Source organism: Salipiger sp. ABF4_146 (assembly GCF_056161345.1).
The window spans coordinates 1-57,671 of the sequence record NZ_JBSWYX010000017.1 but is presented as its reverse complement, the minus strand read 5'-3'; the positions used below and the strand labels follow the sequence as shown (position 1 = coordinate 57,671).

General features: G+C 66.8%; 47 protein-coding genes. 32 read left to right on the top strand and 15 right to left on the bottom strand.

All coding sequences use genetic code 11. From position 1 onward, the window contains the following. Positions 1-54: 54 nt before the first annotated feature. Positions 55-726, top strand: coding sequence for a GntR family transcriptional regulator (locus ACXAJT_RS20850; RefSeq protein ID WP_475238505.1), 672 nt, complete (start codon positions 55-57; stop codon positions 724-726). Positions 727-741: 15 nt separating this feature from the next. Here the strand turns inward: ACXAJT_RS20850 and ACXAJT_RS20845 are convergent, their stop codons facing one another. Then, positions 742-1,353 (bottom strand): TetR/AcrR family transcriptional regulator, encoded by a 612-nt coding sequence (locus tag ACXAJT_RS20845; RefSeq protein ID WP_475238503.1) that lies wholly within the window; start codon positions 1,351-1,353, stop codon positions 742-744. A 149-nt stretch (positions 1,354-1,502) separates the two neighbouring features. Here ACXAJT_RS20845 and ACXAJT_RS20840 point away from each other — a divergent pair, with 149 nt between their 5' ends. From ACXAJT_RS20840 to ACXAJT_RS20810, 7 genes are all read left to right on the top strand, one after another. Continuing rightward, positions 1,503-2,573 carry a putative urea ABC transporter substrate-binding protein gene (locus ACXAJT_RS20840; protein ID WP_475238500.1) on the top strand — a complete coding sequence of 357 codons (1,071 nt, stop codon included), beginning with the start codon at positions 1,503-1,505 and terminating at the stop codon, positions 2,571-2,573. 21 nt (positions 2,574-2,594) lie between these two features. After that, positions 2,595-3,413 (top strand): ABC transporter permease, encoded by an 819-nt coding sequence (locus ACXAJT_RS20835; RefSeq protein ID WP_475238496.1) that lies wholly within the window; start codon positions 2,595-2,597, stop codon positions 3,411-3,413. Next, positions 3,413-4,174, top strand: coding sequence for an ABC transporter ATP-binding protein (locus ACXAJT_RS20830; RefSeq protein WP_475238491.1), 762 nt, complete (start codon positions 3,413-3,415; stop codon positions 4,172-4,174). The genes ACXAJT_RS20835 and ACXAJT_RS20830 overlap by 1 nt, the downstream gene beginning before the upstream one ends. A 60-nt stretch (positions 4,175-4,234) precedes the next feature. Further along, positions 4,235-5,548 (top strand): NtaA/DmoA family FMN-dependent monooxygenase, encoded by a 1,314-nt coding sequence (locus ACXAJT_RS20825; RefSeq protein WP_475238488.1) that lies wholly within the window; start codon positions 4,235-4,237, stop codon positions 5,546-5,548. A 64-nt stretch (positions 5,549-5,612) separates the two neighbouring features. Next, positions 5,613-6,407 (top strand): creatininase, encoded by a 795-nt coding sequence (locus ACXAJT_RS20820; protein ID WP_475238485.1) that lies wholly within the window; start codon positions 5,613-5,615, stop codon positions 6,405-6,407. Next, positions 6,404-7,171, top strand: a complete 768-nt coding sequence (locus ACXAJT_RS20815; RefSeq protein WP_475238482.1) for an SDR family NAD(P)-dependent oxidoreductase — start codon at positions 6,404-6,406, stop codon at positions 7,169-7,171. The genes ACXAJT_RS20820 and ACXAJT_RS20815 overlap by 4 nt, the downstream gene beginning before the upstream one ends. Beyond that, positions 7,168-7,881 (top strand): SDR family NAD(P)-dependent oxidoreductase, encoded by a 714-nt coding sequence (locus tag ACXAJT_RS20810; RefSeq protein WP_475238478.1) that lies wholly within the window; start codon positions 7,168-7,170, stop codon positions 7,879-7,881. Before ACXAJT_RS20815 ends, ACXAJT_RS20810 begins: the two co-directional genes overlap by 4 nt. Positions 7,882-7,890: 9 nt before the next feature. Here the strand turns inward: ACXAJT_RS20810 and ACXAJT_RS20805 are convergent, their stop codons facing one another. Then, on the bottom strand, positions 7,891-8,673 hold the full coding sequence (locus ACXAJT_RS20805) for a transglutaminase-like domain-containing protein (RefSeq protein ID WP_475238474.1): 783 nt from the start codon (positions 8,671-8,673) through the stop codon (positions 7,891-7,893). A gap of 292 nt (positions 8,674-8,965) precedes the next feature. Continuing rightward, positions 8,966-9,859, bottom strand: a complete 894-nt coding sequence (locus tag ACXAJT_RS20800) for a LysR family transcriptional regulator (RefSeq protein ID WP_475238471.1) — start codon at positions 9,857-9,859, stop codon at positions 8,966-8,968. 203 nt (positions 9,860-10,062) lie between these two features. On the opposite strand from ACXAJT_RS20800, the gene ACXAJT_RS20795 reads away from it, so the two are divergent. The 5 genes from ACXAJT_RS20795 to ACXAJT_RS20775 are packed head-to-tail and all read left to right on the top strand — an operon-like array spanning position 10,063 to position 17,130. Next, positions 10,063-11,631 carry an ABC transporter substrate-binding protein gene (locus ACXAJT_RS20795; protein ID WP_475238468.1) on the top strand — a complete coding sequence of 523 codons (1,569 nt, stop codon included), beginning with the start codon at positions 10,063-10,065 and terminating at the stop codon, positions 11,629-11,631. A gap of 12 nt (positions 11,632-11,643) precedes the next feature. After that, a complete protein-coding gene (locus ACXAJT_RS20790) occupies positions 11,644-12,567 on the top strand; it encodes an ABC transporter permease (RefSeq protein WP_475238465.1) in 924 nt (307 codons plus the stop codon). Between the two features lie 18 nt (positions 12,568-12,585). Then, positions 12,586-14,607: a dipeptide/oligopeptide/nickel ABC transporter permease/ATP-binding protein gene (locus ACXAJT_RS20785; protein WP_475238462.1), complete on the top strand. Its 2,022-nt coding sequence runs from the start codon at positions 12,586-12,588 to the stop codon at positions 14,605-14,607. Further along, positions 14,594-15,706 (top strand): oligopeptide/dipeptide ABC transporter ATP-binding protein, encoded by a 1,113-nt coding sequence (locus ACXAJT_RS20780; RefSeq protein ID WP_475238459.1) that lies wholly within the window; start codon positions 14,594-14,596, stop codon positions 15,704-15,706. The genes ACXAJT_RS20785 and ACXAJT_RS20780 overlap by 14 nt, the downstream gene beginning before the upstream one ends. Positions 15,707-15,744: 38 nt before the next feature. Then, a complete protein-coding gene (locus ACXAJT_RS20775) occupies positions 15,745-17,130 on the top strand; it encodes an LLM class flavin-dependent oxidoreductase (protein ID WP_475238456.1) in 1,386 nt (461 codons plus the stop codon). 181 nt (positions 17,131-17,311) lie between these two features. Here ACXAJT_RS20775 and ACXAJT_RS20770 read toward each other — a convergent pair whose 3' ends face one another. From ACXAJT_RS20770 to ACXAJT_RS20740, 7 genes are all read right to left on the bottom strand, one after another. Next, positions 17,312-18,679 (bottom strand): LLM class flavin-dependent oxidoreductase, encoded by a 1,368-nt coding sequence (locus ACXAJT_RS20770; RefSeq protein ID WP_475238454.1) that lies wholly within the window; start codon positions 18,677-18,679, stop codon positions 17,312-17,314. A gap of 100 nt (positions 18,680-18,779) precedes the next feature. Next, positions 18,780-20,519, bottom strand: coding sequence for an ABC transporter substrate-binding protein (locus tag ACXAJT_RS20765; protein ID WP_475238451.1), 1,740 nt, complete (start codon positions 20,517-20,519; stop codon positions 18,780-18,782). Positions 20,520-20,557: 38 nt separating this feature from the next. Next, positions 20,558-21,601: an ABC transporter ATP-binding protein gene (locus ACXAJT_RS20760; RefSeq protein ID WP_475238448.1), complete on the bottom strand. Its 1,044-nt coding sequence runs from the start codon at positions 21,599-21,601 to the stop codon at positions 20,558-20,560. Further along, positions 21,598-22,650 (bottom strand): ABC transporter ATP-binding protein, encoded by a 1,053-nt coding sequence (locus tag ACXAJT_RS20755; protein WP_475238446.1) that lies wholly within the window; start codon positions 22,648-22,650, stop codon positions 21,598-21,600. Before ACXAJT_RS20755 ends, ACXAJT_RS20760 begins: the two co-directional genes overlap by 4 nt. After that, positions 22,625-23,569, bottom strand: coding sequence for an ABC transporter permease (locus tag ACXAJT_RS20750; RefSeq protein ID WP_475238442.1), 945 nt, complete (start codon positions 23,567-23,569; stop codon positions 22,625-22,627). Before ACXAJT_RS20750 ends, ACXAJT_RS20755 begins: the two co-directional genes overlap by 26 nt. A 4-nt stretch (positions 23,570-23,573) precedes the next feature. Then, the gene (locus ACXAJT_RS20745) at positions 23,574-24,542 is read right to left on the bottom strand and encodes an ABC transporter permease (protein ID WP_475238438.1); all 969 of its coding nucleotides are present in this window, start codon (positions 24,540-24,542) and stop codon (positions 23,574-23,576) included. A gap of 493 nt (positions 24,543-25,035) precedes the next feature. After that, complete coding sequence (locus ACXAJT_RS20740; protein WP_475238436.1) at positions 25,036-25,977, bottom strand: LysR substrate-binding domain-containing protein; 942 nt, start codon at positions 25,975-25,977, stop codon at positions 25,036-25,038. A gap of 342 nt (positions 25,978-26,319) precedes the next feature. Between ACXAJT_RS20740 and ACXAJT_RS20735 the strand changes: the two genes are divergently transcribed. Next, positions 26,320-27,750, top strand: coding sequence for a ferredoxin reductase family protein (locus tag ACXAJT_RS20735; RefSeq protein ID WP_475238432.1), 1,431 nt, complete (start codon positions 26,320-26,322; stop codon positions 27,748-27,750). On the opposite strand, the gene ACXAJT_RS20730 is transcribed toward ACXAJT_RS20735, so the two are convergent. Continuing rightward, positions 27,735-28,028, bottom strand: coding sequence for a hypothetical protein (locus ACXAJT_RS20730; protein WP_475238427.1), 294 nt, complete (start codon positions 28,026-28,028; stop codon positions 27,735-27,737). The two genes, ACXAJT_RS20735 and ACXAJT_RS20730, sit on opposite strands and share 16 nt — an antisense overlap. Positions 28,029-28,259: 231 nt before the next feature. Between ACXAJT_RS20730 and ACXAJT_RS20725 the strand changes: the two genes are divergently transcribed. The 7 genes from ACXAJT_RS20725 (at position 28,260) to ACXAJT_RS20695 (ending at position 38,072) form a co-directional block, all read left to right on the top strand. Beyond that, positions 28,260-29,501, top strand: a complete 1,242-nt coding sequence (locus tag ACXAJT_RS20725) for an LpqB family beta-propeller domain-containing protein (RefSeq protein WP_475238422.1) — start codon at positions 28,260-28,262, stop codon at positions 29,499-29,501. 280 nt (positions 29,502-29,781) lie between these two features. Then, complete coding sequence (locus tag ACXAJT_RS20720; RefSeq protein ID WP_475238614.1) at positions 29,782-31,515, top strand: S41 family peptidase; 1,734 nt, start codon at positions 29,782-29,784, stop codon at positions 31,513-31,515. A gap of 56 nt (positions 31,516-31,571) precedes the next feature. After that, positions 31,572-32,177: a hypothetical protein gene (locus ACXAJT_RS20715; RefSeq protein ID WP_475238420.1), complete on the top strand. Its 606-nt coding sequence runs from the start codon at positions 31,572-31,574 to the stop codon at positions 32,175-32,177. 271 nt (positions 32,178-32,448) lie between these two features. Further along, on the top strand, positions 32,449-34,368 hold the full coding sequence (ftsH, locus tag ACXAJT_RS20710) for an ATP-dependent zinc metalloprotease FtsH (protein ID WP_475238419.1): 1,920 nt from the start codon (positions 32,449-32,451) through the stop codon (positions 34,366-34,368). Between the two features lie 275 nt (positions 34,369-34,643). Continuing rightward, entirely contained in the window at positions 34,644-36,344 is a 1,701-nt protein-coding gene (locus tag ACXAJT_RS20705; RefSeq protein WP_475238415.1) for a thiamine pyrophosphate-requiring protein, read from the top strand. Positions 36,345-36,355: 11 nt separating this feature from the next. After that, a complete protein-coding gene (locus ACXAJT_RS20700) occupies positions 36,356-37,567 on the top strand; it encodes an alpha-hydroxy acid oxidase (protein WP_475238413.1) in 1,212 nt (403 codons plus the stop codon). After that, positions 37,557-38,072, top strand: coding sequence for a TIGR02444 family protein (locus ACXAJT_RS20695; protein WP_475238411.1), 516 nt, complete (start codon positions 37,557-37,559; stop codon positions 38,070-38,072). Before ACXAJT_RS20700 ends, ACXAJT_RS20695 begins: the two co-directional genes overlap by 11 nt. A gap of 9 nt (positions 38,073-38,081) precedes the next feature. Here ACXAJT_RS20695 and ACXAJT_RS20690 read toward each other — a convergent pair whose 3' ends face one another. Together ACXAJT_RS20690 and ACXAJT_RS20685 are read right to left on the bottom strand one after the other, a co-directional pair. Next, positions 38,082-38,654: a UbiX family flavin prenyltransferase gene (locus ACXAJT_RS20690; protein ID WP_475238408.1), complete on the bottom strand. Its 573-nt coding sequence runs from the start codon at positions 38,652-38,654 to the stop codon at positions 38,082-38,084. An 84-nt stretch (positions 38,655-38,738) separates the two neighbouring features. Next, a complete protein-coding gene (locus ACXAJT_RS20685; RefSeq protein ID WP_475238405.1) occupies positions 38,739-39,671 on the bottom strand; it encodes a LysR family transcriptional regulator in 933 nt (310 codons plus the stop codon). Positions 39,672-39,800: 129 nt separating this feature from the next. Between ACXAJT_RS20685 and ACXAJT_RS20680 the strand changes: the two genes are divergently transcribed. The 11 genes from ACXAJT_RS20680 (at position 39,801) to ACXAJT_RS20630 (ending at position 54,649) form a co-directional block, all read left to right on the top strand. Further along, a complete protein-coding gene (locus ACXAJT_RS20680) occupies positions 39,801-41,237 on the top strand; it encodes a UbiD family decarboxylase (protein WP_475238402.1) in 1,437 nt (478 codons plus the stop codon). Continuing rightward, positions 41,230-42,435: a mandelate racemase/muconate lactonizing enzyme family protein gene (locus ACXAJT_RS20675; protein ID WP_475238399.1), complete on the top strand. Its 1,206-nt coding sequence runs from the start codon at positions 41,230-41,232 to the stop codon at positions 42,433-42,435. Before ACXAJT_RS20680 ends, ACXAJT_RS20675 begins: the two co-directional genes overlap by 8 nt. Before the next feature lie 55 nt (positions 42,436-42,490). Continuing rightward, positions 42,491-43,495, top strand: a complete 1,005-nt coding sequence (locus ACXAJT_RS20670) for a TAXI family TRAP transporter solute-binding subunit (RefSeq protein WP_475238396.1) — start codon at positions 42,491-42,493, stop codon at positions 43,493-43,495. A gap of 92 nt (positions 43,496-43,587) precedes the next feature. Next, the gene (locus ACXAJT_RS20665; protein WP_475238393.1) at positions 43,588-44,604 is read left to right on the top strand and encodes a TAXI family TRAP transporter solute-binding subunit; all 1,017 of its coding nucleotides are present in this window, start codon (positions 43,588-43,590) and stop codon (positions 44,602-44,604) included. Positions 44,605-44,665: 61 nt separating this feature from the next. Beyond that, positions 44,666-46,573 carry a TRAP transporter permease gene (locus tag ACXAJT_RS20660; RefSeq protein WP_475238390.1) on the top strand — a complete coding sequence of 636 codons (1,908 nt, stop codon included), beginning with the start codon at positions 44,666-44,668 and terminating at the stop codon, positions 46,571-46,573. After that, positions 46,563-48,035 (top strand): aldehyde dehydrogenase family protein, encoded by a 1,473-nt coding sequence (locus tag ACXAJT_RS20655; RefSeq protein WP_475238388.1) that lies wholly within the window; start codon positions 46,563-46,565, stop codon positions 48,033-48,035. The genes ACXAJT_RS20660 and ACXAJT_RS20655 overlap by 11 nt, the downstream gene beginning before the upstream one ends. Before the next feature lie 2 nt (positions 48,036-48,037). Beyond that, a complete protein-coding gene (locus ACXAJT_RS20650) occupies positions 48,038-50,965 on the top strand; it encodes a xanthine dehydrogenase family protein molybdopterin-binding subunit (protein ID WP_475238385.1) in 2,928 nt (975 codons plus the stop codon). Continuing rightward, entirely contained in the window at positions 50,962-51,807 is an 846-nt protein-coding gene (locus tag ACXAJT_RS20645; RefSeq protein WP_475238383.1) for an FAD binding domain-containing protein, read from the top strand. Before ACXAJT_RS20650 ends, ACXAJT_RS20645 begins: the two co-directional genes overlap by 4 nt. Then, positions 51,804-52,310 carry a (2Fe-2S)-binding protein gene (locus ACXAJT_RS20640; protein WP_475238381.1) on the top strand — a complete coding sequence of 169 codons (507 nt, stop codon included), beginning with the start codon at positions 51,804-51,806 and terminating at the stop codon, positions 52,308-52,310. Before ACXAJT_RS20645 ends, ACXAJT_RS20640 begins: the two co-directional genes overlap by 4 nt. After that, entirely contained in the window at positions 52,303-53,826 is a 1,524-nt protein-coding gene (locus ACXAJT_RS20635; RefSeq protein WP_475238379.1) for an AMP-binding protein, read from the top strand. The genes ACXAJT_RS20640 and ACXAJT_RS20635 overlap by 8 nt, the downstream gene beginning before the upstream one ends. Before the next feature lie 22 nt (positions 53,827-53,848). After that, positions 53,849-54,649 (top strand): enoyl-CoA hydratase/isomerase family protein, encoded by an 801-nt coding sequence (locus ACXAJT_RS20630; RefSeq protein ID WP_475238376.1) that lies wholly within the window; start codon positions 53,849-53,851, stop codon positions 54,647-54,649. Positions 54,650-55,123: 474 nt separating this feature from the next. On the opposite strand, the gene ACXAJT_RS20625 is transcribed toward ACXAJT_RS20630, so the two are convergent. Then, a complete protein-coding gene (locus ACXAJT_RS20625) occupies positions 55,124-55,810 on the bottom strand; it encodes a hypothetical protein (protein WP_475238374.1) in 687 nt (228 codons plus the stop codon). A gap of 203 nt (positions 55,811-56,013) precedes the next feature. Beyond that, positions 56,014-57,671: carbohydrate-binding protein (locus ACXAJT_RS20620; protein WP_475238371.1), on the bottom strand; the 1,658-nt coding region annotated here is incomplete at its 5' end.

Sequence of the window (57,671 nt, the reverse complement as noted above, 5' to 3'; positions counted from 1 at the left end):
AACTATTTCTGTATACAATCTGGGCAGACTGCATATCGTCAATGGTTTTTCGCGATGACCGACACTTCCAGAACCGCTACCCGGATTTGCTCAATTATCGAGCAGCGGATCGCGTCGGGTGCGTATCACGACGGCGACAAGCTGAGTGAAGTGGCTCTGGCCCAGCAGCTCGAGGTGTCGCGCACGCCGCTACGAGAGGCGTTTCAAGCGCTCGAAGCGATCGGTCTGGTGGAGTTGATCCCGCGCCGCGGGGCCTTCGTGCGGCGGCCCTCGATGACCCGGCTCGTCGAGATGTTCGAGGTGATGGCCGGGCTCGAGGCGTGGTGCGTGCGGCTGGCCACGCAGCGCATCACACCGGCGCAGCGGCTCTATCTGCGGCAGGCGGCGCAGGATTGCGAGGCGGCGCTGCGCGAAGGCGCGGCGGATCGCTATTACGAGGCCAACAACCGGCTGCACGGGATGATCTACGAGGCTTCGGGCAATCAGGTGCTGGCCGAAGAGACGCAGCGTATGGACCGACGGCTGCGGCCCTTCCGGCGGCGGCAGCTTGACGTCACCGGGCGGCTGGCGAAATCCATGCAGGAACATGCGGACATTCTGGATGCCATGGAGCGTGGCGAAGCCGACACGGCGGCAGATCTGATGTGCCAGCACATCAACACGCTGGGCAGCACCTATGATATCTATCTCGCCTCGCTTGGAGAGGGCGCGGACGACCGGCGCTGAGCGACGGCGCGCGGCTCATTGCGCCGGTTGCAGGTAGTCCAGCAATTGGTCGCGGATGTCGCGCAGGTTTTGCTCGAAGGCAAAGTCATTGCGCGCCGGCCCGCCGAAGAACACCCCGTCGATAGCGACAGAGGTCAGCCGGGCGGTGCGTTCGGCATCGACCTTGCGAAACCGGCCGTCGGCCATGCCCTCGAGGATCACCTGCTTCAGTGTTTCGCGCTCGCGCGCGTAGAACTCGTCGATGATTGCCAGCGCCTCGGCATCACGGCTTTCCTGTTCGCCGAAGTCGCTCATCAGCTTGACCATGCGCATAAGGCGCGGCGCCGCGTCGATGGTGGCGTCGATCCACACATCGGCGGCGCCAAGCGGCGCGCCGACATCTTTGGGCAGATCGTCGAACATCACCAGAAAGTCGTCTACCGCGTGGCGCAGCGTGGCGTGCACCAGCCCTTCCTTATTATCGAAGTAGTGATAGAGCAGCGCCATGTTCACGCCGCAGGCCGCTGCGATCTGCCGCATGGTGATCGAGGCGAAGTGTTGATTCGCGCACAGCTGCAGCATCTCATCGAGGATCTGCGTGCGGCGCTCGGCCGGATCGAGCCGTTTTCTGGGGGCGGTCCGTGCCATGGGGACTCTCCGTTCACGCTGCGCCGTCTTAGCGAACTCATCAGCCGATTAATAGCGCATTATTTATACATATTAAAAACTTGATTTTAGCTATTCAACGTTCGTTTAGTTAGGGCATCGAACATCTCTTTCCCTCCCGGAGACATTCCATGCGTTTTTCCAGACTGGTACTTCTGCTTGCTTCTGCGGCTTCTGTCGCCTTCACCGCGCCGGCTCAGGCGCAGGAAAAGGAGACATTCAAGGTCGGCTATGTTGTCTACGTCGGCTTCATGCCGCTGGCGTGGATGCGCACCGAAGGGCTGATGGACGCGTGGGGCGAGAAGTACGGCGTCGACGTCGAGCTTATCCAGATCAATGACTATGTCGGCTCGATCAACCAGTTCATCGCCGGCGACCTTGATGCCGTGGCGGTGGCGGGCATGGACGCGCTGACCATGCCTGCAGCGGGCGGGGTGGATACCTCGATTTTCCTGATCACCGATTATTCCGACGGCAACGACATGCTGATCTCGCGCAGCGCGGAGTCGGTCGAAGAGCTGCTCGATGACGAGGTTTGGCTGCTGCAGTACTCGGTGTCGCACTACCTGCTGAACCGCGCGCTGGCCGAGGCCGGGATCACCGAGCCGTGGCGGGTGAAGAGCGTCAACATCTCGGATGCCGAGATCGGTGCCGCCTATGTCACCCAGCCCGAGATGGCGCATGTGGCGACGTGGAATCCGATCGCCACCGAAATGCTGAACCAAGTGCCCGAGAGCAACGTGCTGTTCGACAGTTCGGACATCCCCGGTGAGATCATGGATGTGTTCATCGCCCGCACCGAGACGCTGGAAGAGCACCCCGAGTTCGCCAAGGCGCTGACCGGCGCGTGGTATGAGGCGATGGAAACCATGGCCGCCGAAACCGGCGACGACCAGCCGATGGCCGAGGTCATGGCGTCGGCCATGGGTACGGATGTGGCGGGCCTGTCGGTGCAGGTGGATCAGACGCATTTCTTCACCACGCCGGGCGATGCGGCCGCGTTCCTTGCGGCCGACAGCAGCCGCGAGATCATGGACAAGGTGCGCACCTTCAGCTTCGAGCAGGGGCTCTTCGGGCAGGGCGCCTCCAGCGTCGACGCCATCGGCATCGAGGTCGGCGGCACGGTGCTTGGGGACGGGGGCAATGTGAAACTGCGCTTCGATCCGAGCTTCTCGGAGATGGCCGCCGCGGGCGAGCTGTAAGCGGCGACCCGAGACGTTTCCATGCGCCGAGCCATCAACCGGCTTCCGTCCCGCAGGAGCAAAATCCTGCTGGGCGCGATGCCCTTCATTCTGGTGATCGCGATCTACGCGATCACCTCCGAGGCGCGGCACGCCGCCGATGCCTCCGACAAGCTGATGCCGGGCCTCGAGGCCTTTCGCACCGCCATGTCCCGCCTGATCTTTCAGATCGACATGGCGACCGGCAAGAAACTCTTCTGGGCCGACACTTGGGCCTCGCTGTCGCGACTGGGGATCGGCCTTGGCCTCTCGGCGGCGATCGGGCTGGTGGTCGGCGTGCTGGTGGGCTTCATCCCCTACCTGCGCGCCCTCTTCGAGCCCTTCTTCGCCGCGCTCTCGCTGGTGCCGCCGCTGGCGGTGCTGCCGATCCTCTTTATCCTTTTCGGCCTCGGCGAACTGTCGAAGACCGTGCTCATCGTCTTTGGCATCGCGCCCTTCATCATCCGCGATGTGATGCTGCGGGTGTCGGAAATCCCGCGCGAACAGATCGTAAAGGCGCAGACCCTGGGTGCCTCGACATGGCAGATGATCCTCGGGCTGGTGCTGCCGCAGGTGCTGCCGCGGCTGATCAGTTCGGTGCGGCTGTCGCTGGGGGCGGCGTGGCTTTTTGTCATCGCCGCCGAGGCGATCACCGCCGAGGCCGGGCTGGGATACCGCATCTTCCTCGTCCGTCGTTACCTCGCGATGGACGTGATCCTGCCTTACGTCGTGTGGATCACCTTCCTTGCCTTCGCCTTGGATTATGCCCTGCGCCTCGCACATGACGCGATCCCCTGGACGCGCTTCCGGGAGGGCGGCTGATGGCCATCATCACCTTCGACAACGTCTCCAAGAGCTACGGCGAGACCGTCGTGCTCGAGAACATCAACCTGTTCATCGATGACAACGAGTTTCTTGCGGTGGTGGGGCCTTCGGGGGCCGGGAAGTCGACGTTCCTGCGCATGCTGCTGAGCCAAGAAGCCCCGAGCGGCGGGCAGATCCTCATCGACGGCGCGCCCATCGCGCCGGAGCCCATGCCCGACCGGGGCATCGTCTTTCAGCGCTACTCGGTGTTCCCGCACCGCACGGTGATCGGCAACGTGATGACCGGCCCCGAATGGCAGGCGGCAGCTTTGCTCGGGCGGCTCTTCGGCAGCGCCCGCGCCGAACTGCGCGACCGGGCGCAGGCGATGCTCGATCGCGTCGGGCTGGGCGGTCATGCGGCGCTTTATCCGGCGCAGCTGTCGGGCGGACAGCAGCAGCGGCTTGCCATCGCGCAGGCGCTGATGACCAAGCCCAAGGTGCTGCTGCTCGACGAGCCGTTCGGCGCGCTGGATCCCGGCACCCGCAAGGCCATGCACCAACTGGTGCTGGAATTGTGGGACGAGCACCAGATGACCGTGGTGATGGTCACCCATGATCTGTCCGAGGCCTTCCACCTCGGCACGCGGGTCATCGCCGTGGACAAGCGCCGTCACGATCCGCACGCGCCGCACCGCTACGGCTCGATCATCACCTCCGACTTCGAGGCCAAGCCGCGGCTGGCCCGCAGCCTGCGCCGCGCCGAGCGCGCGGCGGGCTGAGCCCCTTCCTCCCGATCTTAGCCAGCACATGTCTGGCGCATTTCCAAGGACGACCGACAGATGACCGACAAACGCTTTCACCTCGCATGGTTCATGAACTTCACCCCCGACGAGTGGCGCGCGCCCTTCGGGCAGGGCGGCTACCCGTGGGACGGGCAGTTCTACGTCGAGATGGCACAGACGCTGGAACGGGCCTGCTTCGATTACATCATGATCGAGGACAAGCTGATGGTGCCCGAAACCTTCGGCGGCGACCGCAAGTTCTCGCTGGCCAACGGCATGATGGCCCCCAAGCACGATCCGGCGCCGCTGGCGGTGGCGATGGGCATGGCGACGCGCAACCTCGGGGTGGTCGCCACCATGTCGACCATGGCCTATCCGCCGTTCCTTCTGGCCCGCCTCAGCTCGACCATCGACAGCCTGACCAAAGGGCGGTTCGGCTGGAACGTGGTCACCTCCGCCGAGGATCTGGCCGCGCAGAACTTCGGCATGGATGTGCTGCCCCCGCGCGAGCAGCGCTACGCCATGGCCGACGAATACATGGACGTTGTGGGCCAGCTCTTTGACAGCTGGGACGCCGATGCGGTGGTGCTGGACCGCGAGAATGGCGTCTATGCCGACAGCAACAAGGTGCGCAGCATCGACTTCGAGGGCGAGTTCTTCAAGGTGCGCGGCCCGCTCAACACCGTGCCCTCGCCGCAGAAGCGCCCGGTCTACGTGCAGGCCGGGGCCTCGCCGCGGGGGCGCGACTTTGCCGCGCAGCATGCCGACAGCATCATCTCGGTGGCCAATGGCGTCGACGGGATGAAGGCCTTCCGCGATGACATCCGCGCCCGCGCCGAGAAGATCGGCCGCAACCCCGACGACATCAAGGTGCTGTTCTGCGTCACCCCCACGCTTGGCGAGACCGAGGAAGACGCCCGCGCCAAATACGAGCGCGGCACCACTGCGGACCATTTCGTCAACGACGTGCTGGCTTCGATCTCGGCGATCACCGAAATCGACTTCTCGCAGTACGACCTCGACAAGCCGCTGCCCGAGAAGCTGGTGACCAACGGCGAAAGCGGCACGCTCGACAAATTCCAGCAATGGGGCAGCGGCAAGACCCTGCGCGAACTGGCGGCAGCCGAGGGCGGCGGGCTGGTCTCGTCGATGGAGCTGATCGGCACCCCGGCGCAGGTGGCCGACAAGATGGGCGAGGCGATGGCCGAAGTGGGCGGCGACGGTTTCCTGATCACCACGCCGGTGCTGCGGGTGAGCCGTCATTACCTTGTCGAGATCGCCGACGGGCTGGTGCCGGAACTGCAGCGTCGCGGCCTCGTGCGGACCGAGTACAAACACCAGCTGCTGCGCGACAACCTCAAAGAGTTCTGAGGACTTTCGCGAAAATGCGCGGGCCTCGTCGCGGGGCCCGCGCGGCAACAAGGAAAGGCCGATCATGACCAGCCCCGCCCAACCGCCCGCACCCTCGCCGGTTCTGATGGCCGAGATGACATGGCCCGAATATGCCGCCGCGCTGGAGCGCAACCCGGTGGTCTTTCTGCCCACCGGCGCGCTTGAACAGCACGGCCCGCATCTGCCGATGGGCGTGGACCACATGCTGCCGCTGGCCATCGCCGAAGAGATCGCCCGCGATCTCGGCGGCGTGGTCGCCGCACCCGTCTGCTATGGCTACAAGTCGATGACCCGCTCGGCGGGCGGCCCATTCTTTCCCGGCTCCACCGGGCTCGACGCGGCAACGCTTTCGGGCATCGTGCGCGACATCATCCGCGAGTTGGTGCGCCACGGCGTGCGGCGGATCTGCGTGCTCGATGGCAACTACGAGAACCTGTGGTTTCTCACCGAAGGCATCGATCTGGCGATGCGCGACGCGGCGGGACAGGACTTGCGCGTCATGTGCCTGCAGCATTGGGATTTTCTCACCGAAGACACGCTGGCGCAGGTCTTCCCCGAGGGCTATCCGGGGATCGAGTTGGAACATGCGGCGGTGCTCGAGACCTCGCTGATGATGCATTACTACCCGCATCTTGTCCGCACCGAACTGATCCCCGACAACAAGGCCGCCTTTGCCCCGCCCTATGACGCATGGCCGCCGCACCGCGAGTGGGTGGCGCCCGAGGGCAACCTCGTCTCTGCCGCAGGGGCCACGCCCGCGAAGGGGGCGCTGATGGCGGCGCAGTACCGGCATGACATCGGCGCGGCGGTGCGCGGCGAGTTCGGGCTCGGCGGATGAGCCGGGCGGGCCGGGCCAGTTTCGATTTCACCGAGCAGACCGTGCTGGTGACCGGCGCTAGCCGTGGCATCGGGCAGGGCGTTGCAGCCGCCTTCGCGGCGGCCGGCGCGACGCTTTGGATGCTGGCCGAGGATGCGGGGATCGAGGCCGCGGCCAAGGCGCTTTCCGCGACGCCGCTGCGCTGCGATATCAGGTCGTCCGAGGCTGTGGCCAAGACGTTGGCGCCGCTGGAGAGGATCGACGTGCTGGTCAACAACGCCGGGATCGAGCGGCCCACGTGGCTTGGTGATCCGGGGGCGGGGGCGATGGCCGCCGACGTGCTGCACACCAATGTCATGGGCACCGAGCATGTCACCCGCGCGGCGCTGCCGAAGATGGGGCAGGGCGGGCGCATCCTGCTGACCTCCTCGATCTGGGGCAAGACGGCGGTGGCTGGGTTTTCCGCCTATGCCGCGTCGAAACACGCGATGCTCGGCCTGATGCGCAGCTGGGCTAGAGAGCTTGGCCCGCGCGGCATCACGGTGAACGCGGTCTGCCCCGGCTGGATCGGCACCGAGTCCGCGCTGGCCTCGGCCTCCGAGATGGCGCGGGTCGAGGGCCGCAGCCAAGACGCGGTGATGGCGGATATTCTGGCGGCGAAGGCGATACCCGGCCTCATGCTGCCGCAGGACATAGCCGCGCTTTATCTCTTCCTCGCCAGCACCGGCGGGGCCTCGATCAGCGGGCAGGCGATCTGCATCGACCGTGGCGAGACCTTGGCATGAGCGGGGTGCTGTCCGGAGAGGTGGTGCTGGTGACCGGTGGCAGTCGGGGCATTGGTCGTGCCATGGCGCTGGCGCTGCGCGCGGCGGGGGCGAAGGTTGCCGTTTGCCATCCGGGCGATCCGGCGGCGGCGGATCTGCCGGAGGATATCCTGCAGCTGCGCGCCGATGTGACCTCGGAGGCCGAGGTTCGCGAGATGTTCGACAGCCTGCAAACGCGGCTGGGTGCGGTGACGCGGCTGTTCGCCAACGCCGGAATTCTGGACGAGTGCCCGCTGCGCGACACCTCTGCCGAGGCCTTCGACCGAGTGATCGGCGTGAACCTGCGCGGGGCCTTCCTGACCGCACGCGAGGCGGTGCGGCAGATGCCGGCCGGGCGGATCGTCTTCACCGCTTCCGATCTGGGCTACCTCGGGGCGGCGAACACCGTGGCCTATGCCGCCTCCAAAGGCGGGATCATCGCAATGACCCGCAGCCTCGCCCGCGAACTGGGGCCGGATATCTTGGTCAACGCCATCGCCCCCGGTCCGGTGACGACCGAGATGACCGCCGGCATGACACCCGAGGCCATCGCCCGCGATCTGGCAACGCCGCTTGGCCGCTTCGGCACGCCCGAGGAGATCGCCGCCATGGCGGTGTTTCTCGCGGGGCCGGGCGCGGGCTTCATCACCGGGCAGGTCTATGGCGTCAACGGTGGCTCGGCGATGTACTGAGGCGGCGGCTCAGCCAGCGGCCTCGGTCACATTCACCTTTTGCTGCAACAGCATCGCCGGGGCCTGCGACTCCATGAAGGCGATGTCGTAAGCGTCTCGCCCCACGGCGATCAGCGCCAGCGCATCGGGGCGGCACATGCCGCTGGCATCCACCGGGTGCCATCGCCCGTCCAGCCAGACCTCCCCCAGCGCGTGAAAATCCGGCGGCGAGACGCAGGCGCCATAGGCGGCGACCATCCGCGCCGGGATTTGTGCCGCGCGCACCATGGCGCAGAAAAGATGCGCGTAGTCACGACACACCCCCTGCCGCGCGGCGAAGGTTTCCAGCACATGCGTGTCGGCATCGGAACTGCCGGGCACATAGTCCAGCTCGGCCTCGATCCAGTCGCGGATCGCCAGCACTTTCGCGCCGCCCTGCAGGTGCCCAAAGCGGCGGCCAACGAAGGCGACGAACTTATCCGACAGGCAATAGCGCGAGGGGCGGATGAACGGCGCGACCTCGGCGGTCAGCGCGTGCAAGGGAGCGGCTTGCAGGGTCTCGAGCGGCAGGTCGGGGCGCGTCACCTCCACTTCGGCGGTGTAACTCAGGCGCATTTCCTCGCCGGGCACCTCGACCCAGAGCCGACTGCCGATCCCTTCATCCCCTGCGATGCGGGTGACGCGGGCATCGCCAAGATCAAGATTGGCATGCCGCACGATCTGACCGGCGGTCTCGGCGGCCTCAAGCACAAGCGTGACCGTGTTCGGCTGGGGAAATTGGTAGTGCATTCGTACGTCGATCAACAAGCGCATGCGTTACCCCCGGGTTTGAGCGGTCTGCCCAAAAACAAGATGGCCCGCGGGAGCGCATTGTCACGCAATCACCGGGAAATCACCGTGCAAAGACGCGAAACTCCGCGCGCGCTGCGTCGATTCCGGGCTGAAGCGCTGAAAAAATCACGGACGGGTGGGGGGTGGTTGGGGTGAAGATGCATATTCGAGTGGCATTTTCACCCTTACCGAGAATTCTTTGTCGGGCCCTACCATAACCTGAAGTTCAGGCTACGCACGCCACGCGCGCTCGAGCCGCCGTTTTCCGAAAGGGTCAGCCAGCGCGCCGCGGTGCGGTGACGTCGAGCATGTGATCGACGAATTTGCGGGCGATCAGCGTTTGCGGCTTCAGCGGGTTCTGAAGCAGGTATATCGGCACCGAGAGTTCCTCGGCCAGCGGGCGGACAACGGCGCCGGCGGCGTCGAACAGCTTGGCGGATTCCTCGTCGACGATGCCGATGCCATGGCCGTCGGCGACCATCCGACACAGCATTGCACCGATCGCCACATCGATCTGACTGCGGATGCTATAGCCTGCCATCAGCATCGCGGCCTCGAATTTCTTGCGGATCTCGTCGGCCGCGCTCAGCGACAGCAGGCGCTGGTCGTGCAGGTGCTCGAGCCGAATGGCCGGCTCGGCACATAGGCGGTGGCCTTCGGGCAGGATGCAGACCGACTGCAGATCGAACAGCCGCGTCTTCTCGACCATCCTGTCCTCGCTGCGCGCCTGCGAGATGCCGATATCGAGCTCACCGCGGCCCACGCGCTGCACCGTTTCGGGCGAACTGAGCGAGCGGAAGGACAGCGAAAGATCGGGGTACTCGCGCAGGAAACCGGAAATCGTCTGCGGCATCCACGCGATCGAGAGCGCCGGAATGCTGCTGATTTCGAGCCGCGCGTGCTGCAGCCGCACGAGGCTTTGCGCGAAGCCTTCCAAATGCCCGAAACTCTCGGTCAGCCGCGCCGCCTCAAGGTAGAAAGAGCGCCCTTCATCGGTTGGCTGCAGGCCTTTCGCGCCACGCAGGAACAGCCGCACGCCCAACTCTGTCTCTAAGAGTTTCAAAGACTTGCTGACCGCGGGCTGGGATAGGTCCAGCCGCTCGGCGGCGGCGGTGACCGACCCGGCTTCGAGGGCGGTGACGAAGATCTCGCACTGTCGGTAATTCATCCTAAAGCCATAACCCAAAGATATATGCATGCGTCAAACATAATTTGACAGAAAAGATTACGCTTGGGCAAGCTGAGCCTACTTCATGGCCGGAGGGGGCCGCAGAACGCTCCCCGCCAGTTTCCGGAATCGCTGACTTTCCGCACCACCCCCGAAGCCCTCCCGCTTCGGGGAACAGCAACCTACAGCCAACAGGGACTGACATGACACGTATCCTCCCCTCTCTGCTCTCCCGCGCCAGCCTGCGGTCGGCGACCGCCTCGCTGTTGATGGCCACCGCGCTGCCGTTGGCCGCGCTGGCCGCGCCGGAAGGCGAACTGCGCATCGCCGTCGGCGCCGACGCCAACACCTTCCACCCGCACGTGAACTCCCTGCCCGTGGGCAACGCGGTCGATGGGCTGGTCTTCCAGCAGCTGTTCCGCATCGACGCCGACAACAAGGTGGTGCCGGCACTGGCCACGGAATGGGACTGGTCCGAGGACGGCATGACCTTCTCCGTCACCTTCGAGACCGGCCACACGTTCAGCAACGGCAAGCCACTTGACGCCGAGGCGGTGGCGGCGTCCTTCAACCAGTTGCTCGATCCCGACAGCGGCTCGATCTACGCCGGGCTTTATGCCTCGCTGGGCGAGGCCGAGGCGCAGGGCGAGGACACTGTCGTCTTCCACATGGCCGAAAAGAACGGCCACGTGTTGATGCTGCTGGCCAACACCGCCGCCAGCATCATCGACACCGAAGCCAATGCCGAGATGGGCGCCGAATACGGGTTCTACCCGGTCGGCTCGGGCCCCTACATGGTCGAGGAATACATCGGCGGCGAGCGCTTCAGCCTCGTGCCGAACCCCGACTACGAGGGCCCGCGCCCGGCGACGCTGGAAAAGATCACCTTCATGGCGGTGCCCGAGGACGGCTCGCGCATGGCGCTGCTGGAAACCGGCGAGGTGGACATCGTCGACCGCGTTCCGGCGGAATCCATCGACAGGATCAACGCGCTCGACAGCGCAGAGGTGATCCTGCCCGACAGCATGTTCTCGATCTCCATGGAGATGGTTCTGGACGGCCCGCTCGAAGACAAGCGGGTGCGCGAGGCGCTCAATATCTCGCTGGATCGCGATGGCATGGTGCAGGGTATCCTCGGCGGTCTCGGAACCCCCTCCGAAGGGCAGGTCGGCCCGGGCACCGAGGACGCGCTGCGCGTGACCTTCGAGCCCAAGCCCTATGACGTGGAGCGCGCCAAGGCGCTGCTCGAAGAGGCGGGCTACGGGCCGGGCGGCACCCCGCTTGAGCTGACGGTGAACTGCCCCAACGGGCGCTACATCAAGGACGCGCAGGTCTGTCAGGCGCTGGTCGGCCAGTGGCAGGCGATCGGCATCGACGCGCAGGCCCGCGTTCTGGACCTGCCCAGCTGGTCCGCCGCGCACCGCGTGCCGCTGGACGAGCGCACCTATGACATGTCGATGATCGGCCGCGCCACCGCGGGCATCGACTTCACCCTCTACCGCCTGTTCCACACCGGGGTCAGCGCCAACACCACCGGCTTCAGCGACGCGCGCGTCGACGGCCTGCTGGCCGAGGGCCGGGCGACCACCGACATCGACGAGCAAAAGGAGATCTACGCCGAGGTGCAGGAAATCATCTGGGACGAGATGCCCTTCGTCTTCCTGTGGTACCAGAAGCAGGCCATCGGCATCTCTGACAAGGTCGAAGGCTTCACCATCCGGCCTGACGAGACCATGCTGTTCGACGACGTGCGCGTCTCGGTCGACGGCTGATCGGGGACGGCCATGTTTGTTCTCAAGAGACTACTTGTCGCAATCCCGACCCTCTTTGCGGTCAGCCTGCTGGCCTTCTGGTTCGTGGCGCTGATCCCCGGAGACCCGGCGGCGCAGCTTGCGGGCAACATGGCCACCGACGAGGAGATCGCCGATATCCGGCATCACCTCGGGCTCGACCGCCCGCCGTTCGAACGCTACGCGCTGTTTCTGCGCGGCGTGGTCGATCCCGAGGTGGCGACCTCCTATCGCACCAGCCGCCCGGTGGTTCAGGAAATCTCCGAGCGGCTTCCCAAGACGCTGATCATCGCCGTCGGCGGGTTGGTCATCGGCCTTGCCTTCGGGGTGATCACCGGAGTGATCTGCGCGCTGCGGCAGGGCGGGTGGTTCGACGCCACCGTCACCGTGCTGACGCTGGCGGGCATCTCGATGCCGATCTACTGGCTGGGGCTTTTGTGCATCTGGCTGTTCGCCGTGACGCTGGGCTGGCTGCCAGCGGCGGGAGCGGCGACACCCGCGCATTACGTGCTGCCGGTGCTGGTGGTGGCAACGCGGCCCGCCGCGCTGTTCAGCCGGCTGGTCACCGCCAACCTGCTGGAGGTGATGGGCAAGGATTACCTCGACACGGCCCGTTCCAAGGGGCTGGCCGAACGCACGGTGATCCTGCGCCACGCGCTGCGCAACTCTCTGGTCGCCGCGGTCAGCGTCGCCGGGGTGCAATTCGGCGGCATGCTGGGCGGCTCGGTGGTGACCGAGACGGTGTTCGGCGTGCCCGGACTGGGGCGGCTGCTGGTCAGCGCGGTCGGCAGTTCCGACTACCCGGTGATCCAATACTGCGTGCTGCTCTTTGCGGTGTTCTTCGTCCTCATCAACCTCGCGACCGACCTGCTCGGTCAGTGGCTCGATCCGCGGACCCGCGACTACGCGGCCGCCTGACAGGCAGACCTTATGGCTATGACTTCAACAACCGACGACATTCCCGGTGGCGCGCAGCCAGACGCGCGGCCCGGCCTGCTGCGGCAGACCCTGCTGCATCCAAGGCTGAAAACCCTGCGCCGCATCGCCAGTTCGCCCAAGGGCGCCATCGGCCTCGCGCTGGTGACGGTGCTGACCTTCCTTGCCTTCTTCGGGCCGTGGCTGGCCCCGCTCGATCCTTACACCCAAGACTTCATGGCGACGCTGCAGCCGCCGTCGGCGGCGCATTGGTTCGGCACCGATCAGCTGGGCCGCGACGTGTTCAGCCGCATCCTCGTCGGCGCGCGCTCGTCGCTGGGCATCGGCGTCGGCGGCGTGGCGGTGGCCTTCGTGATCGGCGTGCCGCTGGGGCTGGCGGCTGCCTATGTGCGTGGCACCTTCGATCAGCTCCTGATGCGCGGCGTCGACATCATGCTGTCCTTCCCCGACATCGTCTTTGCCCTCGCCGTCGTGGCGATCCTCGGGCCGAGCACGTGGAACGTCATCCTTGCGGTGGGCATCGTGTCGATCCCGGTGTTCATCCGCACCACCCGCGCCGTGGCAATGAGCACCCTGTCGGAACCCTTCGTCGAGGGCAGCGTTTCGCTCGGCTGCTCGCCCCTGCGGGTGATGGCGCGGCACGTACTGCCCAATATGGGCGGCATCCTCGTGACCCTGTGCAGCCTGCTGTTTGCCTCGACGCTGCTCAACGCCTCGGGCCTCAGCTTCCTCGGGCTCGGCACCCAGCCGCCGGAACCCGAATGGGGCACCATGCTGGGCGAGAGCCGCTCCTATATCCGCAGCCACCCCTATATGGCGACCTTCCCCGGTCTCTTCCTTGCGCTCTCGGCGCTGGGGTTCAACCTGCTGGGTGAGGAGCTGCGCAACATCTACGACCCAACCGCCGCCAAGCGCCGCAAGGGGCAGGGGATGCTGGCCCGGTTGATCTCGGGCGGCAAGGCGCTGCCCACCGGGCCGCGTGAAAGCGCGGCAGAGGCCAAGGCGCGGATGGAGGTGCCCGGCGGTGCCGCCGCGCTTGGGCGCGATCTGGAGATCTCCTATCTCACCGAGCGCGGCCAGCTTCCGGCGGTGCGCGGGGTGGATTTCGCCTTGCGCCGGGGCCGCACGCTGGCGGTGGTCGGCGAGTCCGGCTCGGGCAAGAGCACGCTGCTGCGTGCCGTCGGCACCCTGCTGCCGCGCGGGCAGGCGGTGGTCTCTGGCGGCGCGCTGGAGATCGCCGGAAAATCCGCCGCGCATCTGTCAGGCAAGGAAGTGCAGGAGATGCGCCGCCGCCATATCGGCATGGTTTTTCAGGATGCCGCCAGCGCGCTCAACCCGGTGATGACCATCGGTGCACAACTGGCCGAGGCGCTGACCTCGGGCACCAGCCTCAGCGCCGCAGAGGTGCGTGCGCGGTCCATCGAGCTGCTCAAGGCGGTGCAGATCGCCGATCCAGAAAGCCGCCTCTCGGCCTATCCGCACCAGTTCTCGGGCGGGATGAAACAGCGCATCGTGATCGCCATCGCACTGGCGCAGGAGCCCGAGATCCTGCTGGCCGATGAGCCCACCTCGGCGCTCGACGTGACGATCCAGCAGCAGATCCTGACGCTGCTGCGCAAGATGCAGAAAGAGCGCGACATGGCGATGATGCTGGTCACCCATGATCTGGGTCTGGTGGCGCGCTATGCCGACGATGTGGCGGTGATCTACGCCGGGCGCATCGTCGAGGTCGGGCCGGTGGACGAGGTGTTCCGCAACGCCCGCCACCCCTACACCCGCGCCTTGCGCAACTCGACGCCGAAGCTGCGGCATGACGGCTCGACCCGGCTGCTTCCGGCGATCTCGGGCGAGCCGCCGATGCTGGGGCGTCTGCCCGAGGGGTGCAGCTTTGCGCCGCGCTGCGCCCGCGCCAAGGGCCGCAAACCCTGCATGACCGACGCCCCGGCTCTGCAGCGCTGTGGCGGGGCCGAGGTGGCCTGCCACTTCCCGCAAGAAGAGGAGGCCCAGAATGCCCAAGGATGAGATGCCCAAGGACATGCAGAAGGAGGGTCTGACCGCCTCGGACGTCGTGCTGGACGTGCGCAACCTCAGCGTCGATTTTCCGGTGAACAAATCCTTCTTCCGCACCGGCGCGACGCAGGTTGTGCGCGCGGTGCAGAACGTCAGCTTCTCGGTGCCGCGCGGCGGCTGCTACGCCATCGTCGGCGAGTCCGGCTCGGGCAAGAGCACGCTGGCGCGGGCGATCGTCGGGTTGGTGAAGATGACCGCGGGCGAGGTGACGCTGGGCGGGCAGCAGCTCTCCGGCCTCACCCCGCGCGAGCGGCGGCAGCTGCGGCGCCGGGTGCAACTCGTGCTGCAGGACCCGCGCGCCTCGATCGACCCGCGGATGCGCGTCTATGACGTGCTGCGCGAGGCGCTGGTGGTGCATGGCCTCAAGGGTGGCAAGGACGATCAGCGCGCCCGTATCGAGCGGGTGATCCGGCAGGTCGGGCTCAGCGTCGCGCATCTCGGACGCTTTGCCAACGAACTGTCGGGCGGGCAGCGCCAGCGCGTCGCCATCGCCCGCGCGATCATCCTCGAGCCCGAGATCCTCGTGCTCGACGAGCCGGTGAGCGCGTTGGATGTGTCGATTCAGGCGCAGATCATCAACCTGCTGGTCGACCTGCAGGAACGGCTCGGGCTGACCTATGTGATCATCACCCATGATCTGGCGCTGGTCAGCCATTTCGCCGATGCCACCGGGGTCATGTACCTTGGCCGCTTTGTCGAGCAGGGCCCGGCCCGGCAGATCTGCGACAGCCCGCGCCACCCCTATTCCGAAAGCCTGCTGTCGGTGGTGGCGGGCGAGGATCCTGAGGTGGAGCGCAATCGCGAGGTGGTGCTGCTCGAGGGCAATATCCCCAGCCCGCTCGACCTGCCGCCGGGCTGCGCCTTCCACACCCGCTGTCCGCACGCGCGCCGCGTCGCCGAAGGGCTTGATCCGGCCTCGCGGCAGCAGGTCGCGGGGCGCAGTGTGCCGCGGCTCTGCGCCGAGGTGGTTCCAAGGGCGGACACCGGCCCTTCGGGCTGTCTTTGCCACTACCCGCTTGCCGGGACGCAGCGGGCCCCGACTGACATTTGACCAAAACACCCCGGCGCAGGCCGGGAAAGGAGACCAAGATGCCCACGACCCAACGCCGCATGAAGATCGGCATCAACATGGTGCAGAACGGCGCCCATAACTCGGGCTGGCGCCACCCCGATGCCAACGCCGGTATCGCCAATGATTTCAAAGGCTACGCCAAGATCATCAAACAGGCCGAGGCGCAGAAGGTCGACTTCATGTTCCTTGCTGACGGTGCCGCGGTCCGCATCCCGCACAAGGATGCCGAGGAACTGAGCCGCCACGGCCATATTGACCGGTTCGAGCCGATCACCCTGCTGGCTGCCATGTCGGCGGTGACCGAGAGCATCGGCCTGATCTGCACCGCCTCGACCACCTACAACGAGCCCTATGCGCTGGCCCGCAAGTTCGCCTCGCTGGACCATATCTCGGAGGGGCGCGCGGGCTGGAACGTGGTCACCGGCTGGAGCGAGGAAGAGGCGCTGAACTTCAGCCGCGACGCGCTGATGGAACACTCCGAGCGCTATGAGCGCGCCAATGAGTTCTTCGATGTGGTCACCGGCCTGTGGAACAGCTGGGACGACGACGCTTTCGTGCGCGACAAGGACGAGGGCCGCTATTTCCGCCCCGAGGGCATGCATCTGCTCAACCACAGCGGCAAGCATTATCAGGTGCGCGGGCCGCTCAACCTTGAACGCTCGCCGCAGGGCTATCCGGTGATCGCGCAGGCGGGCGGCTCGGGGCCGGGGCGCGAACTGGGCGCGCGCATCGCCGACATCATCTACACCGGGCAGAAGGATAAGGAGATCGCCAAGGAGTTCTACGCCGACATGAAGGCGCGGGTCGCGGCTGCGGGCCGCGATCCGGCGCAGGTGATGATTATGCCGGGTATCATGCCGATCATCGGCGCCACCGAAGAAGAGGCGCAGGCCAAGCTTGATGACCTGAAGGCGCTGGTGCATCCGGACGTCGGCCTGCAACTCATCTCGAAGATGTTCGGTGACCTCAGCGCTTATGATCCCGACGATCTGGTGCCGCTGCCGCTGCCGGAGTCCAACGGCGTGAAAAGCGCCATCGAGCAATGGGAGCGCCGCCTGCGCGCCACCCCGATGACCATCCGGCAGGTTTATGAGGAGATCTCGATCTCTTCGGGGCACAACGTCTGCTGCGGCACGGTCGAGCAGATCGCCGACGTGATGCAGGATTGGTTCGAAGATGGCGCTTGCGACGGCTGGAACCTGATGGCCCCCTATATGCCCGGCGGGGCCGAAGACTTCCTCAATCTTCTGGTGCCCGAACTGCGCCGCCGCGGGCTGGCGCAGAGCGATTACCAAGGCGAGACGCTGCGCGCCCGGCTGGGGCTGGAGGCCAAGCCGAACCCGCTGGCAGGCCGTGGCTCGGAAAGTTCGGAGTCTGAAGAAGCGATCGCCGTTTCGCACTGAGCACGGCAGATGGATTGAGGGTCGCCTTGGGGGCTGCTCCCGTCCCCGGCGCCGAGAGGGCGGGCCTCCGGGCCCGCTCTTTTTGTATCTACGGACTGCCGCCACGCGCGCAATTGTCAGCTGACAAAAAAGCCCCCCGGCACCGGTCCGGGGGGCAGTTGGGAAGATCCCGTCGCGGCGCTCAGGCCATGGTCGTCTCGCGCTCGCGCGCTGCGGTGTAGCGGTTCACATGCGCCGGCAGGCCAAGGTTTTCACGCAAGGTGCGGCCTTCGTATTCGGTGCGGAACAGCCCGCGCCGCTGCAGTTCCGGCACCAGCAGGTCGGCCACATCTGCCGCGCCGCCGGGCAGATGCGGCACGGTCAGGTTAAAGCCATCGCAGGCGCCCTTGTGGAACCAGTCCTCCATGATGTCGGCGATATCGGCGGCGGTGCCGACATAGTTGCTCGACGCCTGACCGGCCTGTTCGAGATAGAGATCGCGGATCGTCTTGCCCTCTTGCCGGGCGCTGGCGATCAGCCGTTCGGCCCAGCCACTGAGGCTTTCATTGTCGCTGCGGGGCTTGAAATCTGCCGGGATCGGCGCGTCCAGCGGCAGACCGGAGAGATCGCCGAAGGTGTCGGCAAGGAACGACAGGCCAACCACCGGCTCGATCAGATCCTGCATCATTTCGAACTTCTCCTGCGCCTCCTCGCGGCTGCGCCCGATGTAGGTGCGGAAGCCGGGCATCACCCGCAGCGCATCGGCGGGGCGACCGAATTTGGCGAGCCGCTCGCGCATGTCGGCATAATACTCCAGCGCCTCTTCGACGCTGCGCGCGGCGGTATAGATCACCTCGGCATGTTTGGCGCCGATGTCGCGCCCGGCGGGCGAATTGCCCGCCTGCACCACGATCGGCCGGCCCTGCTCGGAGGGGCGCGCGTTCAGCGGGCCGCGCACCCGGAAGTGTTTCCCTTCATGGTTGAGCCGGTGCATCTTGGTCTCGTCAAAGAACAGGCCCGAGGCCTTGTCGAGCGGGAAGGCGTCCTCTTCCCAACTGTCCCAAAGGCCGGTCACCACCTCGACGAACTCGGCGGCGCGCTCATAGCGTTCGGTGTAGTCGCGCACCTGTTCGAGGCCGAAGTTCTTCGCCTCTTCGTTCGACCACGACGCCACCACGTTCCAGCCCGCGCGGCCATGGCTCATCAGGTCGATGCCGGCGAAACGGCGGGCAAGGTTGTAGGGCTCGTTATAGGCGGTGGAGGCGGTGCTCACGAGGCCCAGATGCGTGGTCACCGCCGAGATCGAGGCCAGCAGCACCGTCGGTTCGATGTCTGTGATGTAATGCCCGAGCCGGGCCAGCGAGCCCTTGGGCGTGTCCTTGGCGCGGACCCCCGCGCCGTCGGCAAAGAAGATCATGTCGATCTTGCCGCGCTCGGCGTGTTTGGCGACGGTGTGGAAATGCTCGATCTCGCTGGCGCCATTGGCCGGCACATCGGGGTGGCGCCACGCGGAGGGGTGATAGCCGACGCCGCGCATCGACAGGCCGAGCCGCATCTTTTTGTCAGTCATCTCTTGGATCCGTTTCTTGCGGGGATGTGTCCAGGGCTGTGCCGTGGGCGAAGGCCCCGGGCGCGTCATGGCGCCCAAGGCAGGTCGCTGCGGGCCGGTGTCAGTAGACGTAGCCGGCCTTGGTCATGAACTCGCGCGCGATCTCGAGGTCGTATTCGATGGGTTCGAGCAGCTCCTTGGCGTATTCCGGCGCGGTGAAGGGCATCGGCACGGTGCCCGCCGCGCCAAAGCCGCTGGCGATCTCCTGCACGATCTGTTCGCGCGGCATCGCGTGGCTGAAGGCCTGACGCACATAGGCCGCGGCTTCGGCGGCGCGCGACGGGTCTTCGCGGCCAAGCGGCGTGTCGACGCCGGTGCCGAAGACCGGGTGCTGCAGGTTGTAGCACACGTGCTGCCACTTGTAGCTGTCGTAGGTCTGCACCTTGCCCCAGGACGGATCGATGGTGTCGACCAGCGAGCCGATATCGTACATCGGGTCATGCGCATCGATCTCGCCGGCGCGCAGCGCCGAGAGCACCGCGTCCGAGCCCTGAATGTTGACCACGTAGAAGCTCTCGACGTTGCCCGGCGTCTCTTTCCAATAGTCCGCGTTCTTGGCGTAGACGAAGGTGTTGCGCATCTGGTCCTGTCCCTGACAGACCCACGGGCCGGTGCCGACGCCGCCCTGCGCGGTGTAGGTCGAGCCGTCCGACAGCGTCACCTCGTAGCTGCCGTTCCAGGTGTTGAACGGGTGGGCGCGCAGATCGGCGGGGGCGATGCCCTCCAGCACGTGTTTCGGCATCACTTGCATGGCGTTCATCACCCAATGCTCGAACTGCACGGTGAACTCGGGCAGATCGACGGTGATCTCAAGCGGGCCGGTGGCGCGGAACGCGTCGGGAGAGCCGAAGATCTCGGTGAACGGCGCGTTGAACGGCGAGGCATACTCGGGGTTCATGATCATCTGCCAAGTGAACACCACGTCCTCGGCGGTGAACGGCTCGCCGCTGTGCCACGTGACGCCGTCGCGCAGGGTGATCACCCATTGCTTGCCGTCTTCGGACATGGTGTGCCCGGTGGCCAGCGCCGGAACGATCTCTTTGCTTTCCCAGTCCTTGTACTCGTAAAGCCGGTTGTAAACCGGACCAAAGACGTTGGCGTCGGAATAGCCGCCGGTGTACATCGGCGTGAGGTTCTGCGGCGGCTGCCACGAGGCGAAGGCGGCCGAGGCGTCGGGCCCCGCATCCTCGATCGTCCAGTTCTCGGGGTCGGGAAAGAACACCGGGTTGAAGGTGGTGCCGGAAAAGCCCGAGAGCTTGGGGTTCGTGGCGATGACATCCTCGGGGTAGAACAGGATGGTCATCGGCTGGATGTCGTACCAGCGCTTCTGGAAGCGGGTGATCGCCTCCATGCGCGGCCCTTCCTCGCGCGCCGCGGCGTAATCGGCCAGCGAGGCGTCGATCTCTTCGTCATCCACGTAGTAGTAGTTTTGCCCGGCCGGCGGGAAGGCCGAGGACGAAAACAGGTTGTTCGGCATCGGGGTGATCGAGTTGTAGTAGTAGCGCTCGAGATAGGCGTCCCAGCCGCCTTCGGCGTGGCTCTTGCCCTCACCGTTGGTGCGCCGCGGTGTAATCACCGACCACGGGACGTAGCTCGATTGCACGTCGACCCCCAGCTTCGAGATCTGCTGCGCCGCCAGCGTGCCCCAGATCATCCGCGCGGGCTGGTTGTTGGGGATCATCATATACATCCGGAAGAACGGCGCGGCGGCGCGGCCCAAGCCCGGCGCCGTGCCCGCCATCGCGGCTGCGGCGGCGCCGGTGGTCTTGAGAAAGTTCCTGCGTGTCTGGTTGGCTTGCATGTCGGTTCTGGTCCCTGTTGCTGAGGTGTGGTCGTGGCTTAGCTGTCGGCGCCGAGCGGTTCGGCCGGGGCCGGTTCGTCCAGCGGGTGGTGGCAGGCGAGCGCGTGACCCTTCTGGGTGGTCATCGGCGGTTCATGCGCCGCGCAGACCGCGCTGGCGCGCGGGCAGCGGGTGTGGAAACGGCAGGCGGCGGGCATGTTCATCGCGCTGGGGATCTCTCCGCGCAGCGTGTTGCGGGCGGCGGGGCGGTCGGGATCGGGCACCGGGATCGCACTGAGCAGGGCGCGCGTGTAGGGATGGCGCGGACCCTCGAAGAGCGTGTCGACATCGGCGATCTCGACGATCTTGCCCAGATACATCACCGCGACGCGGGTGCTGAGGAAGCGCACCGAACTGAGGTCGTGCGAGATGAACAGATAGGTCAGCCCCAGTTCGGCCTGCAGCCGTGCCAGCAGGTTGAGGATCTGCGCCCGCACCGAAACGTCGAGCGACGACACCGGCTCGTCGAGGATCAGCAGTTCGGGGTCCACCGCAAGCGCGCGGGCGATGCCGACGCGCTGGCGCTGACCGCCCGAGAACTCATGCGGGTAGCGGTCGGCGTGATGCGGCTCCAGCCCCACGAGTTCCAGCAGTTCCAGCACCCGCGGGCGCCATGCCGCGGGTGGCAGCAGCGCGTGCACGCGCAGCGGCTCGGACAGCGTTTGCGCGATGGTCCAGCGCGGGTTGAGCGACATATAGGGGTCCTGAAAGACGTATTGCACGCGTCGGCGCATGGCCAGTTCGGCCTTGCGGTCATCGCCGCCCAGCGTCGCCAGCAGGTCTTGCCCGCCGAGCCTCACCTCGCCGCCGCTGGCACCGATGAGATGCAGGATCGAGCGCGCGGTGGTCGACTTGCCGCAGCCGGACTCGCCCACAAGGCCGAGGGTCTGGCCGCGCGCCACGGAAAAGGAGATCTCGTCGACGGCGCGGATCACCCCGGTCTGGCGGCTGCGGAACAACCCGCGTTTGGTCACCGGGTAGAGTTTCTGCAGGCCGCGCACGGTCAGCAGGTCGGGATCGGGCACGGGGAAGGGTGCGGTCATGCGGCGTCCTCCTCGATCAGCGAGCCGCGGCGCAGGCAGCTGACGGCGTGGCCGGGGCCGCTGGCGGTCATCTTTGGCAGGTGGCGGCGGCAGTCCTCCTGCGCTTCGCCGCAGCGCGGGTTGAACTGGCAGCCGCTGGGCCGCTCCGCCGGGTTCGGGGGCTTGCCGCCGATGGCAGGCAGGCTTTGCGTGCCGGGGGCGTAGCGCTGGTCGATGCGCGGTGTGCTGTCCAGCAAAGCGCGGGTGTAGGGATGCTGCGGGTCGCGAAACACCGTGCGCGCCGCGCCGCTTTCGCAGATGCGCCCCGAGTACATCACCGAGATCCGGTCGGCCATGCGCGCCACCACGCCCATGTCATGGGTGACCAGCAGGATGGAGGTGTGAAAGCGCTCTTTGATCTCGTCGAGCAGGTCGAGGATCTGCGCCTGAATGGTCACGTCGAGGTTGGTTGTGGGCTCGTCGGCAAGGATCAGCGCCGGATCGCAGAGCAGCGCCCGGGCGATGCAGACGCGTTGCTTCATGCCGCCCGACAGCTCGTGCGGGAACTGGTTCAGGCGGCTGGTGGCGTCGGTGATGCCGACCTGTCGCAGCAGGTAGCCGACGCGCTCGCGGGTCTCGAGCTTGCCCGCGCCGGTGTGCCAGGCGTAGATCTCGCCCAGCTGCGCGCCGATGCTGAGGATCGGATTGAGCGAATGCGCCGGATTCTGGAACACCATCGCCATGCGCCTGCCGCGCACGCGGCCCATGGCCTTGGCCGATTTGGCGGTCAGATCCTCGCCCTCGAACATCACTGTCCCGCCGGTGACCTGCGCGCCCGCCGGGGGCAGGCCCATGAGCGCCAGCGAGGTCACGGACTTTCCCGAGCCGCTTTCGCCGACAAGGCACAGCGTTTCCTGACGTCCCACCGCCAGATCGACGCCCATCACCGCCGGCACAGCGCTGGCGCCCTTGCCGAAGCTGACGCTCAGCCCGCGCACGTCGAGCAGCGGTGCCGCGGCAGTCGCCGGGGCGTTGGACAGGGGATCATTTGACGCGGGGATTGAAAGCATCGGACAGCCCATCTGCAAGAAGGTTGAAGCCAAGAACCGTGATGAAGATCGCCGCGCTCGGGGCGATGGACGCCCAAGGCGAGACCTTGAGGTTCTCGTAGTTGAAATAGAGAAGCTGGCCCCAGCTGATCGCCTCGGGATCGCCGAAGCCAAGGAAGCTGACCATCGCTTCGGACAGGATGGCCGAGCCGATCCCCAGCGCGATGATCACCACCAGCGAGGGCATGGCGTTGGGCAGGATGTGCCGCATCAGGATGTCGCCGCGGGTGGCGCCGATACAGCGCGCGGCCTCGACGAACTCCATGCTCTTGAGGCGCATGAATTCGGCGCGGGCGATGCGCGCGATGGGCGGCCAGCCGAACAGGCCAAGCAGCACGACGATGGTGCCGAGGTTGAGATAGGGGATCTCTTCGAACGGCGTGCCGACGACGATCACCCCGAAGAGCCGCACCACGGCGAGGATGACCACGAAGACCGGCAGCACCAGAAAGAACTCGGTGATGCGCATCATCACCTCGTCGGCCCATCCGCCGACATAGCCGCTGATGCCGCAGATCAGCAGCCCCAGCACCGAGGCCACCAGCATCGTGCCGAGCCCCACCGCCAGTGCGGTCGGCGCGCCATAGACCACGCGGGTGAAGACGTCATAGCCCATGCGGTCGGTGCCGAAGGGATGCGCGAGGCTGGGCGCGGCGCGCGAGCCGAAGTTGAGCATCGCCGACTGGTCGTCGGCGGCGTAGGGCGCGATCAGCGGCGAGAGGATCGCCACCAGCACCACGAGGCTGACCAGCACGAGGCCGAGCATGCCGCTGCGGTTGCGGCGGAAGCGGGACCAGCCCTGCGCCCACATGCCGCGCGGCTTGTCGTGGCGGGCCGCCGCGGTGCCCGCGGTCGGGGTGATCGGATCAATCGAGGCCATGGGGTCAGTCCAGTCTGATGCGGGGATCGATGAGCACGTAGGCGATGTCGGTGAGCAGCGTGGCCAGCACGAGCATCACCGAGATCGCCATGGTGACGCCGAGGATCACCGGGTAATCGAGCTGCTGGATCGCGTTGATGTAGAGGTATCCGACGCCGGGCCACGTGAAGACGGTCTCTGTCACCGGGGCGGTGCCCAGCATCAGCCCGAACAGGATCGACAGGTAGGTCAGCACCGGGATCAGCGCGTTGCGCAGCGCGTGGCCGTAGATGATCCGACCCTCGGGCAGACCGCTGGCGCGGGCGGCGGTGACGAAGTCATGGCGCAGGATGTCGACGAGGTTGGACCGCATCAGCAGCGTCAGCGCGGCGGTGTTGAAGAAGGTCAGCATCGCCACCGGCAGCACCATGTGCCACAGCGCGTCCAGCATGTGATTGCCCCACAGCGGCGCGCGCATCGAATAGGCGCCGTAAGAGGGGAAAATTCCCAGCCAGTAAGAGAAGATCAGGATCAGCAGGATGCCGACGAAGAAGCCCGGCAGCGACTGGCCCAGCATGGCGCTGGCCATCACTCCGAAATCGACCTTGCTGTATTGCCGCACCGCCGCCGTCACCGCCATGACGGTGGCGATCACCAGCGCGATGAGGATGCCGGGCACTTGGATCTTGAGCGTTTCCACGCCCCAGACCGTCATCATCTCCCAGACTGGCTGGTTGTAGATGATCGAGGTGCCGAAATCGCCCTGAAGCAGGTTCCCGGCCCAGATCAGGTAGCGGGTCACCGCCGGTTTATCGAGGCCGTAGTAGGCGGTCATCTGGTCGATGGCCTGCTGGCTGATGCCCGGGCGTTCGGCGAGGAGGATCTCGATCGGATTGCCCACGGCGTTGACCAGCGCGAAAACGATGACGCTGACACCAAAGAGCAGCAGCACCGAGAAGATGAGGCGGCGTATGATGAACTGGGTGACCTGCAAGCCAAGCTCTCCCGTTGCCGCAAGGCGGGGATCAGCGCGCCTGCAGCCTAATGATTTCAATAAGTTCTGATGGGCTCAGGATGAGATGCCGCACCCCGCAGGGTCAAATTCCAAATTATAGGTGTGCATCGAACTCAGGTTATGGGGCAGGGCGTTGCCATAACCGGATGCCCTGCTGTGAGGCGGCATCAAGGGGCCGCGCAGGATGACCCGGGGCGCTATGTGGGCGCCGCGAGGCACGCCCGCGCGACGCCGCAGCGTCTCGTGCAAATGCCACGTAGGGCGGGGCATGCTGTGGTGTGAGGGTAGGAGGCGGCGAGAACCGCGATCGCATTGGCCTTCTAGCGTAGCGGACCCGCATCTGCTGCCGGTGCTCTGCGCGCGCTTCGACATCCAAGCCCGGCTTAGGATTGGGTCAGGGGGCGACGTGCCCGACGCTGGGATGTTGATCTACATATGGGAGCACTTGGAGCGCCGCGCGGGGGCTGGCGGATCAGCGCATCTCTGCGGCGGTCGCTGCAGTGCTGCCCGGCGGCGGGGCCAACGCCGGGCCGAGGCTTTCGGGGTGGGCCAGTGCCAGCTCGATGAAGCGCTGCACCTGACCGGTGCGCGGGCGGTGCCGTGGCAGCAGAAGACGCACTTCCGAACTGACCGTCGGTGAAAACGGACGGCAGGTCACCAGTTGCGAAAACGCGCCCAGATACAGCGGATTGAGCAGCGCCACGCCCAGCCCTCGTGCCACCATGGCGCAGATGCTGGGGGCCATCGAGGCCTCGGTGATGATGTCGCGCTGCACGCCCGCGCCGGTGAAAAGCTCATCGACCTGCGCCCGCAGGTCCGAGGTCGGGGTGAAATTGATAAAGCGCTCCCCCTCGAGATCCGCCGGGCCGAGCGCCGCTTTCTTTGCCAACCGGTGGCCGGGCGGCATGACGCAGACATAAGGACGGCTGTCGAGCGCGATATGGTCGATCTCGGGGTCGTCGATGGGATGCGACGACACGCCGATGTCCAGCCCGCCAGAGATCAGCATGTCGACGATCTTGGGGGTGCTGCGCGCGTGCAGGGCGACTCGCGCGGCGCTGTTGCTGTTTTGATATTCCATCACGAGGTCTTGGATAAAGCCGGTCGACAGCGCCGGCATGACGCCGATCGACAGCAGCGTGCCCTTCATGTTGCGGATATCCGAGGCGGCGCTCTCCAGCCGGTCGAGCCCGCGATAGAGCCTGTTGATCTCTTCGAACAGCAAAAGCGCATCGCCGGTGGGCCGCACCCGTCCGGGGCTGCGCTCGAACAGCGCAAGGCCGGTGTCATATTCGAGGTTCTGCAGCATCTTGCTGATCGCGGGCTGCGAGACGCAGAGACGCGAGGCCGCGCGGCTGACCGTGCCGGTTTCAATAACGGCCTTGAAAGCTTCGATATTTCGGACGTTGAGCATCTGCGGCCCGTATGGTTCGTGATGGGGTGTCGTGCGGCGCAGGCCGGGTCGGATATGTTGGCCGGCCGCTAAGCTGAGTGAAGAATAAATCTTCCGCAGCGCCGACCCTTATGTCCGGTCTTTTGCAAAATTTTGCGCGGGCGTCTGCGCTGTGCTCGCAGAACCGGCGTTTGCCTATGGTCTGCGCCGCGTTTTCAGCAGGCCGCGAAAGCGGCAGCGGCATATGCGCAAGATCCCGGTGAAAAGTCCGGCCAGCCGCGGTTTCCGGCGGGTGCAGTGATCCGTGTCAAATGCCTGGGCTTGGAGGCGCGTTAGACTGGCCCCAAAGGAGACTCGCGCGCCATGTCTCAGAAAGCGCCGAAACGCGGTGGTTTGCCGCCGCCTGTGCTTGCCAGCCTTTACGTCGGGCTGGTTGCCGTGCCGATGGTCGCGGCACTGCTGTCCGAGCCCGGTCACTGGCAGGGCGCGATGCGGCTGGCCACGGCCTGCGGCATCGCCGCGGCGGTGATGGTGCTGGCGCAGATGCTGACCAGCGGTCGGTTCGAGGCGATCTCGGGCCGGATTGGCATCGATGTTACCATGGCGTTCCACAAGTGGGCGGCGCCGCTGGCGTTGCTGTTGGCGCTGGTGCATGTGCTGGCGCTGATCGGGCTGCCCGATCCGGACCGGCCGGGGCGGTTGGCGCGCCGGCTCGAGTTTGTGCTGACGGCGCCGGGGTTCTGGGATGGGCGGATCGCGTTGGCTTTGCTGACGCTGGTGGTGCTGCTGGCGTTGCTGCGCGACCGGCTGCCCATGCGCTACCAGATCTGGCGCGCGGGGCATGCGCTGGGGGCGCTGGGGCTGGTGGTGGCGCTACTGTGGCATGTCCTCGGCGACGGGCCGGGAGGCGCGGCAATGGCGGCGCTCTGGCTGGGGCTGACACTGGCGGCCTGTGTGCCTGCGCTCTCGGTCTATGCCGGGCGTCTCGTTCGGCCCGAGGCACAGCGCTGGACGGTCGCGGAAAACCGGTCGATCGCCGAAAAGCTGTGGCTGCTGCGGCTGTCGCCGCCGCCGGGCCGGTCGCTGGCGTTTCAGCCGGGGCAGTTCGCGTGGGTCGCCTTCGGAGCCAAGCGTTTGCCCCTGCACGACCACCCGTTTTCTATCGCCTCGCCGCCGGGCGAGGCGGAGGTGCGCCTCGTGGTGCAGGAGGCCGGGGATTTCACCCAAGGCATCGGGGCGATCGCCGTGGGCACCGAGGTGTCGCTGGATGCGCCGCATGGCAGTTTCGTGCCGCGTGGCGAGGGGCCGTTGATCCTCGTGGCGGGCGGCGTCGGCATCGCGCCGATCCTGTCGATCCTCGGGGCGCTGGCGCAAGCGGGCAACCACCGTCCCGTGCGCTTTCTCTATGCTGCGCGGTCCGCCGCGGCGATGGTGCCAGCAGAGCTTTACCGCCCGGCCTGCGAGACGCTCGGTGTCGCGCCGATGCTGATTTCGGACACGCCTGAAGATCACCCCGGCATGCTGCAAGGCCCGATGAGCGCCGCACTTCTGGAGCGTGCGATGGAGGGGCTGGAGCCCTCTGCCTGCGAGGTGATGATTTGTGGGCCGGGGCCGATGATGACCTTGATTGCCGACAGCGCGCTTGCGATGGGCGTGCCGCTTGATCGGATCGACTACGAGAGGTTCCGCTACGGAGCGGGGGCGACCTCGGTCAAGGACCGGCTGAGGCTGACGGTGTTCGCGGCGACCCTCGGGGCGGTGCTGGGGCTGGTGCTGCTTTACTGGCTGGCGTGATCCGCGAGCCACTCGACCAGCGCCGCGCGGGTCTCTGCGTCGGACGGCGCGTGGTGCATCAGAATAAAACGGTCCAGACGGTCCTTTCCGGTAGTGTCGTCGGGCTTGGGCAAAGCGTAGGCGATGCTGTCGGTGCTGCGGTGGCATTTGGCGCAGGCGTCGGACCACGCCTGCCCGCCGGGCGAGTGGTCCTCGGCGCCGCAGGGACCGACCAATGCGACGCAGAACAATCCGGCGATCAGCGGGACATGGCGGCGTGGGGTGGCTGGCAGGCGCATGGCGATGGTCTCCGGAACAGCTCGGCCCCATGATGCCGTTACGCTGGCCACCGGGCAAGCCGCGACAGGGGCGGGGCGTGGTTGCGGCGGGGGGCAAAATGCGGGGCGTCCGCGTCTTTCAAAGCGCGCCTTCGGTAAGATGACTTCAAGAGCCTTGCGCTCCTTAGCCATGGCACAAAGGCGATAAATATATACCTTCAGATTTATTGTGCCGGACACCGGAGACATTGCATGAAGACGATTGTTGCTTTTCTACTCGGCCTTCTGGCCGGGACAGCCCTGACCGCGACGACGGCGCGGGCCGAAGACATGGCCCCCTACTGGATCAGAGGCGCGCAGGTCTCGCCCGATGGCGAGAGCATCGCCTTTGCCTACCGCGGTCAGATCTGGATCGTGTCCAGCGAAGGCGGAGAGGCCGCGCCGCTGACCGAGCGGCAGTTCCGCAGCAACTCGCCGGTCTGGTCGCCGGACAGCGCCCGCATCGCCTTTGCGTCCGACCGTTTCAATGTCGCCGATGTCTTTGTCATCTCCGCGCAAGGCGGCCCCATACGTCGTCTGACGTATCATTCGGGCGCCGAACTTCCGCTGACCTTTTCTGCCGATGGCACGGAGGTTCTGTTCTCTGCCGCCCGGCTGGGAGAGCCGGAGGCGGATCATCTGGCAGGGATCGGCCAAGCTGTCGGCGTGGTGATGCTGGTTCCGGTAGACGGAGGCCGCCCGCGACTGGTGATGCCGCTTCCGACCGGTCAGGCCGACATCAGCCCCGATGGCCGCAGCCTGGCCTATGTCGATCGGAAATCCCCCGAAACGCCATGGCGCAAGGGCGAGATATCGGACGCGACCGGCGATCTGTGGCTCTACGATCTGCAGGCGGGCAGCCACCGCCGGCTGACCCAATACCGCGGGAGCGACCGCAGCCCGGCGTTTTCCGCCGACGGCTCTGAGTTGTTCTGGGCGACCGAGATGCCGGACGCGGGGCTTGGCGATCCGGACGCAGAGCCCGAGAGCTTCAACATCTGGCGTATGCCGCTGGCGGGCGAGGACGCTCCGACACGTGTCACCTCGCATCAGGATCTGCCCGTGCGCTTTGTCTCTGCCGCCGAGGATGGCACGCTGTTCTATACCTTTGACACGCAGGTCTGGCGGCTCGATCCGGACGCGGATGCCCCGGTGCAGGTGCCGATCCGCATCCGGCAGGGGACGTTGTTGACCGGCGAGGTCTACGGCGACCTAGGCGCGCAGATCTCCGAGGTGGCGGTGTCCCCCGATGGGGCGGAGCTGGCGCTGGTCGCGCGGGGCGATGTCTTTGTGAGTGATGTCCACCGCGACAGGAGAGGTTCGCCGCATCACCGCCACCCCGCAGGCCGAGCGTTCGGTCAGCTATGCGCCCGACGGTCGCAGCCTGCTCTACGCTGCCGAACGGAGCGGCGACTGGGACATCTACCAGACCGCGCTGGTGCGCGACGAGAATGAGGGCTTCCTGTCGGCGCTTGATCTGGATGAGCGGCTTTTGATCGACACCGAAAGCGATGCGCTGCAGCCCGCGTACGCCCCAGACGGCGCGCGTATCGCTTACCGCGACGACCGGAACGCCATCCGCATCTGGGACACGAGCCGCGGCGAAAGCACCGAGATCCTGCCCGACAGCGCGACCTATTTCTACAGCGAGACCGAGTTCGATTTCGAGTGGTCGCCCGACGGGCGGTTCATCCTAACGACCACCGGCTTTGCCTCGGCCAATACCGAGGTGGAGATGATCGAGACCGCGCCGCCGCATCAGCGGCATAATATTTCGGACTCGGGGTTTGGTGACAGGCAGGCGGGGTTCAGCCCGGAAGGCTCGGTGGTGTTTTGGGCGACGGACCGATTCTCGCAGCGCAATCTCGACGAGCAGGGCGGCAGAAAAGACGTGGTGGCCGCCTATCTCACGCCCGAGGGCTACCTGCAGCGCGATCTGGGAAAGGCGGCGCCAGCGGCAGACGGGCAGGCCGACGCCGGACAGGACGCGGCAGCAGCGCTTACGCCGGACTTCGCAGGTCTCGCCCATCGCAGGGTCCGCGTGACCGGAGCGCCGGTTCTGCCGGTGCTTGCCGAGATGACCCCCGACAACGCCAGGATGCTGCTGGTGACGGTGCAACCCGAGAGCGGCGTGCTGTCCGGCACGGCGATCGACATGGCCTCGGGGCTGCCACGGCAGATCTTGGCGCAATCGGTGGCGGGGCTTGCGGATGTGGCGATAAGCCCTGATCGCAGCACGCTGTTTCTGGTCTACGAGGATCGACTTGAGCGGGTCGACGTTGCCTCGGGCGCGATGACCCCGGTGCCTTTCGCGCTGCAGGCCGGTTTCGAGCCGGTCGCCGAGATGGAATACCTGTTCGAGCATCATTGGCGCTTTGTGCAGTCGAAATTCTATGACGCCGGGATGCATGGGGTCGACTGGCCCGCGATGCGTGAGGCTTACGCCAAATACCTTCCGCATATCTCCCACTGGGAGGATTTTGCCGAACTGATGGGGGAGCTTCTGGGCGAGCTCAATGCCTCGCATTTCGGGGCTCGTTTCGAGGCCGACAATCAAGCTTGGGACAGGACTGCCGAGCTTGGGCTCTTCTATGACACCGCGCATGATGGCCCGGGCGTGCGTATCGTCGCAACGCTGCCCGGCGGTCCGGCGGCGCTGGTCGGGGGGCCGCTGGAGGCGGGCGCGGTCATCCTTGCGGTCGATGGCGAGGAGATCGGCGCAGATCAAGACATCGTGCCCTATCTCAATCGCCGGGGTGGCGATCTTCTGCGCCTGACCGTCCGGCCTGCGGAGGGCGGAGAGGTGACAGACGTCACTTTGCGCGCGGCCGCGCCCGGCACCAACGCCGAGCTTGCCTACCAGCAGTGGGTGACGCGCCGCCGCGCCATGGTCGAAGACCTGTCCGGCGGTCGCCTTGGCTATACCCACGTGCGCCGGATGAACGATGCTTCGTTCCGGCAGGTCTACTCCGACCTCATGGGGCGGGCGCGTGACAAGCAGGGCGCGATCGTCGACCAGCGTTTCAATTTCGGCGGCTTCCTGCATGACCAGCTTACGGCGTTTCTCACCGGCAGCCGGCACTCCGGCCTCGTGACGCGCAGCGGTGTCGATCTTGGCACCACGCCCTACACCCGGTGGGCCAAGCCCACGGCGCTGGTGATGAACACTTGGGATTACTCGGACGCCTCGGTCTTTCCCTATTACTATGTGCGTGAGGAACTTGGCCCCTCGGTCGGTGATCGCGTGCCGGGCACCGGCACCGCCGTGGTGCGCCCGCCCTTGCTGGAGCCGCGGCTGGTGCTGGGCGTGCCGCAACTGGGCTTCCGGACCGCCGAGGGAGAGTTCTTTGAGAACCGCGAGATCGTGCCGGACGAGGTGGTTGGGATGACCCCGGATGACATCGAAGCCGGGCGCGACCCGCAGCTTGAAGCCGCGGTCGCGGCCCTGCTTCGGCAGATCGGGCAATGAGAACGCCAAGGGGTGAGACACCCAGCCGATGGAGGGCTGCCACGAAGACCGTGCCTTTGCTTTTTCCCCTGTGCCTCGCCGCACATGCCGTGCTGGCCGAAGACCCGCTTGTGCAGCCGGTGATCGACGGCTGCGGCGCGGCGCTTGCCGAGCGTGAGGGGATCGCACGCGCGACCCTGCAAGTGGTGGATACAAGCTATTCCGAGGCGGGCACCATGGTCTATCTGCAGGGCCCGCAGGGCGGGGTCTGGGAGTGCTTTGGCTACAGGGACGGCGCTATCGAGACGCTGACCCCCGCCAGCCCTGAGGCGAGTGAGGCAGCGTTTGCCCGCGCCGCCGACAAAGCCGCGCTTGCGCCGCAGCGGATCACCTTCGCCCCCGGCACCCGCGGCGCAAGGCTCACCGGCGCGCTTGGGGCCGGGGGCGCAAAGCAATTCGTTCTGGCGGCGCGGGCAGGGCAGACGCTTGATGTGCACCTCACGCCGGCGCGCGGCCCGATGTACTACATCCTGCGCAGCCCGGATGGATCGATTTTGCTGGGCGGAACGGATGCAACGGTTCCATTCAGCGGCACGCTGCCATCGACCGGGGACTACGTCGTGGAGGTTGTCAGCAAGCTTGGCAGTCCGCAGACCTTCACTCTGGATCTGGAAATCGACTGAGCCAGGGCTCAGAGCCGAAGCGGGCGGCTCTGGTCGCGCTGTTCCGGCACTTCGCGGGCGGCTATGCCGAGCGCCGTTCGTGGCGCAGAGCCATCGATGGATGCACCGGCTTCGGCGGACGGCAGCGCGGCGCCGACGCCGCCCGGCGAAGAGCATGCGAATGGTGTATAGTGGGGCTGCGCGCATCCGATGCAGGCGTGTAACGGTTTGACAGGGATCAACGCACCGCGCCGCCAAAACACGCAGGCTTCCGAGATGAGGAGGACCTCCAATGGCCGACAAGCAACAGCCGCCGGACCCAACACCACCGCCTCCGCTGCCCGAACAATGGCTGCGCGCCGCCATCGTGCTGGTTGCGATCTTCATCACGCTCGCGCTGGTCTTCGACGAGGACAGCCAGACCCCGGCGGCCGAGACGAGATCCTACAGCGCGGTGAAAGAGTTGATCCAGAGCGGTCAGGTCACTTCGGCGACGCTCTCCGATCACGCGATCACCGTGTCGGTGCCCGATACGGCGGGTGGCACCGCACGTTATCGCGCGATCACCCCGGCGCAGAGCGATCCTTCGCTTCTGCCGATGCTGGAAAGCCAGCAGGTCGCGATCTCCGCCGAGGCCCCGAGCGACAGTTCGATCTGGATGTTTCTGCTGCCATGGATTGTGATCCTCGGCGTCTATTTCTGGCTGCAGCGGCGGATGATCGGGCAGATGGGCGGCGGTATGGGCGCGGGCGGCGCGGCGGGGCTGTTCAAGGGGCGGTTCTCGACCCCCGCCGAGACCCACACCCAAGTCACGTTTGCCGATGTCGCCGGACAGGAACAGGCCAAGCGCGAAGTTGCCGAACTGGTCGACTTCCTGCGCGAGCCGGACCGCTACCAGAGCGTCGGCGCCGAAGTGCCGCATGGCGTGCTGCTGATGGGCCCGCCGGGCACCGGCAAGACGCTCATGGCCAAGGCCCTTGCCGGAGAGGCGGGGGTGCCCTTCTTCTCGACCTCGGGCTCGGAATTCATCGAGGTCTTTGTCGGGGTTGGCGCGGGCCGCGTGCGCAAGATGTTCGAAGCGGCACGCAAGGCCGCGCCCGCGGTGATCTTCATCGACGAGCTAGACAGCATCGGGCGCACCCGCGGCACCGGGCTTGGCGGCGGTCATGACGAGCGCGAACAGACGCTGAACCAGATCCTCGCCGAACTGGACGGCTTCGAGGGCAAGGAGGCGGTGGTGGTGCTGGCCGCCACCAACAGGCCAGATGTGCTGGACCCCGCGCTGCTGCGCCCCGGCCGCTTCGACCGCCATGTCACGCTCAACCTGCCGGACCGCGCGGGCCGGCTGGCGATCCTGACGCTGCACTCGGCAGAGCTTCCGCTGGACGCGCCGGGCGACCTTTCAGAGATCGCCGCGGGCACGCCCGGCTTTTCGGGCGCCGATCTCAAAAACCTGCTGAACGAGGGCGCGATCAACGCCGCGCGGCGGCGCGCGCAGAGCATCAGCACCGCGGATCTGCAGGAGGCCCGCGACAAGGTGATGATGGGCACCGTGCGCAACCTCGCCATCGGCCCGGGCGAGCGTCACCGCCTTGCGGTGCACGAAGCCGGGCATGCCGCTGCCGCCTTCTACTCGCCCGGCGCCGACCCGCTTTACAAGGTGACGATTATCCCGCGCGGGCAGGCCCTTGGCGGCACGCATATGCTGGAGGGTGAAGAGCATCACACGCTGCCCGAAGAGTATCTGCGCACGCATCTGGTGATCATGCTCGCGGGCCGCGCCGCCGAACGCCGGTTCACCGGCTCGGTGAGTTCGGGGGCCGATGACGACATCCGTCGCGCCACGCGCATCGCGCGCTCGATGGTGACCCGCTGGGGCATGACCGAGGCGCTGGGGCCGGTGGACCTTCGAACCTCTGACGACAGCCCCTTCCTTGGGCAGAGCTTCGCCCAGCCCAGAGAGCATTCCGACGCCACTGCCGCGCATGCGGATGCGGCGGTGATCAAGCTGCTCAAGGAGGCCGAGCAGGCCGCAGGCAGCCTCATCGAAGAGCATGAGACGGAAATCCTCGATCTGGTTCGGCAGTTGGAGCAGGACGAAACCCTGGACAGCGAGCAGATATCGAAGCTTCTCAGCGGCTCGGGCAATGTGCACCAGATGGCGCGCCCGGTCGAACAGCCGGGCAAGGGCAGCGAAGGCCGGACGCGCTGAGGTCTGCGTCCTTGGAGGCAGAGATGCCTGAGCACAGCTGCGGTCTTGCAAGGTGGCTGTATGTTGGACCGGCTGCCGCTGCAAATGTCTCGGCGCCCGAAGCGCATGGGCAGGCGCATGAGGAAGCGCAGCACGCCCGGTCCAGAGCTGAGACATCTTGCCTGCGTGATGGCTCTTGCCCGGTGCCTATCGCGAAACGCTATAGGGTGGTGAGGGGATTCCAATTTGATCCTGCGCCACGCTGCGGTCATTGATTTGGGCGAGGAGGATTTTCCATGAATCAACATCTGACCGGCGCCGTGGCGACCACTGCGGCCTCTGCCGCCGACACGCTGCTTGCGCAGCTGCAGGCGGCGGGCATCGACTTTCTCTTTGCCAACGGCGGAACGGATTTTCCTCCAATCGTCGAGGCCTACTGCAAGGCCGAGGCCGAAGAGCGCGCGCTGCCCAAGCCCGTCGTCGTGCCGCATGAGAACACCGCTGTGGCGATGGCGCATGGGGTCTACCTTGCGACGGGCCGGATGCAGGCAGTCATGGTTCACGTCAACGTGGGCACCGCCAACACGATCAACGCCGTGCTCGACGCCAGCCGCGAACAGGTGCCTATGCTGCTCATGGCCGGGCGCTCGCCGTTTTCCGAAAAGGGCCATCTGGGCACCCGCACCCGCTATATCCATTGGGCGCAGGAGATGTTCGATCAGGCCGGGATGATCCGCGAGGCGGTGAAATGGGATTATGAGCTGCACCTCGCCGACCAGATGCGCGACGTGGTGAACCGGGCCATGGAGGTTGCCGAGTCCTCGCCCAAGGGGCCGGTTTATCTGACCCTGCCGCGCGACGTGCTGGCCGCCGAAGACAGCCGCAGCGAGGAGACCATCGCGCCGCGCCCGCCGGTGGTCGCGCCCACCGTGCCGCGCGAGACGCTCGAACAGATCGCTGGCATGCTGCGCGAAGCCGAGCGACCGCTGATCGTCACTGCCAATGCCGGGCACGATGGCCGCGCCTTCCATGCGCTGTCGGAACTGGCCGAGCGCTATGCCGTGCCGGTCACCAGTTACCACCAGCGCTTTGTGTCGATCTCCTCGGAACACCCCTTCGAAGCCGGGCATGATCCCATGCCGTGGGTGCGCGAGGCGGACTTCATCCTCGTTCTGGATTGCGACGTGCCATGGGTGCCGCAGCTGGCCGAGCCGCCCGCGACCGCCAAGATCGTGCACGTCGGCGAAGACCCGGTCTTCGCACGCTATCCAATGCGCAGCTTCCGCTCTGACATGTCGATCGCCGGGCGCCCGGCGGATGTGCTGGAAGGGCTGCTCGACATTCTCGGCCCCTCGCTGCCCGCCGCAGAGGCGCGCCGTGACGGGCTTAAGGCGAGCATCGCCGAGGCAAGGGCTGCGACCCGCGCCAAGGGCGAGCCGCAGGAAACGCTGACACCCGAATACATCAGCCGGGTGATCGGCGAAATCGCTCCAGCCGAGGCTGCCATCGTCAACGAGTACCCCTTGCGGGTCGAACATTGCGTCCGGACCGAGCCGGGCAGTTACTTCGGCCTCTCGCCGGCGGGTGGCCTCGGCTGGGGGCTTGGTGCGGCGCTGGGGATCAAGCTGGCACAGTCCGAGCGCGACGTGATCTGCACCATGGGCGACGGCGCCTATATCTTCACCAACCCCACCGCGAGCCACTGGGTGGCGCAGGCTCAGGGGCTGCCGGTGCTGACCATCATCTTCAACAACGCGCTGCACGGGGCGGTGCGCAATTCGACCCTCGCGATGTACCCCGAGGGACACTCGTCGCGCGGCGGCGGGCGGATGCTGGCCGACCTCAGCCCGACACCGGCCTTCGAAAGCCTTGCCGGGGCCGAGGGGCTGGGCCTGCGCGTCGAGACCGTGGCAGAGCTGCGCCCGGCGCTCGAAGAGGCTCTGGCTGCGACCCGCGCAGGGCGTCAGGCGCTGGTTAATATTCTCTGCGACTACTGACGGAGGCGAGCATGGCCAAATCCGCATGGGGCCCCGGCTCCCGCAGCGGTCGCGCGGCACAGATGACCTATGCCGCGCCGACCTATGAATTCCTCGAGGACCGCGCCCGGCGGCGCGTTCCCAAGTTCGCCTTCGATTTCGTGCAGGGTGGTACCGGCGCCGACTGGGGCGTCGAGGTCAACCGCCGCGCGCTCGACGCTATCGAGATCGTCCCGCGCTACGGCGATCTGCGCAAGGCCGACACCAAGGCAAGTCTGTTCGGGCGCGACTACAGTGCCCCCATCGGCATCGCCCCCACGGGCATGGACGCGCTGATCTGGCCGGGGGCGACCATGTCGCTGGCGCGGGCCGCCAAGGAGGGAGAGATCCCCTATATCACCGGCACGCTGGCCAATTCCACGCTGGAGGAGGTGGCCGAAGTGGCTGGCGGCAATACATGGCTGCAGCTTTACGGCTTCCCGCGCGATGATCACCGCGTGACCTTCGACATGATCGCCCGCGCCAAGGCGGCGGGGGTGACGGCGATCGTCGCCACGCTCGACGCGCCGGTGCGCGCCAAGCGCCCGCGCGATCTGCACAACCGGCTCGTCGTGCCGTTTCGCCCGACGCCGCGCACCGTCTGGGAGGTGGCCACCTCGCCGGCGTGGACCTCGGCGCTGCTGCGCCATGGCGCGCCGAAATTCGCCAACATCGACCGATATGTCGACGGCAAGCCGAGCCTCGATCGGGTGGCGGGCTTTGTCCAAAAGGAACTGATCGGCAGCTTCTCTTGGGAGGAGATCGCCCGCATGCGCAAGGCGTGGGACGGCGCGCTGATCGTCAAGGGCGTGCTGCATCCCGATGATGCCGCCGCGGCGGTGAACGCCGGGGCGGACGGCATCCTCGTGTCGAACCATGGCGGGCGGCAGTCGGATGCGGCGCCCAGTCCCGCCGACGTGCTGCCGCGGATCCGCGACCGGGTGGACGGCAAGGCGACGCTGATGTTCGACAGCGGTGTACGTTCGGGGCTCGACGTGGCGCGGGCGTTGTCGCTGGGGGCCGAGGCGGCTTTCTGCGGTCGCGCCTTCCTATACGCGCTGGCAGCGCTGGGAGACGACGGCGGCAGCCATTTCGCCGGGCTGATCCGCGAGGAGTTCGCCGTCACCATGGCGCAGTCCGGAGCGTGGAGCGTTGCCGATCTGCCCAATGTCACAATCCGGCATCGCGATGCCTATGCAGCCTGATCCCGGCGCGCACCGCTTCTGGCGCTTCTCGCTTGGCCGCTATGGCCGGGCGGAGGTGCCGACGCTGTGTCTCGCGATCCAAGAAGAGACCGGCGCGGATGTGAACTTGCTGCTCTTCGGGCTCTGGCTGGGATCCGAGGGGCGGCGCATCAGCGCAGACGAGGCGGCGCGCTTTGCCGAGGCGGTCGCCGAGTGGCACACCGAGGTCGTGCGCCTACTGCGGGCGGTGCGCCGGCGGCTCAAGGGCTGGCAGGTCTGCCCGGACGGGCCGCGCGAAACTCTGCGTGCCGGCATCCAGAAATGGGAGATCGAGGCGGAACGGCTCGAGCAGGACATGCTCTTCGCGCTGTTCGAGGACCGGGTTTCCACGCACCCTGAAAGCTACACCGCCGATCCGGACCCCGCCGCCGCGATGGCTGCCAACCTCGACAGCTTTGCAGCGCTGGCGCCTCGAGGCGCCGGAGAGGCCAAGGCGCGCGCCGCGCTGGTGGAGCGCTGCCTCTGATGGCGCCGCTCAGGCGTCGTCTTTCCAGCGTTTCACTGTACCGGTCTCAATGTCGAACATATCCATCACCCGGCCCAGCGTGTGGTCGACCATCGCGTCCAGCGTTTCGGGGCGGGCGTAGAAGGCTGGCACCGGCGGCGCGATGATCGCGCCGATCTCGGCCAGCGTGGTCAGGGTGCGCAGGTGGCCCAGATGCAGCGGCGTCTCGCGCACCATCAGCACGAGGCGGCGGCGCTCCTTCAGAACCACGTCGGCGGCGCGGGTCAGCAGTGTCGAGGTGACGCCATTGGCGATCTCGGAGGCCGAGCGCACCGAGCAGGGCGCGACGACCATGCCAAGCGTGTGGAACGAGCCGCTGGAGATCGAGGCGCCGATATCTTCTTGCTTGTACCAGCGGTCGGCCAGCGCGCGGATGTCGGCGATCTTCCAGTCGGTCTCATGCGCGACGGTGATCTCGGCGGAGCGCGACATGACCAGATGCGACTCGACCGGCAGATCGCGCAGCATCTGCAGCAGCCGTATCCCGTAAATGACGCCGGACGCACCGGAAATGCCGACAATCAGCCGGTTGTTCTTGGCCATGACATAGTCCTCCCGGGGCGCAGAGTGCCAATCGGGAACCCCTCCGGACAAGATCGTTGGCCTGATAGGGGGTATCGTGCTGCGCTATGCGTTGGGGGCTTCATCCTCAAGAGAGACAGATACGTCATAGGAGAAGTCGATCATCCGCTCGCGCAGTTCGTCGATCAGCAACTCCGCAGCCCGCGACAGCGGCCGGTCGGGCGCGGTGATGCACACCAGCCGGCGCGGAATCGTCGGGGTGATCGGATAGGCCTTCAACTGCCCGGCACGCAGCGCGCGACTGACCGCCAGCGGCGGCAGCAGGGTGAAGAAATCTGAATGGGCGATGAAATCCTCAATCGGTTTGAGGTCGTCGAACTCCATCCGCGGCTCGAGCGTGACCCCCGAGGCCATGGCGGCGCGATCCATGATCGCGCGCAAACCGTGGCGTGCCGAGGGGATCACCAGTTTGAGCGCGTTGAGGGCGTTGATCTCGACCGGCGTGGTCAGCGGCAACGGGGTGCTGGCAGCAGCGATAAGCGCAAGGTCTTCGCAGATAATGTCGGTCATATGCGCGCGGCGGGCTTGGGTCGGCACGTTGATCACGATGAGGTCGAGCTGCCCCGAGCGCAGCATCTCGTTCAACTCGTCGGTATAGCCCCCGGTCGCGCGCACGTGCACGTCCGGGTACTTCTGGTGGAAGCCGAGCAGCGTGTCGACCAGCGCGTTGTTGGCCACCGAAGTCACCACGCCCAGCGTGACCGTGCCCCGCACCTGCCCATCGTCGTCTTCGAGTTTCTGGCAGGCGGCGCGCAGGTCGCGCAGCACGTCGCTGAACATCCGATAGGCCTCGTCGCCCTGTTGCGTGGGCACCATGCCCTTCGGCGTACGGACAAAGAGCTGGCGTCCGAGTTCTTCCTCGAGTTTGGAAATCTGCTGGCTCAGCGCCGGTTGCACCACGTTGAGACGCTGCGAGGCACGGGTGACCGATCCCTCTTCATAGACCACCGTAAAATATTGCAGCTGCCGCAGTTCCATCGTTGCGCTCCTCCCTGTTTCTGCCATTGGACTCCTTTGGCATAGTGATGCGCTATACCTCCAATCATTCGATATTAATAGAATGTATCGGTCCACCTTCGTAGCGTGCCTCTCAACGGGAGGATCAGAATGAACGCTTACGACGACAAGCGCGGTGTACACGCCGCCGCGGCCACGCAAACCCGCCGCGACATGGACCTGCGCGATTGGCTGATCCGCCTTCATGCAAGCGACCGGCTGGCCACCGCCAAGCCCGGCATGCCGCTACGCTTCGGTGTCGCCGGGCTGGCCAACCGCCTCGACGGCAGCAAGGCGTTGGTCGCGCCCTCGCCTGAGGGCGCAGAGGGCGGCACGGTGATCTCGGGCCTGCTGTCGCGCCGCGAATGGATGGCCGAGGCGCTGGGGATCGCCCCCGAGGATCTGTTGTCCGAATTTCAGGCCGCCGCCGCAAAGCCGCTGCCCTGGCGCGAAGTTGCCCGCGGGCGGTGCCAAGACGTCACCTACGAGGGCGACGCCGTCGACCTGACCAAGCTGCTGCCGATCCCAACCCACAACGAGCACGACAGCGGGGCCTATATCACTGCGGGTCTGATGATCTGCCGCGATCCGCGCACCGGCATCCAGAACGTCTCGATCCACCGGCTGCAGGTTTCCGGCCCGCGCGAACTTGGCGCCCTGCTGCTGCCGCGCCATACGCTGAGCTACTACGCCGCTGCCGAGGAGGCGGGCGAGGATCTGGAGGTTGCCGTGGTTGTCGGCGCGTCGCCCGCCTGTCTTCTGGCCTCACAGGCGATCGTGCCGATCGACGTGGACGAACTGGAGATCGCCGGGGCGCTTGGCGGCGCACCGCTGGACGTGGTGCGCTGTATCAGCAAGAACGTCTTCGTGCCGGCGCAGAGCGAGATTGTCATCGAGGGTCGGTTGCTCGCCAACACCATGCGCCCGGAGGGGCCGTTTGGCGAGTTCCCGCAGTATTATGGCCCGCGGGCCGACCGCCACGTGATCGAGATCGACGCGGTGACCACGCGACGTCAGCCGCTGTTCCACACCATCGTCGGCGGCGGGCTTGAGCACCTTATCCTTGGCGGCATCCCGCGCGAGGCGACGATCCTCAACACCATGCAAGGCATGTTCCCGAGCGTCACAAATGTGCACCTCGCGCCCGGCGGCACCTGCCGGTATCACCTCTATGTCCAGTTGGCGCCGCGTCAGCCGGGTGAAGCAAAGAACGTCATCATGGCTGCGTTTGCTGCCCATTATGACATCAAGCATGTGGTCGTGGTGAACGAGGACGTCGATATCTACAACGCTGAGATGGTCGAATGGGCGGTCGCCACGCGCTTTCAGGCCGACCGCGATCTGGTGGTGATCGGCGGCACGCAGGGGTCCAAGCTCGACCCCTCCACCGACGAGGGCTACGGCGCGAAGATGGGGCTGGATGCCACCGTACCGCTCGACGCACCGGAGTTCAGTTTCAAGCGCATCAGCGTGCCGGGTGAGGCAGACATTGACCTCGACGCGGTGCTCGACGACAGCGTGCCCGAATGGGACGTCTGCGATGACTGATCTGCTCTCTCCAGAGCGGGAGGACCGGCTCGCCACCGCGCCGCGCGGTGCGCTGCGGCTGGCCGGGATCACCGCTTTCGCGGTGTCGGTGCCGCTGCCAGCCCATGCGCAGGTGACGCTTGGCGTCGGGCGCACGATCAAGCGCGACGCGGTTGTGGTGCGGGTGCGCAGCGCCGACGGTCTCACCGGCTGGGGCGAGGCGCACCACGGCCGCGCGCCGACCGCCATCGCGGCGATGATCAATGATACGCTGGCCGAGGTTTTGGTGGGGATGGACGGCGGCGACGTGGTCGCGCTCAACCGCCAAATGGCCCGGGCGTTGCAGCTCACTCAGGGCAGCGCCGGGGCCGCCGCGCTTGCGATCTCGGGCATTGATATGGCGCTCTGGGATCTGCGAGCGCGCGCCGTCGGCTGGCCGCTGTGCCGCTTGCTCGGCGGGGCGCCTAAGCCAGTGGCTGCCTACGCTGGCGGGGTGGCGCTGGGGTGGGGTGCCCCCGAGGCGCTGGCCGAGGAGGCCCGCGGGCTTGTGGCTCGGGGATACCGTGCCATCAAGCAGCGCATCGGCGACAGTCCACAGCGTGACCTCGCCCGGCTGCGCGCGCTGCGAGAGGCCCTCGGTCCCGAGATCACGATCCTCAGCGACGCCAACTCGCTTTACAGCCCGCGCGACGTGCGGCAGGTCATGCCGCATCTATCGGACTTGGATATCCGCTGGCTGGAAGAACCGTTCATGCCGCAGGAGAGCCGCCGCTACGCCGATGCCGCGCGCTACGCGACCGTGCCGCTTGCAGCCGGAGAAAACCTGTTCACCCGTCAGGAGTTCGCGCAACTCATCGCCGCGGGCGCGGTGACCGAGGTCCAGCCCGATCTGTCGAAGGCCGGGGGCATCACCGAAGGGCTGCGCATTGCCGGCATGGCGCTGGCGAATGGCCTCGACGTCCACCCGCACGCTTCGATGACGGCACTCAATGCCGCCGCGACGCTGCATTTCCTGTCGGCCATCGAGGGGGGCGGCTGGCTGGAGGCAGACGTCTCGCGCTTCAATCCGCTGCGCGACGCGCTGGTAAGCAGCGCGCCGCAGATCGGTGCCGACGGCTGCATGCGCGCCACCGAGGCGCCGGGCCTTGGCGTCGAGGTCGACGAAGACTTCATCAGGGAACATCCACCAATTCCCGGCTCGGCCTATCGCCGGAACTGAGCCGGAAGCCGTGTTCGGACCGGCCAATGTCCGAAAGTCAAAAAGGGAGGAAACCATGAAACTCAATCGTAGATCGCTCATCGCCGGCGGTGCGGCCGTAATGGCCGGAAGCCTCAGCGGCTTCCCGTTGCGGGCCCAGTCCCCGGTCAGCCTGAAGATGGCGTCGTTCAACGTGGGCGGCAGCTGGTACATCTACGCCACCGCCATTGCCGAACTGGCGCAGGAAAGCTTGCCTGAAGGCTCGCGCGTCGAAGTGCTGCCGTACCAAGGCGGTGTCGGCAACCCGATCCTCGTCAACCGCGGCGAGGCGGACATGGGCCTGAGCTTCTCGGCGCTGTCCAACTGGGCGTACAACGGCAAGGTCGTGTTCAACGAGGCGGCCCCGGATATCCGTGCGCTGTTCGGCGGTCTCAACCGCCCGCACCGGCTTGGCATCGTCGTGCGCAAGGATGCGGGCATCGAGTCGCTGGCCGATCTCGGAACCAAAAAGGCCCGTCTGGTCACAGTGCAGCGCGGCGGCGCCGGCGAGGCGCTGGCCCGCATGGCGCTGGAAGCCTACGGGCTCGACTACGAGGCCGTGCAGGGGGCCGGGGGCCGGGTCTCCAACGTCGACCTGCCGGTGGCCATCCAGCAGATGCGCGACGGTCAGGCCGACGTGTTCATCCATAACATCGGCTACCGCCAGCCCGACGTCATGGAACTGGCGCTTGGCGGCAAGGTCAAGTTCATCGCCCTCGGCGACGAGCAGATGCAGCAGCTGGCGGACCAGTACGGTCTGCAGCCGGGGCTCGCGGTCGAGGCGGGCGAGTTCGAAGGCGTCTCCGAGGATGTGCCGTCTGTCGGCTATCCCACCGGCGTGATCGCCAACGCCAACATGCCCGACGATGTGGCCTATGCCATCGTCAAGGGTGTCTGCGAGAACCCCGACCGCATCCGCGAGGCGCATGCCTCGTTGGCCACCTTCGATCCGTCCAAGGCGGGCGAGACGCTGCGTAACGGCGGCGTGCCCCTGCACCCGGGCGCCAAGCGCTACTTCGACGAAGCTGGCTTGGGCAACTGACCCCCACTCACTGACCCAAAGCACCAGCGCTGCGCGGCCCCAAGGAGGACGGGGGCCGCGCAGCGGACGACAGAATTCTTGGGAGGAGCACCATGAGACGCCAATTCCTGAAGGGTATGCTCGCGGCAGGCACAGCGCCGCTGCTGTCGAGCGCCGTGCCGGCCCCGCTGTGGGCGCAGGGCGTCGCCGACCCGGTGCAGCTGCGCATGGCCAGTTTCAACGTCGGATCAAGCTGGTACGTCTACGCCGTTGCCATCGCTGACGCGGTGCGGCAGGCGTTTCCCGAAGGCTCTGGTCTTGAGGTGCTTGCCTATCAGGGCGGCATCGGCAATCCGCATATCGTGCACAACGGCGATGCCGACCTCGCGCTGAGCTTCGCCGCGCTGTCGAACTGGGCGCAATCGGGGCGTCTCGGCTTTCCCGAGCCGATGAGCGACCTGCGCGGACTGGTCGGAAACCTTGCCGCGCCGCACCGTCTGGCGATTGTCGCGCGCCGCGATGCCGACCTGTCCAGCCTGTCGCAGATCGCCGACGGCAAAGCTGTGCGGCTGGTCACCACGGCGCGCGGCTCGGCGGGTGAATTGCTCGCACGGTTGGCGCTGGAGGCCTACGGGCTCGACTATGCCGCCGTGGAGGAGGCGGGCGGGCGTGTCACCCATATCGACCTGCCGGTGGCCATCCAGCAGGTGCGCGACGGACAGGCCGATCTTCTCATTCACAACGTTGGCTTCAAGCACCCCGCAGTGCTGGAACTCTCGCTTGGCGGGGCGATCACCTTCCTCGAGATGGGCGCCGAGCAGCGCGCGTCGATCGCCGAGACCTACGGGCTCAGCGACGGGCTTTCGATCGATCCCGGAGAGTACGAAGGGGTCGACACCGCGATCCCGTCGGTCGGCTATCCGACGTCGGTCATCGTCTCGGACCGGATGTCTGAAGAGGTCGCCTACTCGCTGACGCAGGCGATCTGCGAGGGCGCCGACACGCTGCGCTCTGCCCATCCCGGACTTGCCGCCTTCGATCCCGCGCAGGCAGCCGCGCCAGCCGGCAACGGTGGGCTGACGCTGCACGCCGGCGCCGAACGCTACTACCGCGAGAGCGGGCTTCTCTGAGCCCGCCCCTCGCATCATTCGCAAATGAGGGCCGCCCGCCAGGGCTGCCGGAGGAACCTCAATGGACAAGGCATTGAATACGGCCACGCGGGCCATCGCCCTCGCGATCACCGCGCTGCAACTCTACAGCGTGGTGCTCGAGCCGCTGCCACTGCATATGCACTACATCCTGATCCTGGGCGCGGTCTGCCTGCTGGTCTTCGGGCGCAACGCCGAACCGCGCGACAGCCGCCGGCTGGCGATCGATCTGGCCTGGGTGGCGGTGACATTGGCTTGGATGGTCTATCTAACAGCCAACCACGAGCGCTACATCACGCGCATCGCCTTCGTCGACCGCCCGACGCAACTGGACGTGGTCGCCGGGATGGCGCTGCTGGCGACCTTGCTTGAGGCGACGCGGCGCGTCGCCGGCTGGGGGCTGTTCGTCATCGCGGGCATCTTCGTCGCATACGGGTTCCTCGGGCAGTATCTGCCCAATGCCATCGGCCATTCGGGCATGACCATGTCGCGCTTCGTCGACATCGAGGTGCTGTCCAACAACGGCATCTTTGGCATCCCGATGGGCGCGGTGGTGTCCTACATCTTCTACTTCATCCTGTTCGCCACCTTCCTTGAACTGTCGGGCGGCGGGCAGCTGTTCATCGACCTTGCTTTCGCGCTCACCGGGCGCACCCGTGGCGGCCCGGCCAAGAGCGCGGTCATCGCCTCGGGGCTTATGGGCTCGATCAACGGCTCGGCGGTGGCCAATGTGGTCGGCACCGGCACCTTCACCATCCCGCTGATGCGCCGTTGCGGCTACAAGCCGCACTTCTCGGCGGCGGTCGAGGCGGCCTCGTCCACCGGTGGCCAGCTGATGCCGCCGATCATGGGCGCGGCGGCCTTCGTGATGGTCGAACTGACCGGGCTCGATTACGTGACGATCCTTGCGGGCGCGGCGATCCCGGCGCTGCTGTACTACCTGTCGATCCTCTTTGCCGTCGACCTGACCGCCAAGAAGGACGGTCTGCGCGGCATACCCAAGGCCGAGTTGCCCGACATCCGCAAGGGCATCTTCAAGCGCCTGCACCTGCTGGCCCCGCTGGTGGTGCTGGTCGGCATGATGGTCAACGGCTCCTCGCTGATGATGTCGGCCATCTACGCCTTCGTCGCTGCGATCCTCGCGAGCCTTGTGACCAAGGAAACCCGCATCGGCCCGATCTCCATGATCAAGGGGCTGGAGCAGGCGGCCTATGCGATCATCGTGGTCGCCATCCCCTGCGCCACCGCCGGGCTGATCATCGGGATCATCGTGCAGACCGGGATCGGGCTGAAGTTCACCGGCTTCGTCCTGTCGCTGGCGGATGGCTCGATGCTGCTGTCGCTGATGGCGGTGATGGTCGCCTGCATCATCCTCGGCATGGGGATGCCCACCGTCTCGGCCTACATCATGGTCGCGATCCTGATGGCGCCGGCGCTGTCGCAGCTTGGCATCTACGTGCTGTCGATCCACCTGTTCATCCTCTACTTCGCGCTGCTCAGCTTCGTGACGCCCCCCGTCGCGCTGGCCTCCTATGCCGCCGCAGCCTTGGCCAGAACCGACAGTACCAAGACCGGGCTGACCGCGTTCAAGCTGACGCTGCCCGGCTTCATCGTGCCCTTCGCCTTCGTCTATAACCCGGCGCTGGTCATGCATGGCGCGTGGTACGAGATCGCGCTCGTCGCCGCCTCGTCGATGCTTGGTGTCTTCTCGCTCGCCGGGTCGGTCGTGGGCATGCACCTGCGCCGCAGCACCCAGCCAGAACGCCTCGTCGCCTTCGCTGCCGCGATCATGCTGATCGTACCGTACCTCGTCTCAGACCTGATCGGCCTCGCGGTCTTCGCAGGACTGATGTTCGTGCAATCGCGGCGTCCCGAGGATGTCGCGGCGGACAGCCGCGGGGCCGAGCAGACTGACACATTCGCCAAGGAAGGACCGCAAGTTGCCGAATGATCTGAGCCATCCCCGCTACGCCGCCACGCACAGCATCGCCGGGGCGCCCTGCGATGCAGGCAGCGAGGCCCTGTCGGTGAACCCGGCCACCGGCGAGATCGTCGGGCGCTTCCCCGCCGGCGGTCGGGCCGAGGCCGAGGCGGCGATCGCCGCCGCGCGCCGGGCCTTCGATACTACGCTGTGGGCGCAGTCGCCGCGGCAGCGCCAGATGGTGCTGCTCCGCTGGGCCGATGCGCTGGAGCGTGACACCCAAGCGCTGGCCGAGCTGCTGACCCTGACCAACGGCAAGCCGCTGGCGCAGGCGAAGGGCGAGATCGGCGCTGCGGTTTCCGAGATTCGCTATTACGCTGGTCTCACCCGCCACAACCCCGGCCACGCGCTGGAAGTGGCACCGGGCGAGATCTCGGTAATGATGCGCGAGCCGTCGGGCGTTGCCTCGCTGATCATCCCGTGGAACGCGCCGGCGGTGCTGCTGATCCGCTCGCTGGCACCGGCGCTGGCGGTTGGATGCTCCACGATCACCAAGCCCGCGCCGCAGACGGCGCTGTTCACTGCGCGCTGCATGGCGCCGCTGATCGCCGACCCCGACGTGCCCGCCGGGACTGTGAACCTGCTGTTTGAAACCGGCCACGAGATCGCCGAGCTGATGACCACCCACGAAGACGTGGACGTGGTCAGCTTCACCGGCTCCAACCTCGTGGGCCAGCGGATCATGGCCGCCGCCGCGCCGACGATGAAGAAGCTCTCGCTGGAACTGGGCGGCAAGTCCTGCTGTCTGGTCATGGAAGATGCCGACGTCGATGCGATTGCCCCGAAACTGGCCGGTGCCGCGCTGATCATCTCGGGCCAGCAATGCACCGCCGCGCGCCGGGTTCTGGTGCACGAGCGCCATTACGAGGCGATGAAGGTCGCGCTGTCGCAGGCGCTGGCCGCCGCAAAGATCGGCAATGGCCTCGACGCCGGTGTCACCATGGGGCCGCTGATCGACGCTGTCTCGCGGGATAAGGTCTGGACGGAGATCGAGGCCAGCTTCGATGCCGCCGACGAGGTCGTGCTGCGCGGCGCAAAGGGAAAGGGGCCCGAAGGCAGCGCCTTCATGACGCCCTCGCTGATCGCCCATGGCGACGACAATGCGGCCTTCTGTCAGGATGAGATTTTCGGCCCGCTACTGGTGCTCGAGCCGTTCGGATCTGAGGCCGAGGCGGTCGCCAAGGCGAACAACACGGTCTACGGGCTGTCGGCCTCGGTCTGGACCCGCCAGACCGACACCGCTTGGCGGCTGGCGCGGGCGCTGCGCAACGGCACCGTCTGGATCAACGACCACAACAAGCTCTTTGCCGAGGCCGAGACCGGTGGCTATCGCCGCTCGGGGCTGGGGCGCCTGCACGGCTATGACGCGCTGCTCGACTTTTGTGAACTCAAGCATGTCTATCAGGACGTGGGCGTGATCGGGGCCGCGTGAACATGACGGTAAGACCTGACAGTTTCCGCTCTCCCGAGCGCGTCGAGGATGCGGCGCTGCTCACCGGGCGCGCGCAGTTCATCGATGATCTGCCCGAACCCGGCAATTGCCTGCACCTCGCGATCCTGCGCGCCTCGGAGGCGCACGCGCTGATCACCGAGCTTGACACCGAGGCGGCCCGCGCGCTGCCCGGCGTGGTGGCGGTGCTGACGGGTGCGGACGTGTCGGCGGTCACCAAGCCGCTGATGGTTGGGGTCCGCCTGCCGATGGAGTGCTGGCCGATCGCGCAGGACCGGGTGCGCTACGTCGGCGAGCCGGTGGCCTTGGTGGTGGCGCGCTCGCGCTACATCGCCGAGGACGCGCTGGCGCTGATCGACGTGCAATACGACAAGCTGCCCGCCGTGGTCTCGCCACGCGCCGCGCTCGACGGCGAGACGGTGCTGCACGAAAGTGTCGGCAGCAACCTCGTCTCGGAGCGCAGCTATCGCTACGGCGACCCTGAGGCCGCGTTTGCCGACGCCGCGCACAGGGTCGAGATCTCGGTGCGCTACCCGCGCAATGCGGTCACCCCCATTGAATGCTATGGGTTGATCGCCGCCTATGATCCTTTCGAAGAGGCCTATGACGTCACCGCGAACTTTCAGGGGCCGTTCTCGATCCACTCGGTGATTTCGAGGGCGCTGAAGGTGCCCGGGAATCGCCTGCGGCTGCGCACGCCGCCGTCTTCGGGGGGCAGCTACGGGGTGAAACAGGGGATCTTCCCCTATATCGTTCTTGCCTCCGTTGCTGCCCGCGTCGCCGGGGCCCCGGTGAAATGGGCGGAGGACCGGCTGGAGCATCTGACGGCCTCGGTCTCGGCCACCAACCGGGAGACCACGCTTGCCGCGGCGGTGGATGCGGACGGGCGGGTGACGGCGCTCGACTGGGACCAACTGGAAGATGTGGGCGCCTATATCCGCGCACCCGAGCCGGCGACGCTCTATCGCATGCATGGCAATATGTGCGGCGCCTACGCGATCCAGAACCTTGCCATCCGCAACCGCGTGGTGGTGACCAACAAGACCCCGACGGGGCTGGTGCGCGGCTTTGGTGGTCCGCAGGTCTACTTCGCGCTGGAGCGGCTCATGCGGAAGATCGCTTTGACGCTGGGGCTGGATCCGCTGGAGGTGATCGAGCGCAACCTGATCCCCGCCGATGCCTTTCCCTACCGCACGGCCTCGGGCGCGCTTTATGATAGCGGCGACTACCAGCGGGCGCTGGAGATCGGGCGCACTGATGCCCGGCTTGCAGACCTGCTTCAGCGCCGCGACGCAGCGCGCGCCGAAGGACGGCTCTATGGCGTGGGCTATGCCGTGGCGGTCGAGCCGTCGGTGTCGAACATGGGCTATGTCTCGACCGTGCTGTCCGCCGAGGAACGGGCGAAATCCGGGCCGAAGAACGGCGCGCAGGCGACCGCGACCGTGGCGCTGGACCCGCTGGGATCGGTCAGCGTGCACGTCGCTTCGGCGCCGCAGGGGCAGGGGCACCGCACCGTGCTCGCTGGCGTCGTGGCCGAGGTGTTGGGCCTGCCTGCCGACGCGGTGCGCGTGCACACCGACCTCGATACCGGCAAGGATGCTTGGTCGATCGCCTCGGGCAACTACGCCTCGCGCTTTGCGGCTGCCGTCGCCGGGACCGGCCAACTCGCCGCCACGCGCATGCGCGACCGGCTCGCCGCCATCGCCGCCCCGATGCTGGGTGTCGCGCCAGACGACGTCTGCTTCGCCGAGGGTATGGTAAGCGCCGAGGGGGCGAAACCGATCCCCTTCGCCCGGCTTGCCGCGACCAGCCACTGGGCACCGGGCACCGTGCCCGAGGGGTCCGGCCAAGCGCTGCGGGAGACCGTCTACTGGACCCCGCCGCAGTTGCAGGCGCCGGATGAGGCCGACCGGGTGAACAGCTCGCTGTGCCATGGTTTCATCTTCGATTTCTGCGGCGTCGAGATCGACCGGCTCACCGGCGCGCTGCGCATCGACCGCTATGTCACGGTACACGACTGCGGGCGCATCTTGCACCAAGGCATGGTCGACGGGCAGATCCGCGGTGGTTATGCCAATGCCATCGGCGCCGCGCTCTATGAGGAATATGCCTACGACGAGGGTGGGGCGTTTCTCACCGGCACCTTCGCCGACTACCTCGTGCCCACCGCGACCGAGGTGCCCGCGCCGGAGATCCACCACCTCGAGACCCCGTCGCCCTTCACGCCGCTCGGCGCCAAGGGTGTGGGCGAGGGCAACTGCATGTCGACGCCGGTCTGTCTGGCCAATGCCGCCTCGGATGCGCTGGGGGCCGAGATCGACACGCTGCCGATGACCCCGGCGCGGCTGCGGGCGTATTTCGCGGCGCCCGAACCGGAGGCACCGGAGGGCGTGAAACCCGTCGCGGCGCCCGGCGGACGTGGCCTCACCGGCGCGGGCGAGGTTGTAATCGACGCGCTGCGTCAGACCGTCTGGGACACACTGCTCGATCCCGACACGCTGGAGCGCATCGTGCCCGGCTGTCACGCGGTGAAGAAAGTCAGCGACACGCATTTCCGCGCCGATGTCACGCTGGGCGTAGGTCCGGTGAAAGGGCGCTACACGGTCGACGTGAAGCTGTCGGATCTCGTCGAGCCTGCAAGTGCAACGCTCACCGGCGGCGCGCGCGGCGCGCTCGGCTCGGGCGAGGGGGCTGGCCGGGTGGTGCTGGAAGAGACCGCCGAGGGCGGCACCCGTATGCGCTACGAGTACGAGGCGCAGGTCGGCGGCAAGGTCGCGGCGGTGGGTGGGCGGATGCTCGACGGTGCCGCGAAGGTGGTCATCGGCCAGTTCTTCCGCGCGCTCGGTGCGCAGACCGGCGGCGGCGGAAAGCCGCGGTTGCTTGACCGGCTCATGTTCTGGAGGCGCTCATGAAACCCGCACCTTTCGACTACATCCGCGCCGAGAGCCGCGAAGAGGCGTTGGCGGCACTGGCCGAGCATGGTGAAGCGGCGCGCATCCTCGCGGGCGGGCAGTCGCTGCTGCCGATGCTCAACATGCGGCTGGCGACCCCGTCGGTGATCATCGACACCGCCCGGCTGAGCCGCAGCGCGCAAATCCACGCGCAGGGGGACACTGTCGAGATCGAGGCCGGGATCAGTCAGGCGCGCTTGCTGGGCTGGGACGGGCTGGCCGACGCGCTGCCGCTCTTGGCCAAGGCGCTGCCGTGGGTCGGCCACGCCCAGACCCGGGCGCGCGGCACGGTCTGTGGCTCGGTCGCCCATGCCGACCCCTCCGCCGAGATCCCGCTGTGCCTTGCGGTGCTGGGCGGGGAGATCACGCTCGCCACCCGGCGCAAGTCTCGCCGGGTGCGCAGCGCCGACTTTCACATCGGCATGATGATGACAGACCGTCGCGACGACGAGCTTCTGACCTCGCTGCGCCTGCCCCGCGCAAAACCCGGCGAGGGCTTCGGTTTCGCCGAATACGGTCGGCGACACGGCGATTTCGCTGTTGTGGCCTGCGCTGCCAAGGTCGCCGCCAGCGGCATCACATTCGGGGTCGGCGGCGTCGGTGACACGCCCGTGGTGATGCAGTGGGACGCGCTCGACGGCAGCGCCCTCGACGATGCGCTCAACGCCTGCGCTTGGGGGCTTGGCGCCCGCGACGATGTGCATGCGGACGCGCGCATGCGTCGCGATCTGGTGCGGGGGCTCGGGCGCCGGGTGATCGAGGCCGCCCGCCGGGAGGCCGAAACCAAGGAGATGCCTGCATGAACTGTCTGCACAAGGACGACACAACGCTCATCCGCCTGACGCTGAACGGTCGCGAGGTCGAAGGGCGGGCCAGCCCGCGCCTGCTGCTGAGCGACTTTCTGCGTCACGAGCTTGGCGCGACCGGCACCCATGTTGGCTGCGAACACGGCGTTTGCGGGGCCTGCACGGTGCGGGTCGATGGTGCGATGGCACGGTCGTGCCTGATGCTCGCCATGCAGGCCGAGGGCGCACAGGTCGACACCGTCGAAGGGCTGGCGCCCGAGCCGGATCGGCTGTCGGTGTTGCAGGCGGCGTTCCGCCGTCACCACGCACTACAATGCGGCTTCTGCACCGCCGGGATCCTGATGTCGCTCGACACGCTGCTGCGCGACGAGCCCGAGGCCGACCGCGACCGTATCGAAGGGGTCGTGGGCGGCCATCTCTGCCGGTGCACCGGCTACGCCCCGATCATTGCCGCCGCGTTGGACGCGGCGGAGGAACTCAGAGGAGGAGTCCATGTTTGATCTCGCGACCAGTTTTCAGGCCAGCGTCGAGCGTGACGCCGCGCGCATCGCAATCGTCGATGGCGACACCCGCCTGAGCTACGCCGACTGGGCGGGCCGGATCGGCGCTTTGGCCAGCTGGCTGGCGGCACAGGGTGTCGGGCGCGGCGACCATGTGGTCACCGCGCTGCAAAATACCTGGGAGGCGGCGACGCTGCACTGGGCCTGCCAGTTTACCGGCGCCATCGTCACTCCGGTCAACTGGCGCGCCACCGGCGAAGAGCTTGGCTACGTTCTGAGCGACAGCGCGGCCAAGCTGCTGCTCAGCGAGCCGGTCTCGCATTCGGCGGCGCAGGACGCTGACGACGCCGTCGGCATCCCCTGCGTCGACATCGAGGCGCTGGAGATTGCCCGTATGCCCGCCGAGCCGCTGCCGGTCCCCGCAGCCGGACCGGAGGATTTCTCGTTGATGCTCTACACCTCGGGCACCACCGGTAGGCCAAAGGGCGTGCCGCGCCGGCACCGCGCTGAGCGCGCCGCGGCGGTGGCGCATGTGGCGCAGAACACTTACCGCCACGGCGAGGTCACGCTCGGCGTCATGCCGCTCTATCACACGATGGGCGTGCGCTCGCTGCTGGCGATGAGCCTGATCGGCGGCACCTTCATCTGTCTGCGCCGCTTTGACGTGGCCGAGGCGTTGCGGCTGATCGCCACCGAGGGGGTGAGTTGCCTCTATCTGGTGCCGACGCTCTATCACGCCATGCTGGAGTCTCCCGAGTTGCCGAAGACCGACATCAGTTCGGTGCGGCTGCTCGGTTTCGCCGGGGCGTCGATGTCGGACGGGCTGCTGAAGCGGCTGGATCAGACCTTTCAGCCGGACCTTTTCGTCAACCACTACGGCTCATCCGAGGTCTATACCTTCACTATCCACCAGAACGCGCCGTCGAAGCCCGGCTCGGCGGGCCGCGCTGCGCTCAACCAGCGCATTCGTATCGTCGACCCGAGCGCCAAGGATCCCGAAGCGCTCTGCGCGCCGGGCGAAGAGGGCGAGATTATTGCCGATCTGGCTGGCGACGAGGCCTTCGAAGGCTATTGGCGGCGCCCGGACGGTGATGCCAAGTCGCTGCACCACGGCTGGTACTTCACCGGAGACATGGGCCGTTTCGACGCCGACGGCGATCTCTACGTCACCGGGCGCACCGACGATATGATCATCACCGGCGGCGAGAACGTCTCGCCGGTCGAGGTCGAGAGCTATCTGTCGCTGCTCGACGGCATCGGCGATGTCGCTGTGGTCGGTCTTCCCGATGAGCGTTGGGGCCAGATTGTCGCCGCGTTCGTCGAGCCGACGCCGGGCATGACCACCGAAAAGATAGAGGCGCATGCCCGCGCCGGGCTGCCGAGCCACAAGCGTCCGCGGCGCATCGTCTTTGTCACCGAACTTCCGAAATCTCCCGTCGGCAAGCTGCTGCGCCGCATGCTTGTCGCCGGGGACTATACCAAGGCCGAGACCTGCCCCGAGCGCCAGGCTAGCTGACCTAATTCAAAGGAGAAGACCCATGAACCAGCATTTCAACGACCTGTCGGGCAAGACCTTTGACGGGTTCACCGTCGAGGTGGACGAGGCACGCCAGCGCGGCGACATCATCCTCGACCGCGGCGACTACAACACCATCTCGATGGGTCAGCGCGACGAGCTGCGCGCGGCCTTCGAAGCGCTCGATGCTGACCCGCGCGTTCGCGTCATCGTGCTGCGCGCGATCGGTGAGCATTTCTCCTCGGGCGGCTATATCCGCGGCTTCCTCGAGGCGAGCCCCGAGCATGTCTCCAAGCTTGCCGACAACATCGCCGCGCCGGCGCGCTGCGAGAAGCCGGTGATCGTCGCCAACCGCGGCTATACCTTCGGGGTCGGCTTCGAGATTTCGCTGGCCTGCGATTTCCGCCTGGTGACGCCGACCACCCGCTACGCGCTGCCCGAGCAGAAACTCGGCCAGATTCCCGGCTCCGGCGGTTCGGCCCGGCTGCAGAAAATCGTCGGCATCACCCGGACGAAGGACATCGTGATGCGCTCGCGCCGGATCTCCGGCGAGCAGGCCTATGACTGGGGCATCGCGACCGAGATCCACCCCGACGACCAACTTGAGGTGGCGACCGACAAGCTGGCCGAAGAACTGCTGGCCTTCTCGCCGATGGCGCAGCGTACGGCAAAGAAGATGCTGAACCAGACCGAAGAATGCCACCTGCAGACCGCGATCGAGATCGAGGGCTACAATTACTCGCGCCTGCGCCAGTCGGACGATTTCCGCGAAGGCGTGCTGGCCTTCCACGAGAAGCGCGCACCGAAATTCGGCGGCAGCTGAGGCGGCACGGCCTGCGCCCCGTCTTGGCATGGTCAGGACGGGGGGCGGGCGCACCTTGCCCTTGGGGACGGCCGAGCCCACCAGCACCGGCAGATGCGTGTCTTGGCCGATGGTGCGGATTTCGTCCGTGCCTTGGCCTCGAAGTGCAATTGGTGCCCTGACAGGGGAACGCGGAAGCCAGCGACGGCGAGAAATGCAGATCAGCGGCGACAAAAAGAGCTGCTGGTCGGCACGCCCTAAGCCATCAACGCCAAGGAGCGTTATAGGTCGCCGAACGGCATTCCCTGCCAGATGTCGCCGAACGGCACGATGACCGCGGTGGACATGAGGACGCAGGAGGTCGCCCGCCGGTCGCGGCTCGGGCACGAGATCTGGCTCCCAGCCGTCCTCCGTCTGCACGCACGGCCCCACGGAGATGCCAAACACCGACGTCGACTGCTGAGATGCGACCTCGCGCGCGGGGCGTTTTGGTGCTCAGCAGGGGCTGCGCAGGCGTTCCAGGTGCCCGGCGCGCACGGCCTCGGGGTGGATGACACCGAGTTGCGCCGGGACGATGACCAGTCCAAGGATACGGGCTATGGCGAAACGATGTCGCCCGCCACCTGCCCGCAGGGGCTCTCCGTCCCGGGCGATATGAAAGAAAATTCCGCCGTGCTCCCGCCGGAAATATCCAGACAGTTCGCGGCGCGTGCGCAGCCGGCCGGTCCGCTGGGCCTCTTCGAAGACCCGGTCGAAGGTTTCGTACCGTGCCATGATGTCCTGCGTCGTCCGCAACCCCTCGGAGACGCCCTTCTTCGCGATAATGGCGAGGTGGTAGTCCACGACACCTGTTTCCGCCCAGCTCATCCCGCGCAGGAAGCGGTCTTGCAGCACGCGCATGGCCCGGGTTTCGGGGAGCGGCTTGCGCGACAGGTCCCAGTCGCCCCCGCGGACCAATCCGCTGTGGCGGCGTTGGAAAACCGGCGCAGATGCGCTGTTGCTGGCCGCATAGACATGCCGCACATCGCCCGGAGAAACAAAGATGCACTCGTCGCTGAGAGGTGCGCCGGGTCCAAAGCGCCGACGGTTCCAAAGATCCCTCAAGGCCTTTTGTGGAACCCGTGCCGCAAGTGTACGTCGAAGGTTCCTGGGGTGCAGGGTCGGGTGGTCGCGCAGGGTCATTGCGGGGTCTTCAACTTTCGGGCGGAGGAAGTTTGGCTTACTCAGAATTGAGCACCATATGTCCTCGCTCCAGCGCCAACAAGGGGAAGACCACACCTCCCTCGACGCTCTCGAGACAATCCGCTGCGACCGGTAGCATCCATCAGCCTCGGGACATCAGTCTATTCGGGCGGGCGCGGGGGAAGCCGCGCCCGCCGCCGCGATCAGAACAGGAACTCGTCGGTGTAAACGTACTCCAGGAAGTCCACCCGCAGCGGCTCGCCGCCGCTTGGGGTGCCGGACAGTTCGACGCGATCCCCGGTTTCGAGTTCAAGGCCAAGGATCTGCCGCTCGGCAAAGGATGAGGCCTCGACCAAAGCACTGCCCGCATCGGCATCCCAGACGAAGCTGTCGACAATCTCGCCGTTGACCAGAATATCGAGGCTCGACTGTCCGTCGGATTCGTCGAAGTAGCCCAGTGTGAAGTCATAGACCCCCGACGCCGCAGTGAAGTCGAAGCCGGCCACATGTGAACCACCGCCCGAGGCCTGTATCATCTGGTCGCCGGAGCCGTGACCGTTGTTAAACACTGAGAACCCGGCGAGATCCATTGCTTCGGCTTCGACGCGCACCGGGGTGAACGACGGCGCCGGGCCTTCCGGCGGGGTGACCGGGGTGGCGCCGCCAACTTCGGCCAGCGAGAAGCTGCGGAAGTCGAGGATGTAGCCATTGCTGGCCAGGGCGCCGTCGAAGGTGAAGCGCAGGGTCTGCTCTCCGGCCGCGAGGGCGATCTCGGTGGTTGGCGTCTCGGCGAAGGTGGTGCCGCCGAAGCCGGTGTCGGGCCCGTTGCTGTCGGGCAGGTCGAAGCTGGCCAAGGTGGCACCGCCGCCAAGCGAGACGGCGATGGAGTTGCCGCCGATCGGGGTCTTGGCGTTGAGGCCGAGCGCATAGGTGCCGGCCTCGGCGACGTTGATCGTGTATTCCACCCATTCGCCCGGCGTGACGTAGCCGATGTCATTGGTGGCGCCGACCAGTTCGACGTCGGTGTCGCCGCGCAGCGGATGCGGCGCGTCGCGGCCCGGATCATCGTTCCACGACACCCCCTGTCCGCCGCTGTCGAAGTTGGCTGCGGCGACGGTCAGGCTGCCGTCGAGCAGCGGCGCGTCGGGTCCGGGGAAGGGCGCCTGTTCGGGGCCGGTCACCGGCACGTCGGCAACGCTGAGGGTGAAGCTGCTGCTGGTCGCCAGCCCGTCCGGGTCGGTGGCGGTGACCGTCACCGTGTAGTCGGTGTCGGCGTCCACCTGCGGCGCGGTGCCGGTGATCTGGCCGGTGGGCGAGATCGACAGCCCCGCGGGCAGGCCGGTTGCGGTGAAGCTCAGCGTGTCGAGGTCGGGATCGCTGAACGCCGCGGCGACATCGAGCGAGATCGCCCCGCCTTCCTCGGCCTCGGCATCGGCGAGCGGTCCTGCCACCGGCGCGGCGTTGGTCTCCACCTGCTCCAGCGAGAAGCTGCGGAAGTCGAGGATATAGCCATTGCTGGCCAGGGCGCCGTCGAAGGTGAAGCGCAGGGTCTGCTCTCCGGCCGCGAGGGCGATCTCGGTGGTTGGCGTCTCGGCGAAGGTGGTGCCGCCGAAGCCGGTGTCGGGCCCGTTGCTGTCGGGCAGGTCGAAGCTGGCCAAGGTGGCACCGCCGCCAAGCGAGACGGCGATGGAGTTGCCGCCGATCGGGGTCTTGGCGTTGAGGCCGAGCGCATAGGTACCGGCCTCGGCGACGTTGATCGTGTACTCCACACATTCGCCCGGCGTGACATAGCCGATGTCATTGGTGGCGCCGACCAGTTCGACGTCGGTGTCGCCGCGTAGCGGGTGCGGCGCGTCGCGGC

What these genes read in the sequence shown, in the direction of transcription:
- ACXAJT_RS20850 (WP_475238505.1), top strand. Translation starts at nt 55, where the DNA reads ATGACCGACACTTCCAGAACCGCTACCCGGATTTGCTCAATTATCGAG.
- ACXAJT_RS20845 (WP_475238503.1), bottom strand. Translation starts at nt 1,353, where the DNA reads ATGGCACGGACCGCCCCCAGAAAACGGCTCGATCCGGCCGAGCGCCGC.
- ACXAJT_RS20840 (WP_475238500.1), top strand. Translation starts at nt 1,503, where the DNA reads ATGCGTTTTTCCAGACTGGTACTTCTGCTTGCTTCTGCGGCTTCTGTC.
- ACXAJT_RS20835 (WP_475238496.1), top strand. Translation starts at nt 2,595, where the DNA reads ATGCGCCGAGCCATCAACCGGCTTCCGTCCCGCAGGAGCAAAATCCTG.
- ACXAJT_RS20830 (WP_475238491.1), top strand. Translation starts at nt 3,413, where the DNA reads ATGGCCATCATCACCTTCGACAACGTCTCCAAGAGCTACGGCGAGACC.
- ACXAJT_RS20825 (WP_475238488.1), top strand. Translation starts at nt 4,235, where the DNA reads ATGACCGACAAACGCTTTCACCTCGCATGGTTCATGAACTTCACCCCC.
- ACXAJT_RS20820 (WP_475238485.1), top strand. Translation starts at nt 5,613, where the DNA reads ATGACCAGCCCCGCCCAACCGCCCGCACCCTCGCCGGTTCTGATGGCC.
- ACXAJT_RS20815 (WP_475238482.1), top strand. Translation starts at nt 6,404, where the DNA reads ATGAGCCGGGCGGGCCGGGCCAGTTTCGATTTCACCGAGCAGACCGTG.
- ACXAJT_RS20810 (WP_475238478.1), top strand. Translation starts at nt 7,168, where the DNA reads ATGAGCGGGGTGCTGTCCGGAGAGGTGGTGCTGGTGACCGGTGGCAGT.
- ACXAJT_RS20805 (WP_475238474.1), bottom strand. Translation starts at nt 8,673, where the DNA reads ATGCGCTTGTTGATCGACGTACGAATGCACTACCAATTTCCCCAGCCG.
- ACXAJT_RS20800 (WP_475238471.1), bottom strand. Translation starts at nt 9,859, where the DNA reads ATGAATTACCGACAGTGCGAGATCTTCGTCACCGCCCTCGAAGCCGGG.
- ACXAJT_RS20795 (WP_475238468.1), top strand. Translation starts at nt 10,063, where the DNA reads ATGACACGTATCCTCCCCTCTCTGCTCTCCCGCGCCAGCCTGCGGTCG.
- ACXAJT_RS20790 (WP_475238465.1), top strand. Translation starts at nt 11,644, where the DNA reads ATGTTTGTTCTCAAGAGACTACTTGTCGCAATCCCGACCCTCTTTGCG.
- ACXAJT_RS20785 (WP_475238462.1), top strand. Translation starts at nt 12,586, where the DNA reads ATGACTTCAACAACCGACGACATTCCCGGTGGCGCGCAGCCAGACGCG.
- ACXAJT_RS20780 (WP_475238459.1), top strand. Translation starts at nt 14,594, where the DNA reads ATGCCCAAGGATGAGATGCCCAAGGACATGCAGAAGGAGGGTCTGACC.
- ACXAJT_RS20775 (WP_475238456.1), top strand. Translation starts at nt 15,745, where the DNA reads ATGCCCACGACCCAACGCCGCATGAAGATCGGCATCAACATGGTGCAG.
- ACXAJT_RS20770 (WP_475238454.1), bottom strand. Translation starts at nt 18,679, where the DNA reads ATGACTGACAAAAAGATGCGGCTCGGCCTGTCGATGCGCGGCGTCGGC.
- ACXAJT_RS20765 (WP_475238451.1), bottom strand. Translation starts at nt 20,519, where the DNA reads ATGCAAGCCAACCAGACACGCAGGAACTTTCTCAAGACCACCGGCGCC.
- ACXAJT_RS20760 (WP_475238448.1), bottom strand. Translation starts at nt 21,601, where the DNA reads ATGACCGCACCCTTCCCCGTGCCCGATCCCGACCTGCTGACCGTGCGC.
- ACXAJT_RS20755 (WP_475238446.1), bottom strand. Translation starts at nt 22,650, where the DNA reads ATGCTTTCAATCCCCGCGTCAAATGATCCCCTGTCCAACGCCCCGGCG.
- ACXAJT_RS20750 (WP_475238442.1), bottom strand. Translation starts at nt 23,569, where the DNA reads ATGGCCTCGATTGATCCGATCACCCCGACCGCGGGCACCGCGGCGGCC.
- ACXAJT_RS20740 (WP_475238436.1), bottom strand. Translation starts at nt 25,977, where the DNA reads ATGCTCAACGTCCGAAATATCGAAGCTTTCAAGGCCGTTATTGAAACC.
- ACXAJT_RS20735 (WP_475238432.1), top strand. Translation starts at nt 26,320, where the DNA reads ATGTCTCAGAAAGCGCCGAAACGCGGTGGTTTGCCGCCGCCTGTGCTT.
- ACXAJT_RS20730 (WP_475238427.1), bottom strand. Translation starts at nt 28,028, where the DNA reads ATGCGCCTGCCAGCCACCCCACGCCGCCATGTCCCGCTGATCGCCGGA.
- ACXAJT_RS20725 (WP_475238422.1), top strand. Translation starts at nt 28,260, where the DNA reads ATGAAGACGATTGTTGCTTTTCTACTCGGCCTTCTGGCCGGGACAGCC.
- ACXAJT_RS20720 (WP_475238614.1), top strand. Translation starts at nt 29,782, where the DNA reads ATGATCGAGACCGCGCCGCCGCATCAGCGGCATAATATTTCGGACTCG.
- ftsH (WP_475238419.1), top strand. Translation starts at nt 32,449, where the DNA reads ATGGCCGACAAGCAACAGCCGCCGGACCCAACACCACCGCCTCCGCTG.
- ACXAJT_RS20705 (WP_475238415.1), top strand. Translation starts at nt 34,644, where the DNA reads ATGAATCAACATCTGACCGGCGCCGTGGCGACCACTGCGGCCTCTGCC.
- ACXAJT_RS20700 (WP_475238413.1), top strand. Translation starts at nt 36,356, where the DNA reads ATGGCCAAATCCGCATGGGGCCCCGGCTCCCGCAGCGGTCGCGCGGCA.
- ACXAJT_RS20695 (WP_475238411.1), top strand. Translation starts at nt 37,557, where the DNA reads ATGCAGCCTGATCCCGGCGCGCACCGCTTCTGGCGCTTCTCGCTTGGC.
- ACXAJT_RS20690 (WP_475238408.1), bottom strand. Translation starts at nt 38,654, where the DNA reads ATGGCCAAGAACAACCGGCTGATTGTCGGCATTTCCGGTGCGTCCGGC.
- ACXAJT_RS20685 (WP_475238405.1), bottom strand. Translation starts at nt 39,671, where the DNA reads ATGGAACTGCGGCAGCTGCAATATTTTACGGTGGTCTATGAAGAGGGA.
- ACXAJT_RS20680 (WP_475238402.1), top strand. Translation starts at nt 39,801, where the DNA reads ATGAACGCTTACGACGACAAGCGCGGTGTACACGCCGCCGCGGCCACG.
- ACXAJT_RS20675 (WP_475238399.1), top strand. Translation starts at nt 41,230, where the DNA reads ATGACTGATCTGCTCTCTCCAGAGCGGGAGGACCGGCTCGCCACCGCG.
- ACXAJT_RS20670 (WP_475238396.1), top strand. Translation starts at nt 42,491, where the DNA reads ATGAAACTCAATCGTAGATCGCTCATCGCCGGCGGTGCGGCCGTAATG.
- ACXAJT_RS20665 (WP_475238393.1), top strand. Translation starts at nt 43,588, where the DNA reads ATGAGACGCCAATTCCTGAAGGGTATGCTCGCGGCAGGCACAGCGCCG.
- ACXAJT_RS20660 (WP_475238390.1), top strand. Translation starts at nt 44,666, where the DNA reads ATGGACAAGGCATTGAATACGGCCACGCGGGCCATCGCCCTCGCGATC.
- ACXAJT_RS20650 (WP_475238385.1), top strand. Translation starts at nt 48,038, where the DNA reads ATGACGGTAAGACCTGACAGTTTCCGCTCTCCCGAGCGCGTCGAGGAT.
- ACXAJT_RS20645 (WP_475238383.1), top strand. Translation starts at nt 50,962, where the DNA reads ATGAAACCCGCACCTTTCGACTACATCCGCGCCGAGAGCCGCGAAGAG.
- ACXAJT_RS20640 (WP_475238381.1), top strand. Translation starts at nt 51,804, where the DNA reads ATGAACTGTCTGCACAAGGACGACACAACGCTCATCCGCCTGACGCTG.
- ACXAJT_RS20635 (WP_475238379.1), top strand. Translation starts at nt 52,303, where the DNA reads ATGTTTGATCTCGCGACCAGTTTTCAGGCCAGCGTCGAGCGTGACGCC.
- ACXAJT_RS20630 (WP_475238376.1), top strand. Translation starts at nt 53,849, where the DNA reads ATGAACCAGCATTTCAACGACCTGTCGGGCAAGACCTTTGACGGGTTC.
- ACXAJT_RS20625 (WP_475238374.1), bottom strand. Translation starts at nt 55,810, where the DNA reads ATGACCCTGCGCGACCACCCGACCCTGCACCCCAGGAACCTTCGACGT.